The sequence below is a fragment of the Solidesulfovibrio aerotolerans genome (assembly GCF_009856865.1).
GTDB lineage: Bacteria > Desulfobacterota > Desulfovibrionia > Desulfovibrionales > Desulfovibrionaceae > Solidesulfovibrio > Solidesulfovibrio aerotolerans.
In genome coordinates, this window is sequence record NZ_WVUD01000021.1 from 1 (window position 1) to 56843 (window position 56843).

Annotated in this window: 49 protein-coding genes (1 of these 49 running past the window's edge); 27 read left to right on the forward strand and 22 right to left on the reverse strand. The window is 63.3% G+C overall.

The window, feature by feature from the left end:
* Nucleotides 1-90: 90 nt before the first annotated feature.
* Nucleotides 91-591 carry a PAS domain-containing protein gene (locus GTA51_RS11990; protein ID WP_160961388.1) on the reverse strand — a complete coding sequence of 167 codons (501 nt, stop codon included), beginning with the start codon at nucleotides 589-591 and terminating at the stop codon, nucleotides 91-93.
* Between the two features lie 761 nt (nucleotides 592-1352).
* On the opposite strand from GTA51_RS11990, the gene GTA51_RS11995 reads away from it, so the two are divergent.
* The 5 genes from GTA51_RS11995 (at nucleotide 1353) to GTA51_RS12015 (ending at nucleotide 14728) form a co-directional block, all read left to right on the forward strand.
* Nucleotides 1353-1649: a DUF883 family protein gene (locus GTA51_RS11995; RefSeq protein WP_160961389.1), complete on the forward strand. Its 297-nt coding sequence runs from the start codon at nucleotides 1353-1355 to the stop codon at nucleotides 1647-1649.
* Nucleotides 1650-1747: 98 nt separating this feature from the next.
* On the forward strand, nucleotides 1748-2176 hold the full coding sequence (locus GTA51_RS12000; protein WP_160961391.1) for a hypothetical protein: 429 nt from the start codon (nucleotides 1748-1750) through the stop codon (nucleotides 2174-2176).
* 161 nt (nucleotides 2177-2337) lie between these two features.
* Nucleotides 2338-2925 carry a hypothetical protein gene (locus GTA51_RS12005; protein WP_160961393.1) on the forward strand — a complete coding sequence of 196 codons (588 nt, stop codon included), beginning with the start codon at nucleotides 2338-2340 and terminating at the stop codon, nucleotides 2923-2925.
* 304 nt (nucleotides 2926-3229) lie between these two features.
* Nucleotides 3230-11923 carry a glycoside hydrolase family 94 protein gene (locus tag GTA51_RS12010; protein ID WP_170300335.1) on the forward strand — a complete coding sequence of 2898 codons (8694 nt, stop codon included), beginning with the start codon at nucleotides 3230-3232 and terminating at the stop codon, nucleotides 11921-11923.
* Between the two features lie 417 nt (nucleotides 11924-12340).
* Nucleotides 12341-14728 (forward strand): bacteriohemerythrin, encoded by a 2388-nt coding sequence (locus GTA51_RS12015; protein WP_160961394.1) that lies wholly within the window; start codon nucleotides 12341-12343, stop codon nucleotides 14726-14728.
* 87 nt (nucleotides 14729-14815) lie between these two features.
* Here the strand turns inward: GTA51_RS12015 and GTA51_RS12020 are convergent, their stop codons facing one another.
* From GTA51_RS12020 to GTA51_RS12040, 5 genes are all read right to left on the reverse strand, one after another.
* Complete coding sequence (locus tag GTA51_RS12020; RefSeq protein ID WP_160961396.1) at nucleotides 14816-16453, reverse strand: NAD-dependent malic enzyme; 1638 nt, start codon at nucleotides 16451-16453, stop codon at nucleotides 14816-14818.
* Nucleotides 16454-16500: 47 nt separating this feature from the next.
* On the reverse strand, nucleotides 16501-17904 hold the full coding sequence (gene fumC, locus GTA51_RS12025; RefSeq protein WP_160961398.1) for a class II fumarate hydratase: 1404 nt from the start codon (nucleotides 17902-17904) through the stop codon (nucleotides 16501-16503).
* Between the two features lie 625 nt (nucleotides 17905-18529).
* A complete protein-coding gene (locus GTA51_RS12030; protein ID WP_160961399.1) occupies nucleotides 18530-18742 on the reverse strand; it encodes a hypothetical protein in 213 nt (70 codons plus the stop codon).
* 160 nt (nucleotides 18743-18902) lie between these two features.
* On the reverse strand, nucleotides 18903-19244 hold the full coding sequence (locus GTA51_RS12035) for a hypothetical protein (protein ID WP_160961401.1): 342 nt from the start codon (nucleotides 19242-19244) through the stop codon (nucleotides 18903-18905).
* Nucleotides 19245-19498: 254 nt separating this feature from the next.
* Entirely contained in the window at nucleotides 19499-20839 is a 1341-nt protein-coding gene (locus GTA51_RS12040) for a UDP-glucose dehydrogenase family protein (RefSeq protein ID WP_160961402.1), read from the reverse strand.
* Nucleotides 20840-21081: 242 nt separating this feature from the next.
* On the opposite strand from GTA51_RS12040, the gene GTA51_RS12045 reads away from it, so the two are divergent.
* From GTA51_RS12045 to GTA51_RS12075, 7 genes are all read left to right on the forward strand, one after another.
* Nucleotides 21082-21804 (forward strand): heterodisulfide reductase-related iron-sulfur binding cluster, encoded by a 723-nt coding sequence (locus GTA51_RS12045; RefSeq protein ID WP_160961404.1) that lies wholly within the window; start codon nucleotides 21082-21084, stop codon nucleotides 21802-21804.
* A complete protein-coding gene (locus GTA51_RS12050) occupies nucleotides 21801-23210 on the forward strand; it encodes a lactate utilization protein B (RefSeq protein ID WP_160961406.1) in 1410 nt (469 codons plus the stop codon). Before GTA51_RS12045 ends, GTA51_RS12050 begins: the two co-directional genes overlap by 4 nt.
* On the forward strand, nucleotides 23207-23866 hold the full coding sequence (locus GTA51_RS12055) for an LUD domain-containing protein (RefSeq protein WP_160961407.1): 660 nt from the start codon (nucleotides 23207-23209) through the stop codon (nucleotides 23864-23866). Before GTA51_RS12050 ends, GTA51_RS12055 begins: the two co-directional genes overlap by 4 nt.
* 175 nt (nucleotides 23867-24041) lie before the next feature.
* Nucleotides 24042-24803, forward strand: a complete 762-nt coding sequence (locus GTA51_RS12060; protein WP_160961409.1) for an ABC transporter ATP-binding protein — start codon at nucleotides 24042-24044, stop codon at nucleotides 24801-24803.
* A gap of 16 nt (nucleotides 24804-24819) precedes the next feature.
* Nucleotides 24820-25977, forward strand: a complete 1158-nt coding sequence (locus tag GTA51_RS12065) for a SufB/SufD family protein (RefSeq protein WP_160961411.1) — start codon at nucleotides 24820-24822, stop codon at nucleotides 25975-25977.
* A gap of 280 nt (nucleotides 25978-26257) precedes the next feature.
* The gene (locus GTA51_RS12070; RefSeq protein WP_160961412.1) at nucleotides 26258-26836 is read left to right on the forward strand and encodes a DUF2087 domain-containing protein; all 579 of its coding nucleotides are present in this window, start codon (nucleotides 26258-26260) and stop codon (nucleotides 26834-26836) included.
* A gap of 181 nt (nucleotides 26837-27017) precedes the next feature.
* A complete protein-coding gene (locus GTA51_RS12075; RefSeq protein ID WP_160961414.1) occupies nucleotides 27018-27695 on the forward strand; it encodes a C40 family peptidase in 678 nt (225 codons plus the stop codon).
* Nucleotides 27696-27733: 38 nt separating this feature from the next.
* Here the strand turns inward: GTA51_RS12075 and GTA51_RS12080 are convergent, their stop codons facing one another.
* From GTA51_RS12080 to GTA51_RS12120, 9 genes are all read right to left on the reverse strand, one after another.
* Nucleotides 27734-28522: a pseudouridine synthase gene (locus GTA51_RS12080; RefSeq protein WP_246198114.1), complete on the reverse strand. Its 789-nt coding sequence runs from the start codon at nucleotides 28520-28522 to the stop codon at nucleotides 27734-27736.
* Nucleotides 28523-28525: 3 nt separating this feature from the next.
* Nucleotides 28526-29656 carry a PAS domain-containing sensor histidine kinase gene (locus tag GTA51_RS12085; RefSeq protein WP_160961415.1) on the reverse strand — a complete coding sequence of 377 codons (1131 nt, stop codon included), beginning with the start codon at nucleotides 29654-29656 and terminating at the stop codon, nucleotides 28526-28528.
* A 130-nt stretch (nucleotides 29657-29786) separates the two neighbouring features.
* Nucleotides 29787-30401 (reverse strand): sulfurtransferase-like selenium metabolism protein YedF, encoded by a 615-nt coding sequence (gene yedF, locus GTA51_RS12090; protein WP_160961417.1) that lies wholly within the window; start codon nucleotides 30399-30401, stop codon nucleotides 29787-29789.
* A gap of 118 nt (nucleotides 30402-30519) precedes the next feature.
* Nucleotides 30520-33393 carry a fused MFS/spermidine synthase gene (locus GTA51_RS12095; protein WP_160961419.1) on the reverse strand — a complete coding sequence of 958 codons (2874 nt, stop codon included), beginning with the start codon at nucleotides 33391-33393 and terminating at the stop codon, nucleotides 30520-30522.
* A 78-nt stretch (nucleotides 33394-33471) separates the two neighbouring features.
* Nucleotides 33472-34104: an endonuclease III gene (gene nth / locus GTA51_RS12100; protein WP_160961420.1), complete on the reverse strand. Its 633-nt coding sequence runs from the start codon at nucleotides 34102-34104 to the stop codon at nucleotides 33472-33474.
* A gap of 67 nt (nucleotides 34105-34171) precedes the next feature.
* On the reverse strand, nucleotides 34172-34726 hold the full coding sequence (locus tag GTA51_RS12105; protein WP_043631488.1) for a pyruvoyl-dependent arginine decarboxylase: 555 nt from the start codon (nucleotides 34724-34726) through the stop codon (nucleotides 34172-34174).
* A gap of 48 nt (nucleotides 34727-34774) precedes the next feature.
* Nucleotides 34775-35542 (reverse strand): SPOR domain-containing protein, encoded by a 768-nt coding sequence (locus GTA51_RS12110; RefSeq protein WP_160961422.1) that lies wholly within the window; start codon nucleotides 35540-35542, stop codon nucleotides 34775-34777.
* A gap of 57 nt (nucleotides 35543-35599) precedes the next feature.
* Nucleotides 35600-37255: an arginine--tRNA ligase gene (argS, locus tag GTA51_RS12115; protein ID WP_160961424.1), complete on the reverse strand. Its 1656-nt coding sequence runs from the start codon at nucleotides 37253-37255 to the stop codon at nucleotides 35600-35602.
* Nucleotides 37256-37259: 4 nt separating this feature from the next.
* Nucleotides 37260-38210, reverse strand: a complete 951-nt coding sequence (locus GTA51_RS12120) for an acyltransferase domain-containing protein (RefSeq protein ID WP_160961426.1) — start codon at nucleotides 38208-38210, stop codon at nucleotides 37260-37262.
* A 98-nt stretch (nucleotides 38211-38308) separates the two neighbouring features.
* Here GTA51_RS12120 and GTA51_RS12125 point away from each other — a divergent pair, with 98 nt between their 5' ends.
* Complete coding sequence (locus tag GTA51_RS12125; RefSeq protein ID WP_160961427.1) at nucleotides 38309-39007, forward strand: RsmG family class I SAM-dependent methyltransferase; 699 nt, start codon at nucleotides 38309-38311, stop codon at nucleotides 39005-39007.
* Here the strand turns inward: GTA51_RS12125 and GTA51_RS12130 are convergent.
* Together GTA51_RS12130 and GTA51_RS12135 are read right to left on the reverse strand one after the other, a co-directional pair.
* The gene (locus tag GTA51_RS12130; protein WP_160961429.1) at nucleotides 38968-39198 is read right to left on the reverse strand and encodes a hypothetical protein; all 231 of its coding nucleotides are present in this window, start codon (nucleotides 39196-39198) and stop codon (nucleotides 38968-38970) included. The genes GTA51_RS12125 and GTA51_RS12130 overlap by 40 nt on opposite strands.
* Before the next feature lie 23 nt (nucleotides 39199-39221).
* A complete protein-coding gene (locus GTA51_RS12135; RefSeq protein WP_160961431.1) occupies nucleotides 39222-39686 on the reverse strand; it encodes a 23S rRNA (pseudouridine(1915)-N(3))-methyltransferase RlmH in 465 nt (154 codons plus the stop codon).
* A 103-nt stretch (nucleotides 39687-39789) separates the two neighbouring features.
* Here GTA51_RS12135 and GTA51_RS12140 point away from each other — a divergent pair, with 103 nt between their 5' ends.
* The 3 genes from GTA51_RS12140 to GTA51_RS12150 all read left to right on the forward strand — a co-directional run bounded on the left by GTA51_RS12140 (nucleotide 39790) and on the right by GTA51_RS12150 (nucleotide 42733).
* Nucleotides 39790-40380 carry a DUF4390 domain-containing protein gene (locus GTA51_RS12140; protein ID WP_160961432.1) on the forward strand — a complete coding sequence of 197 codons (591 nt, stop codon included), beginning with the start codon at nucleotides 39790-39792 and terminating at the stop codon, nucleotides 40378-40380.
* A 78-nt stretch (nucleotides 40381-40458) separates the two neighbouring features.
* Complete coding sequence (locus GTA51_RS12145) at nucleotides 40459-41388, forward strand: TIGR01777 family oxidoreductase (protein WP_160961434.1); 930 nt, start codon at nucleotides 40459-40461, stop codon at nucleotides 41386-41388.
* The gene (locus GTA51_RS12150) at nucleotides 41381-42733 is read left to right on the forward strand and encodes an HD domain-containing phosphohydrolase (protein WP_160961436.1); all 1353 of its coding nucleotides are present in this window, start codon (nucleotides 41381-41383) and stop codon (nucleotides 42731-42733) included. Before GTA51_RS12145 ends, GTA51_RS12150 begins: the two co-directional genes overlap by 8 nt.
* A gap of 142 nt (nucleotides 42734-42875) precedes the next feature.
* On the opposite strand, the gene GTA51_RS12155 is transcribed toward GTA51_RS12150, so the two are convergent.
* Nucleotides 42876-43586: a purine nucleoside phosphorylase YfiH/LACC1 family protein gene (locus GTA51_RS12155; protein ID WP_160961437.1), complete on the reverse strand. Its 711-nt coding sequence runs from the start codon at nucleotides 43584-43586 to the stop codon at nucleotides 42876-42878.
* Nucleotides 43583-44218, reverse strand: a complete 636-nt coding sequence (locus tag GTA51_RS12160) for a 5-formyltetrahydrofolate cyclo-ligase (RefSeq protein WP_343039510.1) — start codon at nucleotides 44216-44218, stop codon at nucleotides 43583-43585. Before GTA51_RS12160 ends, GTA51_RS12155 begins: the two co-directional genes overlap by 4 nt.
* Before the next feature lie 75 nt (nucleotides 44219-44293).
* On the opposite strand from GTA51_RS12160, the gene GTA51_RS12165 reads away from it, so the two are divergent.
* The 3 genes from GTA51_RS12165 to GTA51_RS12175 all read left to right on the forward strand — a co-directional run bounded on the left by GTA51_RS12165 (nucleotide 44294) and on the right by GTA51_RS12175 (nucleotide 47565).
* The gene (locus GTA51_RS12165; protein ID WP_160961439.1) at nucleotides 44294-44962 is read left to right on the forward strand and encodes a metallophosphoesterase; all 669 of its coding nucleotides are present in this window, start codon (nucleotides 44294-44296) and stop codon (nucleotides 44960-44962) included.
* 7 nt (nucleotides 44963-44969) lie between these two features.
* A complete protein-coding gene (locus tag GTA51_RS12170) occupies nucleotides 44970-46718 on the forward strand; it encodes a response regulator (RefSeq protein WP_160961440.1) in 1749 nt (582 codons plus the stop codon).
* Nucleotides 46719-46800: 82 nt separating this feature from the next.
* Complete coding sequence (locus GTA51_RS12175; RefSeq protein ID WP_160961442.1) at nucleotides 46801-47565, forward strand: exodeoxyribonuclease III; 765 nt, start codon at nucleotides 46801-46803, stop codon at nucleotides 47563-47565.
* A 64-nt stretch (nucleotides 47566-47629) separates the two neighbouring features.
* Here GTA51_RS12175 and GTA51_RS12180 read toward each other — a convergent pair whose 3' ends face one another.
* The gene (locus GTA51_RS12180) at nucleotides 47630-49108 is read right to left on the reverse strand and encodes a fused MFS/spermidine synthase (RefSeq protein ID WP_160961443.1); all 1479 of its coding nucleotides are present in this window, start codon (nucleotides 49106-49108) and stop codon (nucleotides 47630-47632) included.
* A 170-nt stretch (nucleotides 49109-49278) separates the two neighbouring features.
* Here GTA51_RS12180 and GTA51_RS12185 point away from each other — a divergent pair, with 170 nt between their 5' ends.
* The gene (locus tag GTA51_RS12185) at nucleotides 49279-49992 is read left to right on the forward strand and encodes a carbonic anhydrase (protein WP_160961444.1); all 714 of its coding nucleotides are present in this window, start codon (nucleotides 49279-49281) and stop codon (nucleotides 49990-49992) included.
* Between the two features lie 335 nt (nucleotides 49993-50327).
* On the opposite strand, the gene GTA51_RS12190 is transcribed toward GTA51_RS12185, so the two are convergent.
* Both GTA51_RS12190 and GTA51_RS12195 read right to left on the reverse strand, forming a co-directional pair.
* Entirely contained in the window at nucleotides 50328-50753 is a 426-nt protein-coding gene (locus GTA51_RS12190) for a hypothetical protein (RefSeq protein ID WP_160961446.1), read from the reverse strand.
* 361 nt (nucleotides 50754-51114) lie between these two features.
* A complete protein-coding gene (locus tag GTA51_RS12195) occupies nucleotides 51115-52296 on the reverse strand; it encodes a TOBE domain-containing protein (protein ID WP_160961447.1) in 1182 nt (393 codons plus the stop codon).
* A 277-nt stretch (nucleotides 52297-52573) separates the two neighbouring features.
* On the opposite strand from GTA51_RS12195, the gene GTA51_RS12200 reads away from it, so the two are divergent.
* From GTA51_RS12200 to GTA51_RS12230, 7 genes are all read left to right on the forward strand, one after another.
* Complete coding sequence (locus GTA51_RS12200; protein WP_160961449.1) at nucleotides 52574-53293, forward strand: alpha/beta fold hydrolase; 720 nt, start codon at nucleotides 52574-52576, stop codon at nucleotides 53291-53293.
* The gene (locus tag GTA51_RS12205; protein ID WP_160961451.1) at nucleotides 53293-54063 is read left to right on the forward strand and encodes an ATP-binding cassette domain-containing protein; all 771 of its coding nucleotides are present in this window, start codon (nucleotides 53293-53295) and stop codon (nucleotides 54061-54063) included. The genes GTA51_RS12200 and GTA51_RS12205 overlap by 1 nt, the downstream gene beginning before the upstream one ends.
* Nucleotides 54064-54214: 151 nt before the next feature.
* On the forward strand, nucleotides 54215-54934 hold the full coding sequence (gene modA, locus GTA51_RS12210; RefSeq protein ID WP_160961452.1) for a molybdate ABC transporter substrate-binding protein: 720 nt from the start codon (nucleotides 54215-54217) through the stop codon (nucleotides 54932-54934).
* Nucleotides 54935-55031: 97 nt separating this feature from the next.
* Nucleotides 55032-55718 (forward strand): molybdate ABC transporter permease subunit, encoded by a 687-nt coding sequence (locus GTA51_RS12215; RefSeq protein ID WP_160961454.1) that lies wholly within the window; start codon nucleotides 55032-55034, stop codon nucleotides 55716-55718.
* Nucleotides 55719-55857: 139 nt separating this feature from the next.
* The gene (locus tag GTA51_RS12220) at nucleotides 55858-56109 is read left to right on the forward strand and encodes a FeoA family protein (RefSeq protein ID WP_160961456.1); all 252 of its coding nucleotides are present in this window, start codon (nucleotides 55858-55860) and stop codon (nucleotides 56107-56109) included.
* 43 nt (nucleotides 56110-56152) lie between these two features.
* Nucleotides 56153-56401, forward strand: coding sequence for a FeoA family protein (locus GTA51_RS12225; RefSeq protein ID WP_160961457.1), 249 nt, complete (start codon nucleotides 56153-56155; stop codon nucleotides 56399-56401).
* A 198-nt stretch (nucleotides 56402-56599) separates the two neighbouring features.
* Nucleotides 56600-56843 carry the 5' portion of a C-GCAxxG-C-C family protein gene (locus tag GTA51_RS12230; protein WP_160961459.1) on the forward strand. The gene runs 206 nt beyond the window's last position, so only the first 244 of its 450 coding nucleotides appear in the window; the start codon lies at nucleotides 56600-56602; its stop codon lies off the right edge, out of view.

A 56843-nucleotide genomic window follows, 5' to 3' on the forward strand; every position in this document is an offset into this window, starting at 1 on the left:
TTGAACTTGATGTCATGGCAATTTATGCCATTTTTTCAAAATTGATCGCCTAAGTGGAAAGGCATCATGAGCTTGCACCAGTTGTCGCTTTCAGGCGTCAAGCCTTTTCTTAGCCGGACAGTAATGTCGGGCGGCAACAAGATCCTGGGTTCTTTCCTTGGTTATTAAGCGGTCATTTACCTTGTTTTGTTCAATGTGTGTTATGTCTTCAGCAGAGATAATGATGAGTTGCGTGTGGATGTCTGTCTTGTGAACAACGCGCGCGCTTAAACGCATGGTCGTCAGCTCGGACGATGCGTGTTTATAGGCGATATCAAGCGAGTGGAATTTTGATTTTGTCGTCAGCGCGCGTTGGAGAAATTCCTGAAGGTTGTTGCAGTCCAATTGCTGGTTGCCAAGCCCAAGGAGGGGCTTTCCTTCAGTCTCAAGCTGGGTGACTTTAAAAAGTTTGTAAAAGGATTCGTTGGCTTTTAAGACGACAAGATCAGAATTCAAGACCGCTAACGGGCCACAGATCGAGTTGATGATACTGCCCACAGCCTCAATAACGCTCTGTAGCTTTTCTGTACTATTTTCAGAAGTTTGCTTCATGGTGGCAGCTTATGCTTTCTGCTAGGTTGAAGATTACACGGCAGAAAACAGGAGTGTTTGCGCATGTGTATGGAGATAAAGAAAGCCATACCACGTCACTCTACCCCATAATTGAAATTTTGCCAGCGAAAAAGCCGCCTTTTTGCATTAATTCTTAAAAAGGGTCCTGCGGGCTTTGAGCCGCTTGGTTTTATGGCGGCTTGGCAAGGTCACGGGGGGAGCGATCCCGCGTGGCCTGATTGCAGCTGGGCCGGGGGGGAAGGACGGTGGTGCAGGCGGGCAGGTTCGGATCAAGCGCCTGCCCGTTCTGCACGCGGTTTGACCGAAGGGGAGAGGCCCGCCCGCTCATTCTGCGCGGGGGTTGGCCGGGGGGAGAGGTCCGCCCGGCGATGCTGCACGCGGTTTGGAAGGGTTGTTCTGGCCGGCCCGCCCGGCGCTCCCCACCCGGGTTCCCGCAAGCCGGCCCCTCCCGCGAGCGTGGCACGCGCTCTGATGATCTCCAGAAGTCCCAGGGTATTGTGCGTCATTGCGGGTGCTTTTTTTGTAGCAGTTCAATTGAATTCAAAATTATTGATCCTGTTGATTGATTTGATCTTGTTAAATAAGAACGGTGCGTTGCGATAAATATTTTAAGAGTTGTAAAAAAGATGCTTATTACCCTCGACAGTTTCAATTTTGGAGTGCTATTGTTTGCTAAGTTCCTCAATTTCGCATTTTGGTTTTGAGGCAATATTTGCAACAAAATACAAGGAGTGTGTCATATGGCGCATATACAAGATGTCTCCAGGTCCGTTAGTAGGGAGCTGCATCACCTCGTCAACCAGGCTCAGGCCCTTGTCGATGCGACGGCCGGGGAGCAGGAAGCCCGGATCCTGGCTGCCCGCGATGCTCTCTCTGAACGCCTGGAATCGGCCAAAAACACGTTTCACCGGGTTGAAGACCGTTTTCTGGACAAGGTTTCGGCCGCAGACGCGGTTGTCCACGCCAAGCCGTATTACGCCATGGGCGGTGCCTGCCTTGGCGGTTTGCTGCTCGGCTGGCTGTTGGCCAGGAAATAACGCGCGAGGCTGCTGTCCTGCCGCCGTGCGGTGGCAGCACCCTCAGGTATCGCGCAAGAATGCTGCCCACGGCAGCCGAAACACTGCGGAGGTTTGACGTGATGCATCGTCTGATTCTTATTGCCCTGACCCTTGTCTGTCTCAATGCTGCCGCAGCCTTTGCCGGCGGCCCCAATTCCTTCCAATGTATCCGTCCTGACGGCTCGGTGGTGTGTACGGTCAATGCTCCGTCCGGCGATCCGAGCACCATCTGCAACCGCAATTGCGAGGCCTGCAACCTTACCTGCGTGGCCAGGCAGCATGTGGTCCGGGACGGCAACAGGCTGATGGTAAATCCTGAAACGCCCGGGGCGGCCCAGCCCAATCAACTGGATGCCCCGCGCGCTGAAACACCGCAGTTTTGCAAGCAGCAACTGCGCCAATGCACGAATGATTGCCGTTCCGATCCCAATAACAGATCAAGGTTTAACGTAAACGCCTGTATCTCAAGTTGTAAGAGCACCTATTCCGGTTGCGGCAGGCGATAACAATACCTGGATGGCCCGGCGTCAGCCCCCTGCGAAAAGACCCGGCCTGTCGGTCGGCAGGACAATGGTCTCAATGCGTTGGGGCAGGGACGCCGGCCGACAGCTCACGGTAACAGGCCTGGGCCTTTGCCGGGCCACACGTTGCCAACAAGAGGCAATACATGAAAAGCAACACGCTTCGAATGCCATATCTGTTGGGATCGCTTGCGATCCTGGCTCTGGTCGTCGCTTCCGGCTGTGTCCGCAGGACAGCGCTCCCGCCGGATGCCGCCAACACCGTGGCCGCTTACCCGAGCGAACGGGCCATGATCGTCCATCGGGGCGACGAAGGGCAGCGCCTGTATTATCGGGATGGCAACGGCAAGATTTATTACCTCGATCAGGCGGGGAGTCCCGTAATCGTTGAGAGAAATATGCGGGTCGAGCGCGGCAAGGCCGGGATGTATTATATCCTGGACGAAGACAATGTAACCTATTCCACCAATGAGTACGGAAGGCTCTATTATCGGGATACTTCCGGCCGGGATATCTTTCTGGAAGACGCTGACGCGGGCAAGGTCATTGATCCGTTGCCCCTTCTGAGCGGGGGAGTTTATCCGAGAGTCGAACAGGCGCGCAGTCTGGAGTATTGCAACAAGCAATGGAGAACGTGCACGGCGCGGTGTTATGACCCGTCCGGTCTGGGAAATAGGCGAAGCTGTCTCGAGAATTGCGACTACCAACGCGAGCAATGTCTCAAGCCGTACTGACGCTGCGACGATGGCGCTGTCTGTAAGCGCCATCGTCCTTGCACTGATTGAAAAGGAGTGCTGCGTGTAGCGGATCACAATGTTGGTGTTTGTATCAACTTGTGATTCTTTGCTAATTTGTTTTCTGAATTTCTATACGTGCCGCTTAAAAAAAGCGGAAATGTTAAATAAGCATATTCTCTCGAGTTGGTTCGTGACGCCCGAGACGCGCTTCGGGTCAACAACTACCTGCCGATGATCTTTGCAAGCATCAAATGAGGAATCAGTGGCGCTTCGGATCCCGGATTCGATCAAGGAAACCACCATGAGCATTAAGGATTTTGGATCGGCTACACGGGCCCGCCACGCCCTGCGAAACGATAAGAATACCGAATTGCTGCGTTCTGAGCTTTTAAGCCTTAACCAGCTTGCGCTCCATGCCGCCAAATTGGCCGGACTGCACAATATCGACCCCCACTCTGGACCGGATATGCTCTTGCCGCGGCTGGCCGACAACGCCCGGGTGCTGCGGGCGGCGTACGCTGTCGTCACCGAGGCGGCCACCGAGGGCGGGCGGATCGTACCGGCCGAAGCCTGGCTTTTGGACAACTTCTATCTGATCGAGCAGCAGATCGGGCTGGCCCGGCGGCATCTGCCGCGCGGGTACAGCCGCCAATTGCCCCGGCTGGCCACCGGGCCGTTGACCGGATTTCCCCGCATCTACGATCTGGCCCTGGAACTCATTTCGCACATGGACGGGCGCATCGACAACGACAACGCCACCCAGTTCGTGGCCGCCTATCAGACCGTCGAACCGTTGACCCTGGGCGAATTGTGGGCTTTTCCGATCATGCTGCAATTGGCGGTTTTGGAAAATCTGCGCCGCGTGGGGCTGCGCATCGCCAAACGCCGCGAGGAACGCGACGCGGCCGTTGTCTGGGCGGATCGGATGCTGGCCACGGCGGAAAAGGAGCCGAAAAAACTCATCCTGCTCCTGGCGGAGTTTGCCAACGCCGATGTGCCGCTGACCGCTCCCTTTGTGGAGGAATTCCACTCCAGGCTCCAGGCCCAGGGCGCTTCCATGGCCTTTATCCAGACCTGGGTGGCCCAAAAGCTCCTCGAACAAGGCGTCACCGCCACCCAGCTCTCGGAAGCGGCCGGCCGCACCGCGGCAACCATCCAGCTTTCCATCGCCAACAGCATCGGCAGCCTGCGGTTTATCGGAGCCATGGATTGGCGGGAATACGTCGAATCCTTAAGCGTTGTGGAACAAACGCTGCGGGAAGACCCGGCCGGGATGCACGCGCTTCAGGATTTTGCCACCCGCGACCGCTACCGGCATGTTGTTGAAAACGTCGCCCGGGGCAGTACGCACAGCGAGCCGGCCGTGGCGCGTCAGGCCATCGCCCTGGCCCGGGCTGCGGCCCAGCGGTCCGGGGCCGGCGACCGGTCGGCCCATGTCGGCTACTATCTGCTCGATGCCGGACGCCCCGGCCTGGAGTGCGCCGTCGGCAGCCGTGTGTCCGTCAAGTCGCTGGCGGCTCGGCTGAGCCGCACCAGCCGCTTGCTCTGCTACCTCGGCGGCATCGCCCTTTTGACCGCCGTGGCGACCTGGGCCATTCTCGGCACGTTTGACCGCTTTGCACCCGGCGACTGGCGGTACTGGCTGGCTGCCCTGACCGGCCTGCTCGGCGGTTCGGCCCTGGCCGTCCCGCTGGTCAACCTCGCGGCCACCCTGGCCTTGTCGCCGCGCCCGCTGCCCCGGTTGGATTTTTCCAAAGGCATCCCGCTTGAGGCGCGCACCATGGTGGTTGTCCCCACCTTGCTTTCCTCCCTAAATGATATTGATATTCTGCTTGAAGCTCTGGAAATCCGGTATCTTGGCAACCGCGATGCCAATCTCTTTTTTGCCCTGCTGACAGATTTTCCCGACGCCGACGTGCGAACGCTGCCCGGTGACGCTGCGGTGCTGGCTGCCGCCCGTGCGGCGGTTACGGCGCTCAATGCCACCTACCGCGAGGATCGGCCCTGCATCTTTTACCTGTTGCACCGCCCCCGGGTGTTTAATGCCTACGAACAGACCTGGATGGGCTTTGAGCGCAAGCGCGGCAAGCTGGAGCAGTTTAACGCCGTGTTGCGCGGCGAGGCCGCCTCGGCTTTTTCCGAGATCGTAGGCGACGCTTCCCTCTTTGGTTCCATCCGCTACGCCATCACCCTGGATACCGACACCCAGTTGCCCCGCGACGCGGCCCGGGCTTTGGTTGGCAACATGGCCCATCCGCTCAACCGCCCGGTCTACGATGCGGCCAAGGGCCGGGTGGTCGAGGGCTACGCCATCCTGCAACCCCGCGTCTCCATCAGCCTGACCAGCGCCGGCCAGTCGCGTTTTTCCAGGCTCTACGCCGGCGAAGCCGGTATCGACCCCTACACCCGCGAAGTCTCCGACGCCTACCAGGACATTTTCGGCGAAGGCTCGTTTATCGGCAAGGGCATCTACGACGTGGACGCTTTCCGGCTGGCCGTGGACGGCCGTTTCCCGGAAAACCGCATCCTCAGCCACGATCTGCTGGAGAGCGGCTACGCCCGTTCGGCCCTGGTCACCGACGTGGACCTGATCGAAGAGCATCCGGCCAGTTACGCCGCCGATGCCAGCCGTCGCCACCGCTGGATACGCGGCGACTGGCAGTTGATCGACTGGCTGTTGCCGCGTGTACCCGGGCCTTGCGGACCCAATGGGGCACAAACGCAACGGCGAGGCAATCCGCTGACAGCCCTGTCGGTGTGGAAGCTGTGCGATAATTTGCGCCGCAGCCTCATTGCGCCGGCGCTGTGCGCTTTGCTCGGCGTCGGCTGGCTCCTTGGCCCGGGTCCGGCCTGGGTGTGGACCTTGGCGGTCCTGACCGTGGTCTTTTTGCCGAGCCTGCCCGCAATCGCCATCGGGCTGTTGTGCAAGCCCGAGGAACGCTCCTGGACGGCCCATGTGGGCCAGACCGGCAAGGCAGCCGTCCGGCCGCTTTTGCTGGCGCTCTTGACCCTGGCCTTTTTGCCCTACGAGGCGCTGCTCAGCCTGGACGCCATTGCCGGCTCGGGCCTGCGCCAGCTTTTCACCCGGCGCGGACTGCTTCTGTGGCACGGCCCGGCCTATGCCAACCGAAACGCCCGTCAGACGCTGGCCGATTATTGCCTGGAGTTCTGGTTTGCGCCGGTCCTGGCCGCGACCCTGGCCCTGGCGGTATTTTTCGAGCGGCCGGCGGCCTGGCCGGCCAGCCTCCCCATCCTGCTCCTGTGGTTTGTCGCCCCGGCCCTCGCCTGGTGGATCAGCCAGCCCCTGGCCGCCCCGAAGCAGGTGCTCTCGCCGGACCAGCGGCTGTTTCTGCGCAGTGCCGCCCGCCGCACCTGGCGCTATTTCGCGGACTTTGTCACCGCGAAGGACAACTGGCTGCCACCGGACAATTTCCAGGAATACCCGACGGCCATGCTTGCCTCGCGCACCTCGCCGACCAACATCGGCATGGCCCTGCTGGCCAATCAGGCGGCCTACGATTTCGGCTATCTGTGCGCCGGGGAGTTTTTAACGCGGACGGAAAACACCCTGTCGGCCATGGAAAAGCTGCGGCGGTACCGGGGCCATTTCTACAACTGGTACGACACCCGGACGCTGGCCCCCTTGCGGCCGCAATATGTCTCGACGGTGGACAGCGGCAATCTGGCCGGCTGTCTGCTCACCTTGCAGGCCGGGCTTGCCGAGGTCAAAGAGCAGCCGGTGTTTTCGCCGGCCGCGATTCGCGGGCTTTTTGACACCCTGGGGCTGTTGGCCGAACAGGCCCCGACGGCGCGCGCCGGGGTGATGGCCGGTCAAATCGGGCAGTTGCATGACAGGTTGCGAACGTGTTGCGACAATGGTCCGGTGCGCTCGCTGGGTGACGCAAAGGCGCTCCTGGCCTCCCTGAGCGGCCTGAGCGGCGCGTTGGCGGCCGGGCTGGCCGCAGACGCGTCCGTGGACGGCGAACTGGGCTACTGGGTCCGGGCTTTTGACGATCAGGTTCGCGCCCTGCTGGAAGAGTTGGAGCTGCTGTCCCCGGGGCCGGGCCGGCCGGGCGGCATTGCGACCCTGACCGCCCTGGCCCAGGAGGATGCGGCAGCGGCCAAAACCCCGGCCGCACAAGGGAGTGGGGCACCCAACGCCGCTGCTCTGCCCCGGGCCAAGGCCGCCATGGAGCGGCTTGGCCGCATCGACGCACTGGTGGGCCGCTGTCGGGAACTGGCGGTCATGGATTTTGAATTCCTCTACGATACGACGCGCGATCTGCTGGCCATCGGCTACGACGTCGGGGAGCGCCGCCGCGATCCGTCCTGTTACGATCTACTCGCTTCGGAAGCCCGGCTCACCAGCTTTTTGCTCATCGCCGAAGGGCAGGCCCCGCAAAAGCACTGGTTTTCCCTGGGCCGCCTGCTGACGAGCCACGGCGGCGACCCGAGCCTTATTTCCTGGAGCGGCTCGATGTTTGAGTATCTCATGCCCCAGCTCGTCATGCCGGCCTATGCCAACACCCTGCTGGATCATACCTGCAAGGCCGCGGTGTCGCGCCAGATCGAATACGGCCGCCAACGGGCCGTCCCCTGGGGCATATCCGAATCCTGCTACAATGCCGTGGACGTGGACCAAGTCTATCAATACCGGGCCTTTGGCGTGCCGGGGCTGGGCTTTAAGCGCGGCCTTGGCGACGATCTGGTCATCGCCCCCTATGCCAGCGCCCTGGCCCTGCTGGTGGCCCCTGGTGAGGCCTGTCGCAATCTGGAACGGCTGGCTGCCGAGGGGTTCCTTGGCCGGCAAGGCTTTTTCGAGGCCGTGGACTACACGCCCAGCCGCGTCCCCCGGGGCAAACACTATGCCGTGGTGCGGGCGTTTATGGCCCACCACCAGGGCATGAGCCTGCTGTCCTTTGCCCAGGCCCTTTTAGGGGAGCCCATGCAGCGGCGCTTTTTGTCCTTCCCTTTCATTCGGGCCACCGAATCGCTGTTGCAGGAACGCGTGCCCAAGGATGGGGCGACCATCAATCCCCATGCCGCCGAAGTCAGCGCCAGCGCCCATCCCCCGGTGACGGAAGCAGGCTCGATCATGCGCGTTTTCACCAAACCCGATACGCCCCTGCCAGAGGTGCATCTGCTCTCCAACGGCCGCTACCATGTCATGGCCACCAACGCCGGCGGCAGCTACAGCCGCTGGCATGATCTGGCCGTCACCCGGTGGCGCGAGGATGCCACGGCCGATTCCTGGGGCACGTTTATTTATCTGCGCGATACCGACACCGGCCGCTACTGGTCCACCACCCACCAGCCGACGCTGCACCCGGCCGAGTCCTTTGAAACGGCCTTTGTCCAGGCCAGGGCCGAATACCGCCGCCAGGATCAGGCCATCGAGACCCATACCGAGCTGAGCGTCTCCCCGGAGGATGACGTCGAGATCCGGCGGGTCACCCTGACCAACCTGTCCTCGCGCACCCGGCATATCGAGATGACCAGTTACGCCGAAGTCGTCATGGCCCCGCAAAACGCCGATCTGGCCCACCGGGCCTTTAGCAACCTGTTTGTAACGACCGAAATCCTGCCCGACCGGCAGGCTATCCTGTGCACCCGCCGTCGGCGCACGCCAGAGGAACACACGCCGTGGCTGTTCCATCTGTTTGCCGCCCCGGGCATGGAGGTCAGCGATCCGTCCTTTGAGACGGACCGGGCCGCCTTTATCGGCCGGGGGCGCACCCCGGCCAATCCCCTGGCCCTGGACGCCGTCAACGGTCCGGCCGCGCTATCCAATACCGCCGGTTCGGTCCTTGACCCCATCGTCGCCATCCGGCGTACCGTCACCTTGCCTCCTGACGCCTCGGCCACGGTGCAGATCATTTCCGGCGTGGCCGAGACGCGCGAGGCAGCCCTGGCCGTGATCGAGAAATACGGCGACCGCCACTTTGTCGAACGGGCCTTTGAAATGGCCTGGTTTCAGAGCCAGGAAGTGCTGCGCCGGCTTGGCGCCAGCGAAGCCGATGCCCAGATCTACGGCCGGCTGGCCACCTCGGTGGTCTTTGGCAACGGCCTGCGCCGGGCAGCGCCCAGTGTTATCGCCCGCAACCAGTTGGGCCAGTCGGGACTGTGGCGCTTTGCCGTTTCCGGCGATCTGCCGATCATCCTGGTGCGCATCGGCGATATTGAGCGCATCGATCTGATCCGGCAGATGCTTCAGGCCCACGCCTATTGGCGGATGAAGGGCCTGGCCTCGGATCTGGTGATTATCAACGAGGATTTTTCGGGTTACCGGGCCGTGCTCCACGACCGGATCATGGGGCTTTTGCACGCCGGGCCTGAAGCGGCCATTCTGGATACCCCCGGAGGTGTTTTCGTGCGCCGCGCCGAGGAACTCTCGGAAGAGGACCGGGTGCTCTTTCAAACCGTGGCCCGGGTCGTGGTGACTGATTCCGCCGAGACCCTGGCCGAGCAGGTGGAACGCCGCAGCCCGGCCGGGCGTCTGCCCCAGCCGCTTAACATGCTGACCCGGCAGCCTGTTGAACGGGTCTGGCAGTTGGGGGCGCGTCAGCGCATTTTCGATAATGGCCTGGGCGGCTTTACGCCTGACGGGCGCGAATATGTCGTCATGCTCGAACCAGGGCAGACCACACCCGCGCCCTGGGCCAACGTCATCGCCAGTCCGCACATCGGCACGGTGGTCAGCGAGTGCGGCAGCGCCTATACCTGGGCGCAAAACGCCCACGAATTCCGTCTGACCGCCTGGCACAACGACCCGGTCAGCGATGTCAGCGGCGAAGCCCTGTATCTGCGCGATGAAGCCACCGGGACCTTCTGGTCGCCAACGGGCCTCCCGGCCCCTGGCCGGTCCGGGACGGTCTGCCGGCACGGCTTTGGCTACAGCGTGTTCGAGCACGACGAAGCCGGCATCTCCTCGGAACTCTCCATCTATGTGGCCATGGACGCGCCGGTCAAATTCATGGTGTTTAAGCTGCGCAACCATTCCAGGCGGGCGCGCCGCCTGTCGCTGACCGGCTACTTCGAACTGGTGCTCGGGGAATGGCGGCACGCCAACCTGCTGCACATCGTTACCGAAAAAGATCCTCTGACCCAGGCGCTGTTCGCCCGCAATGCCTACGGCCGGGAATGCGGCGGCCGCATCGTCTTTGCCCAGGCCAGCGAGGGACAGCGGTCGGTGACCGGCAACCGGACCGAATTTCTCGGTCGCAACGGTACCCAGGCCAATCCCGCCGCCCTGGGGCGCACCGCGCTGTCCGGCAACACCGGGGCCGGCTTTGACCCGTGCGCCGCCATCCAGACCCGGATCGAACTGGACGAGGGCGAGGAGCGCGAGGTGGTGTTTCTCCTGGGTGCTGCCCGGGACAACGACGAAGCCCGGTATTTCATCGAACGTTTCGGCGGCCCGGCCGGGGCGCGTGGGGCCTTGGAGGCCGTCTGGGAGCACTGGAACCGGACACTGGGCACCATCAATGTGGAAACCCCTGATCCGGCGCTGGACGTGCTGGCCAATGGCTGGCTTGTCTACCAGACCCTGTCCTGCCGGTTGTGGGGGCGCAGCGGCTATTACCAGTCCGGCGGGGCGTACGGCTTTCGCGACCAGTTGCAAGACACCATGGCCCTGGTCCACGCCGCACCGCACCTTGCCCGCGAGCAGCTCCTGCGCTGCGCCGGCCGGCAGTTTTTCCAGGGCGACGTGCAGCATTGGTGGCATCCGCCCAACGGCCAGGGCGTGCGCACCCATTTCTCCGACGACTATCTGTGGCTCCCGTATGCCACCAGCCGTTACGTGCTGACCACCGGGGACACCGGGGTTCTGGACGAGCCGGTGGCCTTTCTGGAGGGGCGCGAACTCGATCCCAACGAGGAGGCCTATTACGACCAGCCCCAGCGTTCGTCGGAAACGGCCAGCCTCTATGAGCATTGCGCCCGGGCCATACGGCACGGGCTGCGTTTCGGCGTCCACGGCCTGCCGCTTATGGGCTGCGGCGACTGGAACGACGGCATGAACCGGGTCGGCCAGGAAGGGCGGGGGGAAAGCGTCTGGCTGGCCTTTTTCCTCTACGAGAACCTAAACCTGTTTGCCACCTTGGCCCTGCGTCGTGGGGATGCCGTCCTGGCCGAAACCTGCCTTGGGCAGGCGTCCCAGCTTCGCGACAACATCGAGGGCCAGGCCTGGGACGGGGAGTGGTACCGCCGGGCCTACTTCGACGACGGGACGCCGCTGGGTTCGGCGGAAAACCCGGAATGCCAGATCGACTCCATCAGCCAGAGCTGGGCTGTTCTCTCGGGGGCCGGCGATCCCGGGCGGTGCAGGCAGGCCATGGCGGCGGTGGATGCGCGGCTGGTGTCACGCCCGGACGGACTGGTCAAACTGCTGGCCCCGCCCTTTGACACCTCAAGCCTGGAGCCGGGCTACATCAAGGGCTATGTGCCCGGTGTGCGGGAAAACGGCGGACAATACACCCATGCCGCCATCTGGGCGGCCATGGCCCTGGCCGGGCTTGGCGAGCGGGAGCGGGCCTGGGAACTCTTTGCCATGCTCAGTCCCGTGGGGCATGGGGACAGCCCGGAAAAGGTCGCCCGTTACAAGGTCGAGCCCTATGTCATGAGTGCCGACCTCTATGCCGCGCCGCCGCATACCGGCCGGGGCGGTTGGACGTGGTACACTGGTGCGGCCGGCTGGATGTACCGGCTGACCGTGGAAACACTGCTTGGGCTGAGCCTGGAAGTGGACCGCCTGCGCCTTACGCCCTGTCTGCCGGCCCATTGGGATTCCTATAAGATCCACTACCGCTACCGCAACACGGTCTACCACGTAACGGTTGGGCGCAGCCAAGGGCAAACAGGGCCAGACATGCAGGTGCGTCTCGACGGCGTGCTGCTTGAATCCGTCGGCCAAAGCGGGGATGAGACCGCCTATGCCCTGATTCCGTTGGCTGACGACCGCCAGGAACACGTTGTTGCAGTGGAAGTGCATTAACGATCTGACGCGCCTGGGTGTCCGGGCTCGTCGGTGGTTGTGCAAAACACCATCAGGCTGGCGCGCGTCAGTTGATGGGTGCGATGTTTGCCGCAGCAACTCCATTCGTCTGTCTTGTATCTGCAACAATTCCCAGACATTGTTTTTTTGTTCTTGACAATTGTGGTGGGAAATCCCGATGCTGCGACGGCTGCGCTGGGATTTCCCCTGCCCCGGCGGTGGGGCGACCGATTTCGAGTAAGGCTGCTGGGGTGCGGATCGTTGCCCGCCAAGGACGTTATTATACGGCGAAACCTTTCCGACCAGTAATAAAGAACCTAAAAAGTTCGTTGACTTGGCAGAAATGCCGTGCTGGAACAGCACGGTGCCGGCGGGGTTCTTGTTTTGTGTCGGCGTATCTACCAAGGAGTCTCTTTCATGACCATACGTGCCCAACTCCTCGCTTCGCTGGGAGTGCTTTTTCTCGTTGTTCTCCTGATGTTCGGTGCCACCTGGTCGATCACCAGCCAGCAAAAGGCCGATGGTCTGATTATCAACCTGGCCGGACGCCAGCGCATGCTGGTGCAACAAATCGCCAAGGATGTTCTGGCCTATGCCCATCAGGCCAAGGCCGGGGCCGGTGCGGCCTCCCTGCCTGACGAAATTCGTAAACGGGTGGGGAAATTAAACGCCACCCAGAGCCTGCTGACCAAGGGCGGCACCTACACCAACGGCCAGACCTTCACCATTGCAGCGCCCAGCCGGGAAGCCGCCGGGTTGCTGGAAGAAGCCAGCCGCCTGGCCAAGCCCTTTGAAACCGAAGTGGAGACTATCCTGGCCAAGGGCGACGGCGCGTCGGCAGATCGGCTGGCAGCGGCCGCCGAAGTTGTCGTGGCGGCCCAGGACAAGGCTGTGGCCCGGCTGCAAACCGAAACCGAAGGCTGCGTAGCCACGCTTATGACCATTCAGGCCGGGGGCATGGGCGTATGCATCCTGGTTTTCCTGGCTGTGCTGGTGCTGCTCGGCCGCAGGCTGAACCAGCCGCTGGCCAGACTGCGCGCCTATGCCGAGGCCGTGGCCGGCGGCAATCTCAAGGCCGCGCCAGCCGGCGTCTATCCCCCGGAACTGGCCGTTGTGCGCGACGCCCTGGCCCGCATGGTGGCTTCACTGGAGGCCAAGATGGCCGAGGTGGACGGCAAAAGCCGCGAAGCCGAGCGCCATGCCGCCGAGGCTGAGCGCGCCCTGGCCGGGGTCAAGGAGCAGGAAGCCCGCACGGCCGAAGTGCTGGCCCGCCTCAATGATGGCGCAGCCAAGGCCCGGGCGGTTTCCGAGAGTGTCATGGAGCAATCCGGGAGCCTGCTTGGCCGCATCGAGCATGTGGGGCAGGGGGCCGGGCAGCAGCGCGACCGCATGATGGACACGGCCACGGCCATGGAGGAGATGAACGCCACCGTGCTCGAAGTGGCCCGGAACGCCTCCAGCGCCGCCACCAGCGCGTCTGAAGCCAAGGACAAGGCGGTCATCGGCGCGACCGGCGTGCGTTCGGCCGTGGAGTCCATCGAGTCCATCCGCCAGCGCATCCTGGAACTCAAGGAATCCATGACCCGCCTTGGTCGGCAGGCCGACAGCATCGGGCATATCATGAACGTCATTTCCGACATCGCCGACCAGACCAATCTGCTGGCCTTAAACGCCGCCATCGAGGCGGCCCGGGCCGGGGATGCCGGACGCGGCTTTGCCGTGGTGGCCGACGAAGTGCGCAAATTGGCGGAAAAGACCATGACCGCCACCAAGGAAGTGGGTGACGCCGTGGTGTCCATCCAGGGGCAGGCCCGGGAGAATATCGCTGCGGTCGAGTCCGCTGCCACCGGTATTGAAGAAAGCACCCGGGCGGCCGCTGCTTCCGGGCGTTTTATGGAAGAGATCGTGGGCATTGTCGATTCCACCGCGGCCCAGGTGGAGTCCATTGCCACGGCGTCTGAAGAACAGTCTGCCACCTCGGAGGAGATCAACCGGGCGGTGGAGGAAGTCAACGGCATTGCCCGGGAGACAGCCGAGGGCACGGCCGTGGCCGTCGAGTCCCTGGCGGTCCTTACGGACCTGTCCCATGAGCTCGACGCCATCATTCGCCAGATGACCGGGGAGGCCGCTGCTCCGGCGCGCGCCGTGGTTGCCCGGCCGGCCGCGACCAAATCGCTTGTTGCTTCCCGGTCACCCGCAGCCAAGGCTCTGCCGGCGGCGCGGCCGGTCGCTGCCAAGGCATTGCCGGCAGCGCGGCCTCTCCCGGCCCGGCCAAAGCCCGCCGCCAAGCCTGCGGGCAAGGCGGCCAACGCGCCCAGGGCTTTGCCGCCCCACAGTGCTTCTGCCGCCAAACCGGCCGGCAGCAACGGCGGCTCGCCCGGGGTCTGCTCCATCGGCGGCAGCCTGTTGCAGTGGGATGAATCTTTGGCCACGGGCCTGAGCGAAGTCGACCGGCAACATCAGGTGTTGGTTTCGATGATCTGCGATCTGCACGAAGCCATGCGGTCGGGCAAAGGCAAGGCCCAGTTGGAAACCATCATCAGCGAGCTGTCGGACTACGCGGTGGATCACTTCGGCTACGAGGAAAAGCTCATGGAGCAGTACAAGTACCCGGGGTATCTCAACCACCGCAAAGAGCATGTCGCGTTCGTGGACAAGGTCATCGCCTTTGGCAACGATTTCCGGGAGAACCGGGCCGCCTTGACCACCGAGGTCATGAACTTTTTGAAAAACTGGCTGGTCGGCCACATCAAGGGGACGGACCAGAAGTACGCGCCGTTTTTTATTGAACGCGGCGTCAAATAACCATCAGATTCCCCAGGCAAAAAGCCCGGATCGCCAAGGCGGTCCGGGCTTTTTTTCTTCAGTCCGCCTCCAGGCGGTTGCCGTTGTTCAGACGAGTTCCTGGTAGTCCGGCCGGTAGACCAATTGACGGATAAAAGACTCAAAATCCTTGGGCTTGTCCACCCGGGCCAAGCCTTCGTCAAAGACCAGGGCAGCCACCCGGGCGGCTGTCTTTATTTCGGCTTCCAGGATGTCTGACTGGAGCGGGTAGAGCAGGCCCTGGGCCCGCTGGGCGTCCGTGACCTGATCGGCAACGGCCTTGGCCGCCTCGATAAACATGGTGTCCGTCACCCTTGAGGCCTTGGTGGCATAGATGGCCATGCCGATGGCCGGGAAGATGAAGAAGTTGTTGGCCTGCCCCGGCAGGAAGGTCGTTCCCGCAAAATTGACGGGCGGGAACTGCACGCCGGCCGCATAGATGGCCTTGCCGCCGCTCCAGGCATAGGCCTGTTCGGCCGTGCATTCGGCCTTTTCCGTGGGATTGGACAGGGCCAGGATGATGGGCCGCTCGTTGACGCGGCTCATGGCCTCGACCACCTTTTTATCAAAGGCCCCGCCTGTGGTGCTCACGCCGATGATGGTGGTGGGCTTAAACGTTTCCACGGCCTCGGCAAACCGCCCCGGTCCCATGGGCGCATGCGGGTGGGCGTAGGGGAGCTGGAAGTCCACCAGATCCGTGCGCGTGGATTCAAGCAAGCCGACCGCGTCGATCATGTGGATGCGCGACCGGGCCTCTTCCAAGGTCAGGCCTTCCATGACCAGGGCCGAGCATAAGAGGTTACTCAGGCCAATGCCGGCGGAACCCGCACCGAGGAAAAGATAGGACTCGTCACGTAATTGCGTGCCCTTGATTCTGCACGCGTTGATCATGCCCGCCAGGGTGATCCCGGCCGTGCCCTGCACGTCGTCGTTGTAGCAGCAGACCTTGTCCCGGTAGCGTTCCAGAAGATGCACGGCGTCAACACCCGTCCAGTCCTCGAAGTGGATGCAGCATTCGGGAAAAACGGTCTGCACCGCTTCCACGAATTCATCCACAAAAGAAAAAAGATCCTCGGTTTTGGGGCGGGTCTTGCGCAGACCCAAATAGAGCGGATCGGCCAGCAGGCCCTGGTTGTTGGTCCCGGCGTCTAAATACAGGGGCAAAAGGCCTTCGGGCGGCACGCCGGCGGCAGCGGTGTAGAGTTGCAGTTTGCCGATGGGGATGCCCATGCCGTTGGCACCCAGGTCGCCCAGGCCCAGGATGCGGCCGCCGTCGGTCACGCAGATGAAACGCACGTCCCGGCGCGGCCAATTCTCTAAAACCTCTTTGACCTGGCCGCGCCGCTCGATGGACAGATAGATGCCCCGGGGCTGGCGGAAAATGTGGCCGAATTTCAGGCAGGCTTCACCGATGGTGGGGTCGTAGACGATGGGCAGGAAGCGGGCCGGGTCGGACATGATGGTCCGGTAAAAGAGCGTCTCGTTGTGGTCCAGCAGGTTGACCAGATAGATATAGCGGTCAAGGTCCGTGGACTTGTGCCCCAGCTGCATGAGCACCCGCTGCAACTGCAGATCCTGGGTCTCGGTGGCGTCCGGAACGAGGCCGATCAGCCCCAGGGCCTTTTTTTCTTTCTCACTAAAGGCGGTAGATTTGTTGCGCGAGGCGTCGATAAGGATGTCCAAGCCGTAGCGTTCGGTCTTGGCCATGAGCGTGTCTCCATGCATTGGATTTTCGAGCAGCGGGATGCGTCCTTTCAGTCCTTGGCCACGTACGGATGGGCCATCTTGATCGGATCGACAATGCGGTCGAATTCCTCTTCGCTCACATAGCCAAGTTCAAGAGCGGCCTGTTTCAGGGAAAGATCCTTGTCCATGGCGTGGTGGGCTATTTCCGAAGCCTTGTCGTAGCCGATCACCGGGCTTAAAGCCGTCACCAGCATGAGGGAGCGTGCCACATAGGCGCTGATCTGTTTGGTGTTGGGTTCCATGCCGTCTACAAGATACTTTTGGAAATTATGCATGCAGTCGGCCATGATCCGAATGGAATGCATGATGTTGTAGATCATGACCGGCTTGTAGACGTTCATTTCCAAGTAGCCGCCAGCGCCGCTGAGGCCCACGGCCGTGTCATTGGCCATGACCTGGACCGCCACCATGGCCAGGGCTTCGCACTGGGTGGGGTTGACCTTGCCGGGCATGATGGAAGACCCCGGCTCGTTGGAGGGGATGATCAGTTCATAGAATCCGGCCCGCGGGCCGCAGGAGAGCAGCCGGATATCGTTGGCGATTTTATACAGTGAGACCGCCAGCGTGCGCAGGGCGCCCGAGAGATGCACCAGATCGTCGTGGCTGCCCTGGACCGCGAACTTGTTGGGGGCCGTGACAAAGGGCAGGCCGGTGAGTTCGGCTATCTTGGTTGCCACCGCCGCGTCGAAGCCCGGGGCCGCGTTGATGCCCGTGCCCACGGCCGTGCCGCCAAGGGCCAGACGCAACACGCCGGCAACAGACTGGTTTAAGCGGTTGGTGTTGTCTTCCAGCAGCGCCGCATACCCCGAAAACTCCTGGCCAAGGGTGAGCGGCGTGGCGTCCTGGAGGTGGGTGCGGCCGATTTTGACGATAGTTTTCCAGGCCTCGGCCTTGCGAGCAAGGCCCTGGCGCAGATTGTCCACGGCGGGCAACAGATCGCGGACCGTTCCCAGAACGGCGGCGATGCACATGGCCGCGGGAAAGGAGTCGTTGGACGACTGGGACATGTTCACGTGATCGTTGGGGTGGGCGGGTTTTTTGGAACCCAGCGGTTGCCCCGCAATCTGGGAGCAGCGGTTGGCGATAACCTCGTTGACGTTCATGTTAAACTGGGTGCCGCTGCCGGTCATCCAGACATGCAGGGGAAACATGTCGTCGTGGGCACCGCCCAGGATCTCGTCGCAAACCGTGACAATGAGTTGCTTGATCTCGCCGGGCAGCCGGCCGGCCTCGAAATTGACCAGGGCGGCCCCTTTTTTCAGGATCGCATAGGCCGCAATCATCTCCCGTGGCATCAGATCGCGTCCGATGCTGAAATGTTCAAGGCTGCGCTGGGTCTGCGCTCCCCAGAGTGTGTCTTCTGGGACTTTGACCTCGCCCATGCTGTCGGTTTCAATGCGAAATCCAGTCATCTGCGTACCCCCTGCCTTGGTAATCGGCATGCAAAAAAATGCGGCCGTCTGTCCCTATGTCGCAGTCGCCGGTTCAGGAATGGACCCTACAGGACTCTGTGTAACAAAAGAACAGGCTTGTTGCCTACCGGGAAAGAACGCGGGCAGGTGCCAAGTTCTGTGAATTTTGCAATTGACGAGGGATTGTCGGATTGCCGGCCCTGTCTGGGGGGGGGCAGTGCCCCAGGCAGGGCGCGTCGGGGAGGGCGGCAGTGCGATGCTTGGTGCGGCAAGGGTTAACCCAAAAGCTGGTGCGCATGGTCCAACGCCCCGGCGTCACACCCGTGCGCTGCTCCGTGGGGTCCGGGCTCACCAGAAAAAACAGCTGTCCGGTGAGCCCGGTGATCGCTGCCAGGCCCCTGTCCACTCTGGCCTGTTGGCGCGCAGCGCAACAAAAGAGCGGCCACGCCTGGCCCCTTGGGGGAGTCTCCTGCCAGGAATGTTGCAACATTCCTGGCAGGAGACTGTGGGGTGGAAGCGAGTGGGCGGTCATGCGACCTGTGGCATGGATGTCAGCCCTGTTCCATGGCCCTGTAACGCACCATTTTCTTGCGATAGAAGAATTTATGCGAAGGATGGTTGAAATTTAACTGTCATCGTTTTGATCGCTGTCGTCATCATCGGCATCCGTCTCATTGTCTTCGATTTCAGCCAGGAGTGTTTCTATCTCATCGGCTAAATCAAAGAGGCGTTGTCCGTATAATTCAAATTCTTCAGTTGATTTGTCTTCCAGATAGTCAGCAACCTCTTGAAGGATGGTTGATGCTTTCGAGATCTTTTTCTTGGTTGAGCTGTTCATTGTTGTGTCACCTTTTTATAATGTTACTGGTGCAGGATAGGATAGAGCACAACGCCCGTGCCTTCTTCGCGCCGGAGAGGGGCGGGGCTGTTTTTTGCGCAAATTTGTATGCCATGTGCAGTCCAAGCTGCTCAGTCCTGCTGCTGCGAATTTGCCTGCATTATTGCTGTGGAGCCGGCTGGGCCGGCGATTTCGTCGTATGCCCCAGGAACCGTCCCTGTTTGTCGTAGAGGCGGGCGTTGCCGTTTTTGTCGGTCATGACGCGTCCCAGGTAGCGGCCCTGGGGGTCATAGAGGTTTTGTTGTTTGGGGTTGGCCGTATTCGTGCTGGCCCGGCCCTGATAGCGGCCCGAGGCGTCATAGAAGCGGGTCGCGTCGCCGGCCTGAGCCAGGGAGGCGGGAAGTGCTGCCAGGAGCAGCGCCAGCACAACAGGGCGCAGCCAGGCGATTGTGGCGTGGCTGTCTGTGTGCGGGGAGGCGGTGCCGATTAAAATGCCGCTCACCTTGTGCGTTAGAGAGTCCGACCGCCATGCCGGCCACGCGGCAGTTTCCAGCCACTGGCTGCACGTTTGACCATCCCGTTATTTGTCCACGGCCGGGCCAAAGTCAAGCCCGGGAAGAGCATCAAGCCTTCAGGCTTTGTCTGTCTTTTGTTGCATGCAAAAACACGCCCCTGCCGGGAGTGCCGGCAGGGGCGTGTCTGGTCTGCGCAAGGCGAGGGCCGCCTTGCCACAGGCTCGGGGGACGCGGCGGTCGCCTAGAGCGTGGGCGCCGGGCGGCCGATGCAGAAGTAGGCCAGACCGAGGTCGGCCATAAGCTGCGGCGAGTAGAGGTTGCGGCCGTCGAAGATGATCGGGGCCTTGAGCGTTGCTTTGATGCGGCTGAAATCCGGGTTGCGGAACTGGTTCCATTCCGTCACCACGGCCAGACAGTCGGCTTTCTCCAGCACCGCGTACTGCTCATCGACCACGGTGAGCAGATCGTTGCCCTTGAAATGGGCGCGGGTGTTGGGACCGGCCACCGGGTCAAAGGCCACAACGCGCATGCCCTTGGCGGTCAGGTCGGCGATGAGTTCAAAGGACGAAGCGTCGCGCACATCGTCGGTGTTGGCCTTGAAAGCCAGACCCCACAAGGCCAGGGTTTTGCCTTTGACGCCGCCCTGGGGAGCGAAATAGGTCTCGATCCGCTTGCTCAGCACATGCTTTTGACGCTTGTTGACCTCGTCAACAGCCGCCAGCAACTCAGGCTCGAAGCCGATTTTGCGGGCGGTGTCAATCAGCGCCTTGACGTCTTTGGGGAAGCACGAGCCGCCGTAGCCCAGGCCCGGGTAGATGAACTGGTAGCCGATGCGGTGGTCGGAACCGATGCCCATGCGCACGTCGCGCACGTCCGCGCCGACCTGCTCGCAGATGTTGGCCACTTCGTTGATAAACGAAATCTTGGTGGCCAGCATGCAGTTGGCGGCATACTTGGTCATTTCAGCCGAGCGCACGCCCATGACGATGACTTTTTCACGGCTGCGGGCGTAGGGGGCGTAGAGGGCCTTTAAAAGTTCGCCGGTGCGGACGTTGTCGGTACCGACAACCACCCGGTCAGGCTTGAAAAAGTCGTTGATGGCATCGCCTTCTTTCAGGAACTCCGGATTGGACACCACATCGAATTCGATGAGTTCGCCGCGCTTTTTGAGCTCTTCGCCAATCAGCTTGCGCACTTCATCGGCGGTTCCGACCGGCACCGTGGATTTGTCGACGACGATCTTGTAGTCTTTCATGTTGGCACCGATGTCGCGGGCCACCTGATACACGAACGAAAGGTCGCAGGAACCATCTTCACGGGGCGGGGTTCCGACGGTGACGAACACGAACAGCGCGTTCTCCATGCCCTCGGACACTTTGGTGGTGAAACGCAGGCGGCCTTCGGCCACGTTGCGTTTGACCAATTCATCGAGTCCCGGTTCGTAGATATGGATTTTGCCCTGACGCAGATTTTCGACGATGGTGGGGTTGACGTCCACACAACAGACGTCGTTGCCCATCTCGGCGAAGCAAGCGGCGCTTACCAGACCCACATAACCGGTGCCTACGATACAAAGATTCATAACCTGTTCTCGTTGTTAGGGTTTTTCCCCAGCAAGGCGCAGTGTGCGCCGTGGGGAACGAGGCTAAGAAATGCCAGCGACCAGCGGCAGCGCCTCGTTATCGGAGAAAGTCGATTCGCACTTACGGATACATCCGACGTTTGTCAATAATCCACAGCCCGGCCCGCGTGCTGCTTTGGTGCGGTCTTGACCCGTAAGGCCACAAGCGTAAAGTCGCGCCCCGTCACAAGGAGGGATTTCTCGTGGAAGCGTTTCTTTTTATTCCCTGTCTGGTCGAGCATGTACTGCCCCAGGTGGGGGAGGCGACCGCTGTGGTCCTGTCCCGGGCCGGTGTTGCGCCTGTATTGCCCAAGGGCCAGACCTGCTGCGGCCAGTTCGCGTACAAGCGGGGCCGCTCCGATCTGGTGCGGCCGTTGGCCCGGCGGTTTGTGGAAATTTTCGCCGACGCCCCGGCTGTCGTGTGCCCCTCGGGGTCGTGCACGGCCATGGTGCGGCGCTATCCGTCGCTTTTTGCCGAGGGCGACCCCTGGCGGGCGCGCGCCGAGGCCGTTGCGGCCAAGACCTTTGAACTGGGCCAGTTTCTGGTGGAACAGCTCGGCATCGTTGATCTTGGGGCGCGTTTTGCGGCCCGGGCCACGTTGCACGCTTCCTGCCAGACCACCCGGGTGCTTGGGGCCGGCTCGGCCACCGAGGCGCTTTTGGCCAAGGTCGCGGGCCTGTCGCTGGTGCCGCTGGCCCGGCCCGAAAACTGTTGCGGCTTTGGCGGGGCATTTAGTGTGGACTACCCTGAAGTCAGCCAGGCCATCCTCGCCGAGAAGATCGCCGACATTGTGGCCAGCGAGGCTGACGTGGTCATCACTGCCGAACCGAGCTGTCTGGTCAACATCGCCTCGGCCCTGGCCAAGCGCGAACTGCCGATACGGCCCCTGCATCTGGCCGAAGTCCTGGCCGGGGAGGCGTTATGAGCACGGTGCCCTACGATTTCGGCCAGGCTGCGGCCAAGGCCTTGCGTGACCGCCAGAGCCGGGCCGTTCTGCACAAGGCTATTGGCCATATCCGGGTGCTGCGCCAGCGTTCGGTCAATGCCATGCCGGATTTTGCCGAGCGCCAGGCCCGGGCCGTGGCCGTGCGGGAAAAAACGTTGTCCCGGCTGCCCGATCTGCTGGAGAAGCTGGAAGCCAAGGTCGTGGCCGCTGGCGGCAACGTCCATTACGCCGAGGACGCCGCTTCGGCCTCGGGGCTTATCACCCGCCTGCTGACCGAGCGGGGCGTGCGGCTGGTGGTCAAGGGCAAGTCCATGGTGAGCGAGGAGATCGGCCTCAACGACGCCCTGGCCGCCGCCGGCATCGAGGCGGTGGAAACCGATCTTGGCGAATACATCATCCAGCTCGCCGGGCAAAAGCCTTCGCACATCCTGGCCCCGGCCCTGCATGTGTCCAAGGAGCAGGTTTCGGCGCTTTTCGCCCACAAGTTGGGCCGCACCAGCACCGATATCCCGGAGATGACCCGCATCGCCCGGGACAGCCTGCGCCAGAAGTTTCTGGCCGCCGATGCCGGCATCACCGGCTGCAACATCGCCATCGCCGAAACCGGCACGGTGACGGTGCTGGAAAACGAGGGCAACATCCGTCTGTCCGCCTCCTGCCCGCCCATCCATGTGGCGGTCATGACCCTGGAAAAAGTGGTGGAAACCCTGGCCGACGCCGCCGTCATTCTGGACATTCTGCCGCCGTCGGCCACAGGCCAGACCCTGCCGGTGCATCTGTCCTTTTTTACCGGCGCACGCCGCGAGGGCGAGCGCGACGGTCCCAAGGAAATGCATCTGGTCATCGTGGACAACGGCCGCTCGCAACTGCTGGCCGATCCGGTCCTGCGCTCCATTTTGCGCTGCATCCGCTGCGGGGCCTGTCTCAATGTCTGCCCGGTCTATCAGAGCGTTGGCGGCCATGCCTATGGCACGGTCTATCCCGGCCCCATGGGTTCGGTGCTCTCGCCGCTGTTAAAGGACAACCCCGGCGACGCCCGCCAGCCCTTTGCCTGCACCCACTGCGCCGCCTGCGCCGAGGCCTGCCCGGCCGGCATCGACCATCCGGCCCTGTTGCAGGAACTGCGGCGGCGCATTTCGGCCGAGGCGTCCGATCCGGCCGTGACGGCCCTCAGTCTCCTGGCCCGCCATCCCTTGCTCTTTGACACGGCAGCAGCAATTGGCCGGACCTTTGATCCCAAACTGCGGGAAGTGGCGGCCGTGGCCCCGGATTCCCCGGTGGGCCGGTTTTTGCGCGGCCGGGAGTTTCCCGGCCTGTCCCGTCCTTTTTCCAGGCGGTTTAAGGCTTTGGCCCGACGCCTGTCGCGCCAGGGAGGCCGCTCGTGAAAACCCGCGCCAAAAACGCCATTTACGCCCGCCTGCGGGCCGCAACCAGGCCCGGCCTGCCGCGTCCGGCGGCGGCGACCATTCCCCGCCGGCCCGGTCGGGGCGTGGCCGATTTCGAGACCTTTGCCGCCGTCCTGACCACCCTCGGCCCGACCTTTGCGCTGGCCCGCACCCCCGGGGAAGCCCAGGCCGCCCTGGCCGGGTTTGTGGCGGCAAACGGTGTCACAACCGCCGTGCGCTGGGACCATCCCGACCTCGACGCCGTGGACGCTGCCGCAACCCTGGCCGGAGCCGGTGTGGCGGTTCTTGCGCCCGAAGAATTGCCCGACCGGGTGTGTCCGTCCCTGGCGGCCGTGGATCTTGGCGTCACGGCCGTGACAGCCGCGCTGTGCGCCACCGGCAGCCTGATTCTGGCCGCCGCCCCGGGCCGGGAACGGGGCACGCCGCTGGTGCCGCGCCTGCATGTGGCTTTGGTCGCCAAGTCGCGCCTTTTGCCCGATTTGCCGGCCCTGTTGGACCTGCTCGGCCAGGCCCCCATGCCCAGTGCCGTCAACTGCGTGTCCGGCGTCTCCAGCACAGGCGACATTGAATTCGTTTATGTGCGCGGCGTCCACGGTCCGCTGGCCGTGCACGTCATCGGGCTGGACTGGCTGTAAACCCGGGGCCGCGTGCGGCGGCCCCGGAGAGTATGCCGCTTTGAGCAGCTTACGGGCGCAACTCCCCGGCTTTGCCGGGGGGGAGCCCCGGCGGCCGGATGAGTGGACTTTGCCGGGGTTTTTCCGTAGATCCCAGGCGGAGTAACGCCGCAAGGGCGCAAAAAGCGAGGGAATCATGCTTCGCATTGAAGATCTGCATGTCAAAATCGGCGACCGGGAAGTGCTCTCCGGCATCAATCTGCACATCGCCGACAACGAAACCTTCATCCTCTTTGGCCCCAACGGCTCCGGCAAGACCACCTTGCTGATGACGCTCATGGGCTTTGGCAACTACGAAATCACCAAGGGTCGCATTCTCTTTCGCGGCCACGACATCACCCACGCCCCCATCTATGAGCGGGCGCGCCTGGGCATTGGCATGTCGTTTCAGCGTCCGCCCACCATCCACGGCTTGAAAACCCGCCATATGGTGCGCATGTGCGCCCGGGACAGCGAAATCGACGTGGACGCCCTGGCGCGCAAGGTCAACATGGACGAGTTTTTGGAGCGCGACGTCAATGCCGGCTTTTCCGGCGGCGAGATCAAGCGCTCGGAATTGCTCCAGCTCATGGCCCAAAAGCCCTATCTGCTGCTTTTCGACGAGCCTGAATCCGGCGTTGACCTGGAAAATATGAAGCTGATCGGCCACACCGTGCGCGAAGTGCTCACCGGCGGCATCGAGCCCAAGCCCAATTCCAGCATGAAGCAGCAGTTGGTGCTCAAACGCCCCGTTTCCGGGCTGATTATCACCCACACCGGCTATATCCTCGAATACCTGAATGCCGACCGGGGACAGGTGCTTTTCAACGGCCACCTGTGCTGCGAGGCCAATCCCCGCAACATCCTGGATCACATAAGCCAGTACGGCTACCAGGAATGCGTGCGCTGCCTCAACTAGCCAACGGGAGCCTGTCATGGAAAAGATCGATCTGAAAGACTTTCGGTTTACCGGCTCGACGCTCGGCGAGATTGCGGATCTGCGCACCATGGACGCGGCAGACAAAGCCGAAATGCTCATGTCCGGCATCGATGTCGAGGAACGCGACCGCGCCGGCACGTATCTGCAAGTGGATCATGGCCGGGTGCATTGCAAGAGCCTGCAACAAGGTGTTGAAGTCCTGGATATCAAGGAAGCCTTGGCCAGGTACGACGGGTTGCCGGAATATTACTGGACCCAGGTGGACAAGGACAAGGACGAATTCACCCGGTCTGCGGCCGGGGATCTGCACGGCGGCTATTTCATACGCACCGAGAAAGGGGCCAAGATTGCCGAACCGGTGCAGTCGTGCCTGTTTCTCAAGGGCGATATGGTCGGCCAGAACGTCCACAACATTATCATCGTTGCCGACGATTCCGAACTGCATATCATCACCGGCTGCTCGGTGGCCCATGGCTCCAAGGGCGCGGCCCATCTGGGCATCACCGAAATCTTTGTCGGGAAAAACGCCAAGCTGACCTTCACTATGATCCACAACTGGGCCGAGACCACGGTGGTACGGCCGCGCACCGGCGGCGTGGTGGACGAGGGCGGCGTTTTTGTCAATAATTACGTGCTGCTCAAGCCCGTTAAGGATCTGCAATCCTATCCGGCCATTCGCTTAAACGGCCGGGGAGCGGTGGCCCGGTTTAATTCCGTCATTGTTGCCCCCGCCGGTTCCCATGTGGACACCGGCAGCCGCATCGAATTAAACGCCCCGGACACCAAGGGCGAGATTATCTCGCGCACCATCGCCTCCGGCGGGACCATCATCGCCCGGGGCTTTATCGGCGGCAACGCCGTGCCGGCCAAGGGGCATCTGGAGTGCAAGGGGCTGATTCTTGGCGGCGGCGTCATCCACGCCATCCCGGAATTGCTGGGTTCGGTTGACGGCGTGGAGCTGTCCCACGAGGCGGCCGTCGGCAAGATCGCCCAGGAAGAGATCGAATATCTGATGGCCCGGGGCCTGGACGAGGAAGAAGCCACGTCCACCATCGTTCGCGGTTTCCTGAATGTGGACATCATGGGACTGCCCAAGGAATTGCAGGACGTCATCGAATCGACCATCAGCGAATCGCAAAAAGATATGTTCTAACGGGTGGGCCGCCGCTACCCGGCGGCGTATCCGAGCTGGGTTTTCGCGCCGGGGTCCGTCAGGGCTCCGGCGTTTTTGTGGCCAAATTGGCAGTTGCCACGGCGCGCGTCCTGGGATACAGCCAAATCCGGTCGGCAGTTCACCCAGGCGTCGCCGCCCCGCAAGGGGTGCTAAACCTGCCGCATTGTTTCTCCGTACCGACACCTTATCCCGTGCCGCGTCGGAAGACGGCGACCACCGACAGTTCCGTTTCTGGACAGGCACGCTTGAAGGATAAGCGATGTCCCGCGAATCATTTCCCTACGCTGTTGACGACATGGCCGCCCTGGCCAAATCCCTGCGCGGCTGTCTGGCCGAGCGCGCCGGCGTGGCCCCGGGCCATGTGGAGATGCTCAATATCCTGGCCAAAGCGGCCGGGTGCCGCAATTTCCAGCACTACCGGGCCAACGTCCTGGCCCGGGAGCAGCTTGCCACCCGGCTGCCTGCCGCCCAACCGCAAGAGCCTGTTGATTTTGTCCGCCTGCGGCGGCTGCTGCGCCATTTTGATGCTGCCGGGCGGCTTGTCCGCTGGCCGGCCAAGTACAGCGAGCAGCAGCCCTGCCTGTGGCTCCTGTGGTCGCGCCTGCCCAGCCGGCGGGTCATGACCGAGCGCGAAGTGGGCGAGCATCTCACGGCCAGCCACAGCTTTGGCGATGCCGCCTTGCTGCGCCGCCAACTGTGCGACGCCGGCCTTATGGCCCGCACGCCGGACTGCCGGGAGTATCGCCGGGTGGAAGGACGCCCGGCACCTCTTGGGCTGGCGCTTATTGAGCAACTGCGCCGCGTTGGCACCCTCCCGGTTGCCGGACAGACCGCTTGAGCGGCGCAGCAATCAGCCAGTCTTAAAATCGCCCGTCCAGAGCCGCAACGGTCTGGGCGGGCGCATCTGTTTGGGGTCCCACACCGGCAGACCAACCGACTTCCAGTGCGGCCGCAACGGTCTGGGTGGGAGCATCTATTTGGGGGCTTGTCCCGCGTCTCGCAGCGTGCCATGACGGGGCATGGACGTTTTCGTAATGACCATCCCCGTGCGCCCCACGGCCGTGATCCTTCTCGCCAGTGTCCTGCTGGCTCTGGCTGCGCCCGGTGCGGGCCTGGCTGTCGAGGCCATTCCCCTGTCCGCGCTGACCGCTGATTTCGAAATCCGCGACCGCCTGCCCCAGTCGCCGCTGCCCCAATCGCAGTGGTACGCCAAACCCGGACCCGGCAGTTGGGGGCCAAAGGCTGCAACCTATCCGCCTGTCAGCGTGCCGGACGGGTACGACGCCGTGGCCTGGAACCGGGCGCGCGTGGCGGTGGTGGCCCGACGGTTGGTCGGCCTGCCCTATCGCCATCACCACATCCCGGCCTATGACCCGCCGGGGCAGGGGCCGGGCCTGGACTGCTCGAATTACACATCATGGGTGTACAATTATGGTCTGGGTCTTCGCTTCACCTCGGCCATTGCCGCCCAATCGTCCGGGCCTGCGGCTCCGGGACGACGCCTGTCACCGGACGAACCCTGGGCCGTGGGCGATCTGCTCTATATCAAGGCGCGCGACGGCTCCCGGGTCTCCCATGTGGCGCTGTGGCTGGGCGATGGGCAGCTTATTGATTCGCACAACCACAGCGTGGCTGTGCGGCCTTTTGCGGGCTGGTACCGGGACAGCCTGTCCCATGTCCGGCGGGTCATTGAATAGACGGTGTCTGGGGCGGGCCAGGAGCGCTCGCCGGGCGGCTAGGGGGTCGGTTTCGCGGCCCCGGTTGCCGGCGTCAGGTCCACGGCACCGTAGAGGGCGCTTGATTCGTTGGGGGTGAGCAGCCGATAGCGGCCCTGGGGCAGGTCGCCGAGACTGAGCGGACCCAGGGCAAAGCGCACGAGGGTCAGGACCGTCAGGTCCAGATCGCGGCACATGCGCCGGATTTGCCGGTTGATCCCTTGCTTGAGTTCCAATTCCAGCACGAAGCGGTCATCAGCCGGGCGGCCCACCAGTTGGGCGCGCACCGGGGCAAGCTGTTCGCCTTCGGCCAGCCGCATGCCGGCGGCCATGGTTTCAAGCGTTTGCGGCGTCACCCGGCCGCGCACGGCCACCTGATACCACTTGGGCATATGCCAGCGCGGATGGGCCAGGCGAAAGGCCAGTTCGCCGTCGGTGGTGAGCAGCAGCAGGCCTTCGGAAAAATAGTCCAGCCGTCCCACGGAAAAAAGCCGCCGGGACCGCCACTGTTCGGGCAGATCGTCAAACACCGTGGGCCGGCCATCGGGATCGCTGGCCGTGGTCACCACGCCGGCTTTTTTGTGGTGCATAAGGGTCAGCGGCGCAGCATCGGCCGGGGTCAGGGCCACGGGCACGCCATCCACGGCCAGAAGCGCACTGGTCGGATCGATCTTATACCCCTGTTCGACGACGACCGTGCCATTAACCGTCACCCGGCCGGCGGCCACGAGTTCGTCGGCGCGTCGCCGGGAACAGACCCCGGCGGCGGCCAGAGCCTTGTTGATGCGCATGGTGGTTGCTGTGTCCATAGGTCAGGCCGGCAGGGTCAGGGAAAAGCGTGTGCCGCCACCCTCGGTCGAAGTGAAGGAAACCTCGCCCCCCAGGCATTGGCGGGCGAAAAGGCGCATACTGTACGTGCCAAAGCCACGGTCCGGCCCCTTGGTGGAAAACCCTCTTTCGAAAAGACGCATCTGCACCTCTTCGGACAGCACGGCCGGGTTGTGGACCCACAGGGAGACGCTGCCCGGGGCGCTGTCACAGCCAAGGGTCACTGTCTCGCCCGCAGCCGAAGCTTCCAGGGCGTTTTTGATCATGTTGACCAGGATGCGCCGGATGATACGGCCATCCGAGGAAAAGACCCTGGCCTGGGCCAACGGATCAATCAGGAGTTGACGCGAACCACCAGGATTAAACGCCTGGCAGGAGGCCGCCAGGTAGGCGAGCATTTCCCGGGAATCGATGGCCGAAAAGGCTTCGTGGTATTCCTTGGCTTCCACGGTCAAAAAATCCCGCTGGGTCTCGATAATGTCCTCAATGTCTTCGATGCCGCGCCGCATCAGGTTCAAATCTTCGGCGTAGTCTGCCGGCAGATCCAGGGTCATGAGATGATTAAGGCCCTTGACGCCGGTGAGGGCGTTGGCCAGATCGTGGAAAAAGATGCGTTCAAAGCCGCGTAAGGCTTTTTCATGGGCGATGTCGACGATGGAATAGAGCATCAACTCATGCCCTTCAATCGTCATGGGTGCGGCCCAGACTTGCAGATTGAGGGCTTCCAGGGTGGTCTTGCCGAGGCGATTGATGGCGCATTCCTGGGTGTCGCGCTCGCCCTTGAGGCTTTTGACCACGGCCTGGGCCTGGCCGCAGTACTGGCAAAAGCGTGTTGTGCCGCATCCGCCCGGATCAATCGTGGCGTGCTCGCAGCCCAGAGCTTCACCCACGCGCAGGCCCATGACCGCGTCGATGTCCGGCTGGCCTGTCATCGCGACGAAACGGGCATTGGCGTAGACGATCTGCCGGGTCTGGTTGACGATAATCACCGCCAAGGGCATCAGCGACAGGGTGACGGCTGAGGGCGATTGGGCAATATCGTTGGAGATGCGTTCGATGACGTCCTGGTTAAGACGTTCGGCCGGCAAAAAAAACGTGGGGAGTACTTCGTCCATAACATAATCCTGGAGGCGGCTGTCTTTTGGGGGCTGGTGACGCACAACGGAAACCGCTGCGGTGGAAACGAAAGCGGGAACTCGCTGCGGGCCGCCGCGACGGCAACGACCCGCAAGGAACAATGTGCCGTCAAATTTGGATAATTTTATCAGCCAGGTCAAGGCTGGTGACGACGTCAAGCATATTGGTCGTCTGGCCGACCTCTTTCTTGTCCAAAAGGCCGAAAAAGTCCAGGCAGGTGCCGCACACCAAAATAGAGACGCCGGCCTGCTCCAGGGCTTTGAGCTGGGCCAGCCCGGGACTGCCGGCCACAGCCAGCCGGACCCCGCCGTTGACCAGGATGATGCGCCAGAGCTTCTCGCCCAGTTCCGGCAGGGTGGCCAGGAAATTGGCCATGAGTTTGGTTCCCAGGGCGTCGTCGCCCCGGCCGATGGTGTCGGCGGTGAGAAAGGCAACGGTTTGGCCGGCGTTTTCGCTGGCTGCGGGCGAGGGCGATGCGGCGGCGGCCGGAACCGGGGCGGCCGCGTCGCCGGCTGTGGCCGTCAGCACGGACAATCCTTCCGGCTGCTGGTCAACGACGACGGCGTAGCCGCGCTGGGAAAGAAACCGGCTGACGTTTTCCCGGGCCGCCTCGTTATCGACAAGCACGGTCAGCGTCCGGGGAGCGTCGGCCTCGACGCATTTTTTGCAGTGCAACACCGGCCCGGGGCAGGCCAGCCCCCGACAATCAAGTGATTGGTCCATGGCGGGTACTCCTTGGGATTTGGAGCACGGTAGCCCATAGCCCCATGGACTGGTCAAATCGAATGATCTGATGGCAGCCTTATAAGTCTATCGGGAATCGCGATGCGTTCCGGGCCCTCTAAAAGGGACTGGTAAACCCAAAGGTCCGGGCCAGCCACTCCATGTAGGTTTTGGCTCCGGCGCTGGCCTGGGCACCCTTAAAGGCCACCCGGGCCAGATCTTCGGCCTGGGAAATAAGTCCGGCCATGCACAGCACGTACACCCGGGCCGGGGCCAGATTGCTGGGATAGCCCAGCTCCTGGGCGCGCTTGAGCTTGGCTTCGGCCAGCAGATAGTTGCGCTCGGCCAGGGCCTTGACCCCGAGCTGGAACTCGGTTTCGGCCGAGGGCGACATGCCGGCGGCCAGGGCCTTGCCCACGATCTCGACTTTTTTGGGGTCGGATTTCATGAGCCACAGCGGCAATACCTGCAAATCCGTGCCTGAAAGTACGTAATTGACCGCCGGCAGCGGCGGCGGCGGGGGAATCATATTGTTTAAGAATGTGTTTATGATCTGCTGGGTCTCAAACCAGGCCTCGGCTTCGGCTTTGACCGGCTGGGGCAACAGCAGGGCTGCCTCGGCCGAGTGGGCGAAGCGTTCCTTCGAGGCCATGGCGTCCATCAGCGCGTTGTGGACAGCGACGTCGCGCTGCTGGGCCTGCGGGGTTTCGGGGTAGCCGGTCAGGCGTTTGGGATAGTTGTCGGTCAGCGGCCGGGTGTCGCCGAGGTAGTCGGTGAGCGCCTGGCCGTCGAGCATGAAAAGCGCCCCGAGCTGGGCCGGCTCTTCCAGGGCGATCTGGCGCAGGCCGGGGCCGGTGACGGGGTCCTGCCACAAGCGCGAAAAATCAACGGCCGGCACAGGGCCCTTGGGCTTTTTAACGCCCACCATCATCCAGTTGAAGTTGTCGCCGGTCCACAGCGAGGTGTGCTCGAACACGTCGGCAAAGGCCTTAAGGATTGCCTTGGCGTCGCCAGGGGACAGTTCGAACACCGGCAGCCAATAGGTGACCATGCCGCCGTCGTTTAACCGATCACGCATGAGCGCGAAGTATTCCCGCGAATAGAGATTGACCACGCCGGCCATCATGGGTGGGGGCGGCTCGGCCGTTATGATGTCGAACTTTTTGCGCGTGGCCAGCAGGAAGAACCGGCCGTCCTCCACATGGGCGGAAACGCGGGGATCGTCCAGGGGATTGGTCCCGGGCTGGGGGTAGACCACCTTGCTGCCGGCCAGGACGTCGCGGGAGATGTCCACCACGTCGATGCGCTCCAGGCGCTTGTCCTCGACCAGGGCCGAGGCCGTGGAGCCGGTGCCGAAACAGATGAGCAGGGCGGATTTGGGATTGGGCAGCACGGCTTCGGGGAAATAGGCGAACAGCTTCATGTAGCGCCGCGCCCCCCGGTCTGTGGAGGACATGGAATAGCCGTCGGTGACCAGCCGGTAATACAAAGGCTGGCCAAGGTAATCCTTGCGCAGATACTGCAACGTGCCGGCAACACCTTCCACGGTGGCGACCAGGCTTTCGCCGTCTTTGAGAAAGTCCAGGCAGGCGCGGTTTAAATAGCCCCGCATGGCGCCGAAGGGAAAAAGGGCCAAAAACAGGGCAAAGGCAACGGTCGCTCCCTGCAAAAACCGATTGGTCCGAAACGAGGGCCAGGGCGGGGTCGGGCCGGCGCATAAAAGGGCCGGCAGGAGGTAGAGGGCGCACAGGGCGAAAAGGGATTTTTCCATGCCCATGGCCGGGATGAGGACAAAGCCGGCCACCAGCGGTCCGGCCATGGCTCCCAGGGTGTTGGCCATGGCCACCAGCCCGGCCGAGCGCGCCCGGTCGCCGACCTCGCGGTGAAACGCCTCGGCCAGGGTGGTGAACAGCAGGCCCGAGACAAAGGCGGCCGGAAACATGAGGGTCAGGGAGAGCAGCGTCACGTAGCGCCAATCCAGGGATTGGTAGCCGTCGATGGACACGCCCGAGGCGGCTTCAAACAGGCGAAAGGATGCCAGGGCCGCCGCCCCGACGAGCAGGGCCAGGGATGCGGTGATGCGGCGTCCGTCGGCCTCGCGGCGCAGCCACCAGCCGGCGAACATGCCGCCAAGGCCGATGCCGGCCAGGATGACGGCCAGCATGACGGCAAAGGCCAGACTGGTTGAGCGCACAAAAAGTTGCAAAAACCGCGTCCAGACCACTTCCAGGGCCAGAAAGGCCCCTCCGGCCAGGAAGCCGGCCGCCAGGAGCCGTTTGGCCCGTCTGGTCAGCGGCGCGGCAGCGGAATTGGCCAGGGCGTCCTGGCGGTCCGGCTCGTCGCGAAAGCGCCGGGCAATGGCCAAGGCACCAATCGCGGCCAGGATATTAAGCCCGGCAGCAACCAGACCGGTCCCGACCAGCCCCAGCGGCCCGATAAGCACCACCTCGCCCAAAAGCGCCCCCAGGCAGGCACCCAGGGTATTGACGCCGTAGAGCCGCCCCAGGGCCGTGCCGAATTCGCCCGGTCGCCGGGCGAGCGCTTTGACCAACAGCGGCAGGGTCACGCCCATGGCCGTGGCCGGCAGCAAAAAGAGCAGAAAAGAAAAGGAAAAGCGCAAGGTGTTGAGCAGCGCCGGAGAGTCCAGGGCTGGGTGGAGCATGGCTCCGAGCCAGACCGAGAGCATGGGGAAACACAGGACCAATAACGCCCCCCAGACGCCGACCAACAGCTCCATGGCGGCATAGAACCGCACCGGATCGAGGACGTCGCGGCCAAAGCGGGAAATGAGCGCGTTGCCAAGGGCCAGCCCGCCCATAAAGCTCGACAGCACCAGGGCGCTGGCATAAATGCCGACGCCAAAGGTCAGGCCGGCCAGATGGAACCACAAGGTCTCAAAGATCAGGGCCGAAGCGCCCGAGACCAGGAATACGGCCACAAGGACCAGACGGTCGCGGCGGGAGGCGAGAGGAGGAAGAGTCACGGCTGGCATACAGGGCCTCGGGGCAGGCCGACGCTGATTGGGAAGCGAGGACATCCCGGGCGGCGGCGCAGGGGGATAGTAACGTGGTCAAACCCCGAGTTTGGGGCAGATGTCGTCCAGAACACAGCTGTCGCACCGGGGCTTGCGGGCCTTGCACACCTCGCGACCAAAAAGGACCAGCAGATGGTTGATCTCGCCGTAGGCGGCGCGCGGGAACAGCGGCATTAAATCTTTCTCAATGATGACCGGGTTTTCCGATGTCGTCAAGCCCATACGGAAGGCCAGGCGGCGCACATGGGTGTCCACGGCGATGCCAACGTTTAGGCCCAGGGCGTTGGACAACACGATGTTGGCGGTTTTGCGGGCAACGCCGGGCAGGGCGGTCAGTTCGGCCATGGAGGCCGGAATCCTGCCTTCGTGCCTGGCCATGAGCAGCTTGGCGGCGGCGACGAGATTCTTGGCCTTTTGCCGGAAAAAGCCGGTGGCGTGGACCACACCTTCGACTGCGGCCACGTCAGCCTGGGCCAGGGAAGACGGATCGGGCCAACGGCTGAAAAAGCCGGGCGTGACGGTATTGACCCGGGCGTCGGTGCATTGGGCGGCAAGAACCGTCGCCACGAGAAGCTCGTAGGCGTTGTGGTGGACAAGCGCCGGCTCGGGATGGGGAAAAACCGTCCGCAGCCGGGCGTGGATCAGGGTGGCGCGGGCAGCCGCGTCCATTACCGGAATCTCCGGTTGGTCGCGGCTGCCGGCCAAACGAGGGTTGCCCCGGGAAGTCCCATACGGGCTAGGGAATGAACACCACCGCCGAGATGGTCGTGGTCCACATGCCCGTTTCACCGGTGGTGACGCAGGGCATGGAGGCGGAGTCGATGATTTTGCCGCTCATGAGGTAGGTCTGGCGGCGTTCATCGTAGGCCGTCTCGGGATCGAAATCGATGCCAAGGGTGGTGGCCAGCATGGTGGAGGCCAGATCCTCGGCAAAGTCGCCGATCTCCTGTTCTTCGGAGCCAAAGCCGGTGTGCTCGGAGATGTAGCCGTAGTTGGATTTGTCGGCCGGGAAGGCCATGCCCACGGCAGAGCCGACCAGGCGGTTTTTTTCGTCGGTGGCGTTGCGCGCCATGACGCAGAAGGTGATCTGCCCGGGGCTCAGCAGCTTGACACCCTCTTCCGGGGTCAGCAGCTGGCAGTGGGGCGGATAAATGCTCGACACGTAAACCAAGTTCAGCTTTTCGATGCCAGCCTCACGAAGCGCCAGCTCAAAAGACTGCAGCTTGTTTTTGTGGCGGCCGACGCCCTTGGTGAAAAACGCCTTGGTGGGAACGGAAGAGCCTGGAAGCATGGGCAGTCCTCTTTATGCACTCAGATTTGCCGCGAAAGCGGGCAATCCTCATAAGGGTTTTTTGCCGAGAAGTATAGAACCTTTTTCGCCGGTCCGCTTGAGGGAATCGGTAATCTCCGCGTCAGAGCCTTTGATCTGGATGGTTACCCGGAACACTTTGCTGTTATTGGATTTTGCTTCGGTGACCGAAGCTGTGATCCCTTTTTTGGCCAACTGTTTGACATGGGTCTCCGCCTGCTCCCTGGCTGGGAACGAGGCAACCTGGTAGGTGGCGGCATAACGCACCGAGGCCTTTTTGTCGAAGGGCATTTTGGGCTCGACTTTGGCCGCTGCCACTGCTTTGGGCTCATCGGGCACGGCTTTGGGGGCCGGTGCGGCCGGTGCGGCCGGTGCGGCCGTTCGGGCCGGGGCCACGGGCCGCACTTCCGTCAGGTCGTGGGGCTTGGCCGGGGGAGCGGTCTTTTTTGGGTCGGCCGCAGCCTTGGACTCGGGCACAGACCCGCCTTCGCTGCCGGGTTGGCCGTGGATATCCTCCATAAATTGCAGATCTTCGGGCTTGAGCACCGAAGGCGGGGCCTGGGACGTGGTATTGTCCGGCATCCGGGCTTCGGTGGTCGGCATGATCTGGGCGAGCTGGGGCACGGCCGCCTCGGGCTTGTAGCCCCGGCCGACCAGGATGCCGAGTATAAAGACCCAGCACATGCCGAGAACCACCACGATGCCGACGGATACCACGCCGGACGTGCTGATCTCGAAGGTGAACTTGCGGGGGCCGCCGTTTTCGCGGGTCGCGTTGAGTCTGCTTAAAAGCTTCATGGGGGAATGATTCCTCGCCGACGTATAGGGCCTAAACGCGAGGCGTTGTCAATATGGTTACATGGCGTCGGGAGCGCAGACGCCCAGCAAATCCAGGCCGTTTCGCACCACCTGGGCCACGGCCTCAAGCAGGCGCAGGCGGGCGGCGGTTGTCGCCTCGTCCCCGGCGGTCAGCACGGGGTTTACCGTATAGTAGCGGTGCAGCCGGGCTGCCAGATCGCGCAGATAAAAGCTCACCAGGTGGGGCGAGAACGATCTGGCGGCGTTGGCCACGGTGTCCGGGTACTGTTCAAGCAGGCGCAGCAACTCCAGGTCTTCGCCCGTGTCCAGGCGCGCCAGAAGGTCGGTGGTGGCCTCGGGCACGGTCAGGCCGCGTTCGGCCGCCTTGGCAAACAGCGATTTGACCCGGGCGTGGGCATATTGGACGTAGTAGACCGGGTTGTCCATGGACTTTTGCGTGACCGCGTCCAGGTCGAAGTCCAGATGGCTGTCGGATTTGCGCGACAAGAACATGAACCGGGCCGCATCCGCGCCGACTTCGGCCACCACGTCGGCCAGGGTCTCGAACTTGCCGGCCCGGGTGGACATGGCGATCTGCTCGCCACCTTTGAGCAGATTGACAAGCTGGACCAGGATGACCTTGAGGCTGGCTTCGGGGTCGCGGCCAAGCGCGGCCACACAGGCCTTCATGCGCGGCACGTAGCCGTGGTGGTCGGCTCCCCAGATGTCCACCACCACGTCAAAGCCCCGGCGGAACTTGTCGGCGTGGTAGGCGATGTCCGAGGCGAAATAGGTCAGTTCGCCGCCGGATTTGACTAAGACCCGGTCCTTGTCGTCGCCAAAGGTGGTGGAGGCAAACCAAAAGGCCCCGTCTTTGTCATAGGCGAGATTTTTCTCGCGCAGGTCGGCAAAGGCGGCGTCCACGGCTCCGGCGGCCAGCAGCGTCGATTCCGGGAACCAGACCTCGTGGCCGACCCGGAAGTCGGTCAGATCTTTTTTGATGCCGGCCAGGATTTCCCGCTCGCCGTGCAGGCGGCAGATATCGGTGGCCTCGTCTTGGGGCATGGTCAGCAGCGTGCGACCGTGTTGGTCGATGAGTTCCTTGGCCAAATCTTTGATGTAGTCGCCCCGGTAGTAGTCCTCGGGTTCGGCCACGGTTTCGCCCAGCAGTTCGCGGCAGCGGTAGAGAATGGACTGCCCCAGGATGCGCATCTGGCGGCCGGCGTCGTTGATGTAATACTCGGTTTCAACGCTATACCCGGCCGCGCGCAGCACCCGGGCCAGACTGTCGCCCACGGCCGCACCGCGTCCGTGGCCGATATGCAGCGGCCCGGTGGGGTTGGCCGAGACGTATTCCACCTGGACCCGCACACCCTGGCCGATGGCGCAGCGGCCGTAGGCCTCGCCGGCCCGACCGACTTCCAGGACCGTCTCCTGCCAGAAGCCCGGGGTGAAGGCGACGTTTAAAAAACCCGGCCCGGCCACGCTGACCGCTGCCAGCCTCGGATCGGAGGCCAGGCTTTGGCGCAGGGCCTCGGCCAGTTCGCGCGGCGGCTTTTTGGCGGCCTTGGCAGCCATCATGGCCACGTTGGTGGCCAGATCGCCATGGGTCTTGTCCCGGGGCGGCTCGATGGTGGTCTTGGCCGGCCAGGCAATGTCCTGGGCCGCCAGGGCGCTTTGAAGCAGTTCGCGCAAAATATCGGTGGCGCGCATGGAATCAGGCCTCCAGGGCGGCGGCGTCGGCGGGCGCGGCCACGGCAAGAGCGGTGTAGGGTTGGCCGATTTCTTTGAGATTGGCGGCCAGCAGTTTGGTCAAAACGCCCTTGGGGCCAAGCTCCACGAAGGTGCGCGCCCCGGCCTGCCACAAGGCGGCAACGGTGTCGATCCAGCGCACCTGCGAAGTCATCTGCCGGGCCATAAGATCCAGCGCCTTGGCCGCATCCGGTTCGGGCGCGCCGGTGACGTTGTGAAAGACCGGGGCCACGGTCGGGGCGCGAAGCCCGCTGCGGCGCAGGACTTTTGCCAATTCGGCAGCGGGTTCGGCCATAAGCGGGCTGTGAAAGGCACCGCTGACGGCCAGGGGGACGGCCCGGCCCTTTTTCTCCTTGACCAGGACGCCGGCCGCCTCGACGGCGGCAGCGGTGCCGGAGATCACAAACTGGCCCGGGGAATTGTAGTTGGCAATAAGGAGCACTCCGCCAGTGGACTCGGCCGCCTGGCGCACCACGTCTTTGATGTCGTCCAGGGACAGTTTGAGCACGGCCGCCATCTTGCCGTCGCCGCCGGCCGCCTCGGCCATGAGCCGGCCGCGAAGGCTGGTCAGTTCAAAAACAGCCGGTACATCCAGCATGCCCGAAGCGGCCAGGGCAGCGTATTCGCCGAGGCTATGGCCGGCAAACCCTGCGATGGGGGAAAGTTTTGATTTGAGATGAAACCACAGGCCAAGGGTCACAGCGGTCATGGCCGGCTGCAGGGCGCGCGTGTCGGCCATGGCCGCCTCGTCGCCTTCCCAGTAGATTTCCCGCAGGGGCAGACCGGAAGCCTTTTCCGCCAAAAGCCACAGTTCGACCGCCTCGGTAGAGGTCTCGGCCAGGGTGCGGCCCATGCCTTTTTCCTGGGAACCCTGGCCGGGAAATAAAATGGCCAGGCTGTTTTGGGTTGCGCTCACGTTCGCCTCTCTTTAAGAGCATTTCGCGTCATTGCGGCCGCGATTGGTAGAGCAATGGGCCAAAATGTGCAATGGTCAATTTAGACGGGGAGGAGCGCATGACGCAAGGACAATCAGGCCCAGGCCCGGACGCTGTGTCCCGGCAGGCGGCCACACTCGGGCGGGTTTTGAGCCTGCCCCAGGCCGAGCTGCTGGCCGGCTATCTGGGACTACTGGCCCGCTGGCACGGAAAGGCCAATCTGGTGGGGCCGTCGGACTGGCGCGAAATTCTGGCCACACTGCTGGCCGATTCCTGGCATGTGGCCGATTTTCTGGCCGGCCCGGCCGCCGCCTTCCTGCCGCCCGGGGGGCAACCGGTGCTGGGGCTTGATTTCGGGGCCGGGGCCGGCCTGCCGGGCATACCGTTGCGGGCGTTTTGGAAGCGCGGGCCGTATGCGCTGCTCGAAGCCCGGCAAAAGCGCTGCGTCTTTTTGGGCGAGTGTCTGGCGCGCCTGCCCCTTGACGGCCTGTCTGTGGCCGAGGGGCGGGTGGAGGCCACGGTAGCGCCCGTCCTGGCTGCTGCCCCGGCCGGGACATTTGTCCTGTGCCTGGGCCGGGCCTTTGCCCCCTGGCCGCAGTTTCTGAGCCTGTGTCGGGAGCTTGTGCGCCGGCCCATGGCCGTTTTGACCATGACCGGCTCGCCCACACCGGCCGGCGAAACGCCGTCGGACTTCGTCCTGGCCGTGGCCGGCAGCTACGCCGTGGCCGGCAAGACCCGCTACGTGTCGCTATTCACGCCTTCGGCCGCTTCCATGTAAGCGTCCTTGAAAATAAGCCGGGTGGCTGTGGCGTCGGCCAGCTCGGCCAGATCCATGAGGCTTTCCAGGAAGTCGAGGATTTCGCCCTTGTCCGCCTCAGAGGCGTTTTCAAAGTCAAAGGCCAGATCGCCGGATTCAAAATACTGGCGCAGTTTGTTCAGATGGGCCGCGTCGATCAGGGGGAGGGACATGGCAGGTGCCGCCTTTGCGTGGGTTAGTGGTGATAGGGCGCGCCGGCATTGATGGCCGCTGCCCGGTAGAGCTGTTCGTAGAGCACCACCCGGGCCAGTTCGTGGGGCAGGGTGCCCGGCCCCAGGGCCAGGGTCAGATCGGCCCGGGCCAGGACGGAAGGGTCCAGGCCAAACGCGCCGCCGATGACAAAGCACGGTGCCCGGCCCGGGTCTTCGATCATGGTCCGCAGCTTCCCGGCCAGCTCCCGGGAGGCCAGGGAGCGGCCGTGTTCGTCCAGGACCACGAGGAAATCGCGCGGCCCCAGGCGTCCGAGCAGGGCTTTGGCCTCTTCGGCCTTGCGCCGGACCGGATCAGCGGATTTGCCGTCGCGCACGAGCAGCTCCTCGACCGGCAGATAGCGCCGCAAAGCGTCCAGATAATGGGAACACGCGTCACGAAAATAAGGGGCCTTGGCCTGGCCAACAACAAGGAGACGAATCGGTTTCATAGGCTGGCCGGGGTTTAGCCGAGGGGCCGGGCTGTTGTCAAAGCCGCCGCCTTGGATTAGGCCGTTACACGGTTGGCCTGAATCTGCGTCCCGTAGGAGAGGCATGTCGTTTTTGGTTGCAGGAAGTCGCGCCCCCCGGCGATTTGCCGTTTGTGCTGCCATGGCTGTGGTCATGGCCGCCTTGCTTGGCGTGGTCCGGCCGGCTGCGGCCCAGGAACTGCTCCTGACCAATCTGGTGCTCAACAACTATGAGGGCAGAATCCGGGTCCGCTTCGGCATCGAGCCATCAAGCCTGGAGCGCATCAATCAGGTGCTGGCCGCCGGCGAGCGCCTGACCCTTCGCTGCAAGGCCAGACTGTCCCTGCGCCGTGACTACGTCTGGAACGAGGAAGTCAACGCCGCGACCTGGGAGAGTGAACTGCGCCGGCTCAAAGGCGGCGAGTTCGTCGTCAACCTGCCCGGCCAGGGGACGGTGGCCGACAAGGATCTGGGGACGCTTTTTCATAAGCATCTCAGTGAAATTCTTATGGACCTTGGCTCCTGGGATCGTTTGGAGCGGGGGGTGACCTACGTGCTCACCCTGGAACTGGCCCTGACCCGTCCCGATGTTTCGCCGTGGCTTAAAAACGGCCTGTTCTTCTGGTCCTTCGACGCCGCCCGGCCTGTTTCCTACCAGCTTGATTTTACCTACTGATTCCGGTCGCCGGTTGCCATCGTCCCTGGTTCCCGTGTAGTGCTTGGGTCGCATTGACTTTGATGCGGGGAGGCGCACATGCGGGTGGTCATTATCGGTGGTTCGGGGTTTATCGGCCGGGCCTTGACTCGTTCGCTGGTCGGGGACGGGCATTTAGTCGTGGTCGTCTCACGCACGGGCGCGGGGCGGGCACCGGCCGGTGGCGTCTCGTTTGCTCCCTTTGACGGAAAATCCGGCCAGGGCTGGGCCGAGCACTGCGACGGTGCTGCGGCCGTGGTCAATCTGGCCGGGGAAAATATCGCCTCGGGCTTTTGGAGCGCGACCAGAAAACAGCGCATCCTGGAAAGCCGTGTGGACGCCGGACGGGCTGTGATGGACGCCCTTGAACGGGTGTCGCACCGCCCGGCTGTGCTCGTCCAGGGGTCGGCCATCGGCTATTACGGCGACCGGGGCGACGCCCCCACAGACGAGGACACTCCCCGGGGAACCGGTTTTCTGGCCGAGGTGGCCCAAGCCTGGGAGGCGTCCACTGCCGCAGCCCAAGCCCTTGGCGTGCGCCGGGTGGTGGCCCGGACCTCTGTCGTACTCGGGGCAGCCGGCGGGGCCTTGCCGCGCATGCTGGCCCCGTACCGTTTTTTTTGCGGCGGGCCGCTGGGCTCAGGCCGGCAATGGTTTTCCTGGATACATCTTAACGACGAGATCCGGGCCATCCGCTTTCTCATGGAGCAGGAACAAGCCTCGGGGCCGTACAATCTGGCCGCCCCGCAAGCCGTGACCCAGGCCGATCTGGCCGCCGCCCTTGGCAAGGCCCTGTCCCGGCCGGCTTGGCTGCGCACCCCGCCTGCGGTGCTGCGGCTGGTGCTGGGCGAAATGGGCCAGGAACTTTTGTTAAACGGGGCGCGCGTGGCACCCCGGCGTCTTACCGAGCTTGGTTTTACCTTCCGTTTTCCCACTCTAGCCGCCGCCCTGGCCGAAATCCTTGGCGGCCCGGATGTTTCCCATGCCTGACGACGGTTTCGACGCAACGGTTGGGGCGCGCGTTCTCATTGTGGAGGACGAAGCCGTGGTGGCCCTTGATGTGCGCCATCGGCTCATGCGCCTGGGCTACGTCGTGGCCGGCATCGTCGATTCCGGCGAAGAAGCTGTACGCAAGGTGGAAGAGCTTGAGCCGGATTTGGCGCTCATGGACATCATGCTGGCCGGTGCCATGGACGGCGTGGACGCTGCCGCCATCATTCGGGAACGTTTCGGCACGCCGGTGGTTTTTTTAACCGCCCATTCCGACCGGGCCACCCTGCGCCGGGCCGGCGAGGTCGGTCCGTATGGCTATCTCATCAAGCCCTTTGAAGAGCCGGAGCTGCAAAGCGCCCTGGAAATCGCCCTGTACAAGTCGCGCATGGAGCGCAAGCTGGCCCAAAACGAGCGCCTCACGGCGGCCACGCTCCAGTGCCTGGGCGAGGGGCTGCTTACCACCGACGCCTCGGGACGGGTCTGTTTCGTCAATCCGGCAGCCGAACTCCTGCTCGGTCTTGCGGCCACAACCATCCTGGGCCAGCCCCTGGAAGCGGTCTACCGGGCCACTCCCGGCCAGCCCGGCGGGCTGGCCGGCCGGGAGCTGACCGTGCTGCACTGCCCTGCCGGGCGCGATGTGCCCGTGGAGCAGACCACTTCGCCCATCCTGGATGGACGGGGACAGACAATCGGCCGGGTGGTGGTCTTTCGCGACGTCAGCAAACGTCTGGAAGCGGAGCGGGCGCTGCGCGAATCCCTGGCCAACCTCCAATGCGCCCTGGCCGAAACCGTCAACGCCCTGACCGTCACCTCGGAAAAACGCGACCCCTTCACCGCCGGCCACCAGCAGCGCGTGTCGCATCTGGCCGCTGCCCTGGCCAAGCGCCTGGGGTTGCCCGAAGCGGAGCAGGAAGGCCTGCGGGTGGCTGGTCTGGTCCACGACATCGGCAAGATTCATGTGCCGACCGAGATTCTGGCCAAGCCCGAAGCCCTCAATGCCATGGAAAGGGGGCTTATGCGCGACCACAGCACCGTTGGCCACGAAATCCTCAAAGACATCCCCTTCCCCTGGCCCGTGGCGCGGATGGTTCTCGAGCACCATGAGCGCCTGGACGGTTCCGGCTATCCGTCGGCACTTGGCCGGGAAGACACACTTTTTGCCTCGCGCATCCTGGCCCTGGCCGACGTGGTCGAAGCCATGAACTCCCACCGGCCCTACCGGGCAGCCCCTGGGCGCGAAGCGGCCCTGGCCGAAATCCGGGCCGGCCGGGGACGGCTGTACGAACCGGATGTGGTCGATGCCTGCTTGGCCCTGTTCCTTGACGACGACTACTGCTTTTAACCAAGCGGCAGCGCACGCGAGAGGAGAAGGCAGAAGAGTGCCTCCGGCGGCCGGGGGCCTGAGGCCCCCGGACCCCCCACCGGGGAAAGTAATTCAGGGGGTTATGGCGTTGGCTGGCAGGTTGGTCGGTTGATGACCGGGCTTATTTTTCTTTAATCCAGATGAGGCTGGCTTGACGGCCGGTGGACTTGTCGCGCCGGTAGGAGAAAAACTGCGGCAGGGACTTGGTGCACAGGTCCAGGGCGTAGATGCGGTCCCGGTTAAGGCCAACGGCGGTCAGTTGGTCGCGGGTGAGCCGCCACAGGTCGAGCTTGCGGCTGCGATGGTCGAAATACGGCCTGAACCGCTCGCCGAATTCGCTTTCAAAGGCCGTGAATTCCGATTCACCCGGTCCCAGGCTGGGGCCGCGCACCGCCGAAAGCTCGCCAGGGGCCAGCCCGTAACGCACGCAAAACGAGCGCACGGCCCGGCCGCAAAAATCCTGCACATTCCCGCGCCAGCCCACATGCAGGGCCATGACATAGCGGCCCGAGGCATGGCTGATGAGCACCGGCTGGCAGTCGGCGGTTTTGATGGCCAGGGCATGGCCCGCACGCGTCTCGGTCATGCCGTCGCCGGCCTCGATGCTCGGGCGGGCAAGGGTCTCGAATTCCGGCTCGAAAATCATATTCACGCCATGCACCTGGCGCAGCGAATGCCAGACGGCAAAGCCCAGTTCGGCTTGCAGGGCCGTGCGTGCCGCCGTTACCGCCAAGGGATCGCTGGCACCGGTAAAGGCCAGGGTGTCCGGTCCGGTGCCAAAAGCGCAGGCCACACCCGGAATGTCCGGGAAAGCGAAGGGAATATAATTCATGCTGGTATGAGGGTGGTTTGCCGGTCGGTGACGACCGCGTTGACGGGCCGGTCCCAGGGGTCGGCCGGGAGGGCGGCCACGAGTTGGAAATCAAAGGCCAGCCCGACGGAAAAGGCCCGGGCGATCTGGGGCAGGGCCAGCAGCCGGTCGTAGTAGCCGCCGCCAAACCCCAGGCGTCGGCCCTGTGCGTCAAAGGCCAGACCCGGCACCAGGATCAGATCCGGGGCAAAGGCCTGGGGCGGGCGACACACCGCCTCCCGGGGCTCCAGGATGCCGAAGCGACCGGGAACAACATCGGACAGGCAGGTCACACAGCCGAAATCGAGCAGCCCCGGGGCCTGGCTGCGACAGCGCGGCAAGAGTAGCCGTTTGCCGTCGGCCAGGGCCTGCCCGGCCACCAGGGCGGCGTCCACTTCGTTTTGAACAGGCAGATAGGCCGCCACCTCCCGGGCCGCGCGGTAGGCCGGCAACGCCAGCACGCGCGCCGCGACCTCCTGGCTGGCCAGGGCCACGTCGGTGGCGGCCAGGGCGTCGCGTCGGGCTCGCATGTCCCGGCGAAGCCCGGCCTTGGCCGGATCGGGGTTTTTGTCCATGTCGCTGCGTACCGGCCGATCTGGTTGCAATGTTTTCACAACCGTTTCATACTAACAGGCAAGACCCGCCAGGGGAAGGGCGGGGACACGACGTTGGCGCACAGGGAGAGTGTGATGACCGGCAGTGCATTCTGGATAGGCATAGGCGACATCCATGATGATGTTTCGGCCCTGACCCGCATTCCCGGACTCGACGGCGCGGCAGGCCTGATCATCAGCGGCGATCTGACCGTCAAGGGCGGCGTGGCTGCGGCCAAGCGGGTCATTGCCGCTGTTCGCGACAAAAATCCTGTTATTTTCGCCCAGATCGGCAACATGGACAAGGCCGAGGTGGACACCTACCTGTCCGGCGAGGGAGTCAACCTCCACGCCACCGGCCGCGTGACCCCGCAAGGCGTGGGCTTTTTCGGCTGCGGCTGGTCCACCCCGACGCCCTTTGGCACGCCCAGCGAAGCTGGCGAGGATCGCATTGCCGCCTGGCTCGACGCCGGCTATGACGCCGTGGCCCATTGTCCGCGTCTGGTGCTCGTCTGCCACACCCCGCCCTACGACACGGCCGTGGACACGGTCGGCGGCGGCGCCCATGTGGGCAGCCGGGCCGTGCGGGCCTTTATCGAGCGCGTCCAGCCCGATGTCTGCCTCACCGGGCATATCCACGAAGCAACGGCGGTCGATGTCCTTGGCCGCACCATCATCGTCAATCCCGGACTGTCGGCGGCCGGCGGCTATGCCCGCATCGAGGCCGGCCCGGATGGCGTTACGGCCCGCCTGTGCCGCGCGTGAGCGCCTGATGCTGGTCTATAGCGTCATCGATATTGTCTTTTACCGGGCGTTTCTCAGTAAAATCTACCTCACCATCGGGGTCGATTACCGGTTTTTGACGCCTGAAGAAGCCCCGGCCGCCCTGGCCGCCGCCAATCCGCCACCCGATGTCGTGCTTATTCAGGATTCCTATGCCGGGGTGGCCTGCGCCCATCTTCTGGCCCAGATCCGCGCGACGGTGCAAACCCTTGGCACCGAACTGCCCATCCTGTGCCTGCGCCCCTTTGACGAGACCCAGGAACAGTGCAGTCTGGCCTGCGCCCCGCTGGGTTCCGATCTGCATCCGGTCAACCGGCTGAATCTGGCCCAGGTCCTGACCGACTTGAAAAACGCCTTGGCTGGCACCCCCTTGGCCGCAGCCGGTCCCCGGGAAATCCTTTTTGTCGATGGCGGCAGGACGCTGCTCCATGTGGTGCGTGCGGCCCTGGCCGACAGCGGCTTTCGGGTGGTGTCCGCCCACGACGCCGAGACGGCCCTGACCCTGTGCCGCCAGCACGTGTTTGAACTGGTTCTCACCAGCGTGCTGCTGCCGGGCATGTCCGGATTGGATCTGTGCCGCCAGCTCAAGGAAGACAACCCGGGGCGGTATCTGCCGGTCGTCATCCTGTCGAGCAGCGACAATCCCATTGATGTGGACACGGCCTTTAACTGCGGGGCCGACGACTATCTGCTCAAGTCGTTTACCGCCGAGATGCTCTCGGACAAAGTTTGCGAGCACCTGGATGTGGCCGAGCGCAAACGGCACAACAAGATTCTGGTCGTCGATGACAGCAAGCTCATCCGGGAACTGTTGCGCCACAGTTTCATCAAGAACGGCCACTGCGTCCTGACCGCCGAGAACGGAGCCAAAGCCCTGGAAATCGCCTTGGCAGAGCATCCCGACGTGGTGGTCACGGACATCGAAATGCCAGAAATGGACGGGTACGCCCTGTGCGCGGCCATCCGCGACCATCAGGAACTGCGCAACACCCTGGTCGTCATCATGAGCGCCCGGGGCCGGGCCAGCGACATCAAACGCGGCGAGCGGCTTGGGGTCTCGCGCTATTTCGTCAAACCTTTTGACGTGGAAAAAATGCTCCTTGTGGTGGAACAGCTCCTGGGCGAGAGCTACCGCCACATTAAAAAGGAGTACGAGCACGTCTTATCGAGCATGTCGGCGCTTATTACGGCCCTGGAGGCCCGGGACGAATACACCAAGGGCCATACGGCCCGGGTGTCGCGCGTGGCCATGCGTCTGGGGCGGGCCATGGGGCTGAGCGAAAAGGAACAGCGCAACCTGGAAATCGGGGCCAACCTCCACGACATCGGCAAGATCGGGGTGCGCGATGCGGTGCTTTTAAAACCCGGCCGCCTGAGCCCGGAGGAATACGCCAATATCCAGGAACATGCCGTTATCGGGGCGGAAATCCTGCGTCCCATCGTCTCTCTGGGTTCGGTGCTGCCGCTGATCCTGCTCCACCATGAGCGCTGGGACGGCCAGGGCTATCCCACGGCCATCTGCGGCGAGGCCATACCCCTTGGCGCACGCATCATTGCCATTGCCGACGCCTTTGACGCCATGACCACCGACCGGCCCTATCGCATCGGTATGCCGCTCAAACGTGCCCTGGGCATCATACGGGAAGAGGCCGGGCGGCAGTTTTGCCCGATCTGCTCCGCCGCCTTTTTGCCCATGCTCGACGGCGTCGAGGCCCTGGGCGATCTCGCGGAAGCGTAACGTATTCTTTTCCTCCCCGCGCCTGGTTGCAGCGGGCTGCTCCCGCCGCCAGGCACACGCAAGCGCAACAGGATGTATTTTTATGATTTTAGTGAGCTGGAACGTCAATGGCCTGCGGGCCGTGGTGCAAAAAGGGTTCTGGGAGTGGCTTGCCGCCAGCGGCGCGGATGTGGTCGGGGTGCAGGAGTCCAAAATCCAGACCGGCCATGAGGCGGATTTCGGCCACACCGACTCCTATAAGACCGTCTGGTCCAGTTCCACGGTCAAAAAGGGCTATTCCGGTGTGGGCTGCTTTTACCGGGTCGAGCCATTGTCCATTGTCAGGGAGCTACCCGATGCCGCGTTTACCGGGGAAGGGCGCGTGTTGCAGCTGGAATTTGAGGAGTTCTACTTTTTTAACATCTATTTCCCCAACGGCGGCCGGGGACCGGAACGGCTGGCCTACAAGCTCGGCTTTTACGACGCCTTTCTGAATCACGCCGAAACCCTGCGCCAGGTCAAGCCCATCGTGGTCTGCGGCGATTTCAACACCGCCCACACCGCCCTGGATCTGAAAAACGCCAAAGCCAATGAGAAAACATCGGGATTTTTGCCCGAGGAACGGGCCTGGCTCGACCGGTTCACGGCCGCCGGCTACGTGGATACGTTTCGCCTGTTCGAGACCGGGGGCGGCCACTATAGTTGGTGGGATTACCGCTTCAAGGCCCGGGAGCGCAATGTGGGCTGGCGCATTGATTATTTCTTCGTGTCGGAAGAACTGCGCCCCAAGGTCAAGCGGGCCTGGATCGACGCCACGGTCTTCGGTTCGGACCACTGTCCGGTGGGCCTGGAGATCGAGAGCCGTTAGGTTTTTGCAAAACGCCGGTGGGCCTGTCGGACGAGGCGCTCGGCCAGGACGCAGTCCTGCGGCGTCAGCCTTTTGCAAACAGCAGGGCGCACAGCCATTCCACCGGCGCATGGTCGTCGGTGAGCACCATCCCGCCGGCCACGGCCGACGCTTCCAGCCGTTTCTCCAGAAATCGCCGTTTCTCCGGGTCGCTGCCCAAAGGCAGGGGACCGGGGTGGTTTCTGGCCAGCAGCATGATATTGCGGGCGGCCTGCGGCGAACCGGCGCTGTCCAGCGGATACAGGGCCACGTCGTCAAAGACGGCGGCAAAGGTGGCGGCCAGGGACCGGATAAACCGTGCACCGTCGCCTTCCAGCGTCCCGATGGCATTGACGATGACCGTGCCCTGCGGTGTGAGGAGATGTTGCAACCGCTTGGCCGCTTCCCTGGTGACCAGATGAAAGGGCGGGGCGTAGTCCGTGCCGAAGGCGTCGAGGTAGATCAGATCGAAGGGGCCGCCGTCGCGGTTGATGACCATACGGGCGTCCTCGTGGACGATGGTCAGGCCCGGGTGGGGCATAAGGCCGAAATGCTCCCGGGCCAGTTCGGTCACGCCGGGGTCGAGTTCCACCACCGTGACGGCGGCCTGGGGCCGCGCGGCCAGGACATGGCGGGGAAAACTGTAGGCCCCGCCGCCAAGGAGCAGCACCCGGGGAGCAGCCGGGGCCATCTCCAGGCCCAGGGTAAAAAATCGGGTGTAATCAAGGGCCAGTTCGTCCGGGGCGTCGGGGTACATGGCAGACTGGAAGCGCGAGGGGCCGGTGGTCATGACCCGGATGGGCCGGGCCGTTTCCGGGTTTAAGCCCTCATAGACCAGCACCCGGCCATAGGCCGTGTCCACGTCGTGGATGCCGGCCTCGGTAAGCAGGGCGTTTTGGGCCGTCAGCCACAGGCCGCCAAGGGCGATAACCGCCACGGCTGCGGCCTTGGCCCTGGCGTCGGCCCGGCTGGCGAGCAGCGAGACGGCAACCAGAAAGACCGCCGTGACCAGCAGGATGGTGGTGGAACCCAGGGCGGCCACCAGCACGAACCCGGCGGCAAAGGTGCCGACGATGCTGCCCAGGGTGGAAAGGGCGTAGAGGCGTCCGGCCGTGGCTCCGACGGTTGCCGCATCGCCAAGGGCCAGGCGCACGGCGAATGGAGCCACCATGCCGAGCAAGCCGGCCGCCGGGGCAAACAGGAGCAGTGTGGCGGCAATGACGCCCAGACGCGGCCCAAGGCCCTGGCCCATGAGAAAATCCAGCAGCAGGGCCTTGGTCACGGCCGTGGCGGCTGTAAACAGGGCGGCCAGCAAAATGACCACCGACAGGGTCCGGGTCGAAGGCCTGCGGTCGGCAAGGCGCCCGCCCTGCCAGTAGCCCAGGGCCAACGCGGCCATGACCACGCCGATAAGCCCGGTCCAGACCACGATGGACGTGCCGAGAAACGGGGCCAGAATACGCGCGCCAACGATTTCCAGGACCATGACCGCCGCGCCGCAGCCAAAAACCACAAGCTCAAGCATGGGATGCTCCACCGATGCCCACGGTGCCGGGCATCGTTACAGGATTGTTGCTCTTAACCGGCTCTCCCGGGCACCGTAAAGGGGGCGGGCGGATTGTTTTTGACCAGGACCGCCCCTGTGCGGTAGCGTAAGGAAATATCCTTAAGACACCCAGGCAGGGAGGGTTCTCGATGAAACGGTATTTGATGGCGATGGCAGTGGCGGCGGTAACGATTTCCATGGCGACGGCGGCCATGGCCTTTTCCGGTGGTGCCGGCATTGGTGCCGACGAAGCGCTTGGCCGCCTCAAGGAAGGCAATACCCGCTACATCGGCGGGGCAGCGGTGGGGCCGCGTCAGGACGCCGCCCGGCGGCATGAAACGGCGACCGGCGGGCAGCATCCTTTTGCCACGGTCCTTTCGTGCGCCGATTCCCGGGTTCCGGTCGAAGTCGTTTTCGACCAGGGCGTGGGCGACGTCTTTGTGGTGCGCGTGGCCGGCAACGTGGCCAATACCGACGAAATCGGCACCATCGAATACGGGGCCGAGCATCTGGGCGTGCCGTTGGTCGTGGTCCTGGCCCATACCAAGTGCGGCGCGGTCACGGCGGTGGTCAAAAACGAGCATGTCACGGAAAACATCGGCAAGCTCGTGGCCCCCATCGTGCCGGCGGTGGCTGGCGTGAAAAAGCGCTTTGTCTCGGCAGACATGGACGAACTGATCAGCCGCTCCATCGAAGCCAACATGTGGCAGGCCATTGACGATATGTACACCAAGAGCCCGCTGCTCAAAAAGATGGCCGCCGACGGCAAGATCAAGGTGGTTGGCGCGCTCTACGACATTGATTCCGGCAATGTGCGCTGGTTCGGGGAGCATCCCTCCAACGCCACGCTGCTTGGCAACTAGTGAGGCATTCACAAAAAAGAGTTCTATTTTTTGTGAATAAAGAGCATAAATTAAAAGTGTTGGTTTATTGCTGGCCAAGCCGGCAATGAGCGGACGCAACGCGTATGGCGATTTGGCCATTCCAGGCGGCTCCCCAAGGAGCCGCCTTTTTTTGTGCGCCCTGGCAGGTGCAGTGCCGGGGCTTGAGCCCTTTTCCCAGGCGGGCTTCAGCCGGAGCCGGCCAGACCAGGGCGGCCAACATGCGGCGACTCTGCCGGCGGCGTTGGTTGGTGGTGTCTGTTGCGGTGTAATGCAACGACAGAATCAGAAAAATCCCTTCAAACCGGCGCGTTTCACTAATCCCACAGGCCGGAATGGGTGAAATGCAAGGTTTTGCGTTTGCATTGCGGGCAGTAATAGCCGCCATCCGTAAGGGTGAGGGTCATGTTTTTTTGGGCGATGTTCCAGGAAGCCACGGTTTCCCCCGGACCCTGTGGCGCAAGGGCTGGGTCGGCATACGACGTGATGTCCCCGTGGGGACAGTCGCGGGGGCGCGCCATGGGATCAAGGACGTTAAAAAGGACCAGTTGCCCGGTCGCCTGGCACAAGCCTGGAAACAGGCACACGGTTTTAAAATTCGCAAAGCCGCCGAAAAGGGGCAGCGACGGGCGGGAGTAGCCGCAGGAACAGGCGGCGCTGACCAGCGTCCCGGCTGGAAGGGGACGGGGATAACCGGCAAGGAAAGCAACAAGGATGAGGACGGCGGTCAGATGTAAGCGCATCGCGAATCTCCTGGCGCCAAGCACCTGGCGAAGCGGTGGGGCGGCAGTGCCGTGCGGCAGCCTTTTGCCCGACAGCGAAATATTCCAGGGCTTCAGGCGAAGTGTCGGGGGCGGCAGAGCCGGCTGCGGTGGCCTGTTGGGCCGGGCAGCGTACATTTTTTGAGGATAATCGATTTTCTGATTTGGTCAAAGGCCTGCGGTGCAGGCTGGCCGTACCGTTTTCGGCAATTGCTGCCGTCCGGGTGTCGCTGCCTGAGCCGCTGCGTCAGTTGGACAGTGCGGCGCAAACGACCGTGGTGCGGGACCGTACACACGGAGGCGCGGGAGGACGGGGGCCGCGAGGCCCCCGCAGCAATGCGTTTTACGGAATGTTGATGATGACGCTAAAGGCCTTAAAGAAAAACCAGACCGGGTCGCCTTCCTTAAGATCCAGACTCTCCACGGATTCGGCTGTGATCAGCGCGCACATGGGTGTGCCGTCCAAAAGTTCGCCCATAAGCTCCACCGCCACGCCATCGCCACGAATTCCGGTCACCCGGCCGGGAAAACAGTTGCGGGCGCTGGTCTTGGCCCGAAATTCGTCCTTGGCCACCAACACCCAGGGGGCTTTGACCAAGGCGGTGATGGGATCGGATTCGGACAGGCCGAGCCGCTCGAAACTTTCGTTGGTGATGACCGAAACCACTTCCTGGCTGGTCGAGGTCGTCAGGGATATTTCGGTGAACAGCGGACTCTTGCGTACGCTGGAAACGGTGCCGAAAAAGGTGTTGCGGGCGCTGGTTTTCATGCGGCTCTCCTTGGCGACGCAGCGGCTTATGATGCGCTGGCAGTCCTTGTCGGAAAATGAGCAATAGATGGAAGTCAGGACGACGCTGGAATGGCCGAGAAGCATCTGGACCACAGGCAGGGGGACGCCGCTGCGCAGGAGTTCAACGGCCCGGGAATGGCGCAGCGTCGTGGGACTGACCCGGCCCGGCGGCAGACCGGCGCGTCTGGCTTGTTCGTAGAGTTTTCGCCGTACGAATCCGGGATCAAGGCTAAACAATTCCCCTCGCAGGGACCGGTTCAGCGGACTGCTGATAAATCGCTCGACATCATTGAGAAAATCACGCGGCATAACCACTTTGCGCGGTCCGTCCTCGCTACGCGATCCGGGAAAACTGATCGTACCCCGGGCCATGTCGATGTCGGTGCGCTCGTTGACGGCCAACACCTCGCCGAGTTTGGCACCGCTTAAGCGCAGCATGACATAGACCAGACGCATGCGTTCCCTGGCTCGTCGGATGGACGGGGTGCGGCCGGTATCGCGCCAGGAGATAAAAGCCTGGGTCAGGCGGGTCAGTTCTTCGTCGTCCAGGTAGCGGATACCCGTTGGCACTGTAAAAAGCGCCGCTTGACAGGCTGTGGTGTGGGACTGGCGACGTGCTCCCTCACCCACATCCTTTCGGGCCAGGGTGGTGGCGGCGTGCTCGTAGAGGCGGCGCAGGGTCGGCGCATCCAATCGGTTGACCAGTTCGAAGATATTTTCTTCTGCTGTGCTCATGGTTAAACGCTGTAGCGTGGCACCTGTGTGTTGTAAAGCATAAGAGACCTGTGTCACGAATAATACTGCTGACGTGTTAGTTTTTAATGTTTGGACAGAAAAGAGGGTGTCACGAAATTTATATTCTACGTGAGAGCGACATGCGTTGGCTGTTTCACTATCACGGGTAGTATTAAATTCATGAGGCTGGATTCCTTTGCGAGTTGTTGTAAAGTGCCCGTGTCGTTCCCGCTGCAAGCTTCGCAGCCTGTCGCCGCAGGAACGCCAAGGAGGTAGTATGGCCACGTTCGTTTGCATCCACGGAGCGTTTCAGGGCGGCTGGGTCTGGAAGGACACCGCCCGGACCCTGGCCGCCCTGGGGCACACCGCCCTGGCTCCAACGCTGTCCGGCTGCGGCCACCATGCCCATGCCATCATGGGGCCGGGACTTGGACTTGAAGCCTTTCGGCGCGATGTCACCTCTTTTTTTGCCCTGGAAGATCTCGAAGAAGCCATTTTGGTGGCCCACAGCTATTCCGGGCTGATCTGCGCCGCTGCCATGGCCGAACTTGCGCCCAGACTGGCCGCCACGGTCTACGTGGACGCGCTGTTGCCGCTGCCGGGCCGCAGTTTTGCCGAGATGGCCGGTGCGCCCTTCCAGGCCATGCTGGCGGCCCGGATCCGCGACGGCTGGCTGGTCAACCCCTGGGATGCGCCCATGTTTGGTGTCGCCGGGGATGAGCGGGCGCAGTGGTTTCTCTCCCGGCTGTTCCCGTTTCCGCTGGCCGCCTTTACCGACGCGACTGCGCCCGGGGAGACCGAGTTCCCGCAACACCGCCATTACGTGCGCTGCACCGCCAACCCCAATCCCATGCTGGCCGCCAACGCCGCCCGGGCCGAAGGGCTTGGCTTTGCCATGCACGCCATCGACTCTGGCCACTGCCCCCAGTTGACGGCTCCGGTGGAACTGGCCCGGGTGCTGGCCGCCATCGCTGCGACGCTGGGCGGAACGGACTGATGCTGACGGCCTGTCTGGTCCGGCGACTGCCACACTTCACCTTGGAAGCGGATATCGTCTGTCCGGCCGGGAAAATACTGGTGCTCACCGGGCCGTCTGGATCGGGGAAGACGACGCTGCTGCGCCTTATCGCCGGGCTCGACACACCGCACCAGGGACGGGTGGCTCTGGGGGAGACGGTGTGGTGCGATACGGACCGGGGCATTGCCGTCCCGGTCCGGCGGCGCGGGATCGGGCTGGTTTTTCAGGACGCCTCGCTGTTTCCCCACCTGACCCTGGCCCGCAATGTGGCCTATGCCGCTGCCGATCCCGCCCTGGTGACAGAACTGCTCGGGCTTTTCGGCATCAGCCATCTGGCCGACGCCTATCCGGCGACCATGTCCGGCGGCGAGCGCCAGCGGGGAGCCCTGTGCCAAGCCCTGGCTCGGCGTCCCCGGGCGCTCTTGCTCGACGAGCCTTTTTCCGCCCTGGACGCCGCCACCCGTTTGGCCCTTTGCGGCGAACTGCTGCGGGTGCGCGAACTCTTTGCCATCCCCATCATCCACGTCACCCACGATCTGGCCGAAGCGGCCCGTCTTGGCGACACCATTGTGGCCGTTAATAACGGCCGCCTGGACCCGGACTGGTTTGAGGCGCAGCTCGACCTCCATCTGCGCGAGCAGCAGGTGCTGCTGGCCAGGCGGGGCATCATTGAGGCGGTCCCGAACCTTTGCGGGGCAGGACCATGGTCAGGGAATAGGGAATCGACCCGTCCCCGGCAGTCCTCCTGAGGTGCGACAGGAGCAAGCTGGTCGCCTGCCAGCTGCGGCGACTTGGCAACGGTCGGACTCGGACACATCTGAAAGTGTGGGCCAGATGTCGGATTCGCGACCACTGCACCATGAAAAGCGGGGAACCGCGAAACAATCAGAAGGAGCATCTATGCGTCGTATCGTGGGAATGTGTCTGCTGGCCCTGTCCCTGGCCGTGCCGGCCCTGGCCGAACCGCTGACCCTGGCCGCCGGGGCGGGGTATAAAAAACCCGTGACAGAGCTGGCAGCGGCCTTTGAAGCCAAAAGCGGCATCAAAACGGAATTGATTTTTGGCAACATGGGCCAACTGACGACCCAGGTGAAGGGCAGCGGCGCCATTGACCTCATTGTCGGCGAGAAATCCTTCCTGGAAAGCGCCGGAGTGTCCGTTGCCGGAGCCACGACCCTGGGCCGGGGGGTGCTGGTGGTGGCCTGGCCCAAGGGGAAACCCCTGGCCGCGCCGGCCGACATCGCCAAGCCCGAAGTGACCCGGCTGGCCATGCCCGATCCGGCCAAGGCGATCTATGGCAAGGCCGCCTCCCAATATCTGGAGCGGGCCGGGCTGGCCCAGGCCGTGGCCGCAAAGCTGCTTGCCGTGGCCACCGTGCCCCAGGTCACGACCTATGTGCAAAGCGGCGAAGTGGACGCCGGCTTCGTCAACCGCACCGACGCGCTCGGTGCCGGGGATTCCATTGGCGGATTTTTGGAGATCGACCCCTCCCTCTACAGTCCCATCGAGATTGTGGCGGCACCCGTTTCAGGGGCGAAAAACCCTGAAGCGGCCAAGGCCTTTCTCGCCTTTTTGGGCACGCCCGAGGCCCAGGGTATAAAGCTGCGGCACGGCCTGTAATGCAGCGCAGCTGCTGCCGGTTGCGGCCCGTCCGGTGGGCCGCAACCGGCCCTGGGGCGGTTTGTTGCGCCCCAGGGCCGCAACCGGGAACCATGTGATGCCCGAGACGTTTTGGACCGCAGCCGGTAGTGCCGAGGTGGCTTTTTCCATTGGCCTGACCCTGCGGGTCATGGCTTTGGCCGTGCCGCTTTTTTTCGTGCTGGGCGTGCCGCTGGGCTATCTCCTGGGCCGGGGGCGGGGGCGCTTTGTGGCCCTGGTGGACGTGGCCGTCTCCTTGCCGCTGGTGTTGCCGCCCATGGCCGTGGGTTTTTTTCTGCTGCTGCTTCTTGGCCGCAACGCGCCCATCGGGGGCGTGCTGCGGGAAACGCTGGGTGTTGAGCTCATCTTTGGTTTCCCGGGACTGGTCATTGCGGCGGTGGTGGCCGGCTTGCCGCTCATGGTGCGGCCGGTGCAAGCGGCGGTGCGGGGCGATCTGCTGCGGCTTATTGAACTGTCGTCGGTATTGGGTAAATCCGCACCCACCACCTTTGTCCGGGTGGTGTTGCCCCATTGCCGCAAAAGTGTGGCCGCCGGCATGTTTTTGGCCACGGGCCGGGCGCTGGGTGAAGTGGGGGTGAGTCTGCTCCTTGGCGGCGACATTGTCGGGCGCACCAACACCGTGTCCCTGGAAATCTACAACGCTGTTTTTTCCGGCCAGTTCGCCCGGGCCGGTTTTTTGGCCGCGCTTTTGGCCGGCGTTTCCCTTGTTTTAACGCTTTTGCTCAAGCGCACCGGCCGGGGCTGACCGTTTGGGGCATGAAACGCAGAGCCTCGCTCTGTGCCGTGGCCGGCCAAGGCCGGAGCAACCTGGGGCTGTTTGTTGATTGAGAGCTTGACAATCATTCTCAATGTCGTTAGTTACTGTGGCAGACAAGGAGAATGGCATGTCCCCGCTTGGTTCGCTTTCCACATTTCCTCCCGGCAGCCGTGTGCGCGTCGAGTCGTTGTGCGATTGCCCCAGAGCCCGGGGGCGGCTGTGCGCCATGGGCATCACTCCGGGCACGGTGGTGGAGATCACCTCCTGCTGCGGCGGCCCGGTCTGTTTGCGGGCCAGGGGCTGTTCCATCACCCTGGGCAACGGCTTGGCGCAAAAGGTGCTCGGGCGGTTGGAACAGGGCGCTTGTGTAGCGGCCTGATCTGCCGGCAGCCCGTTTTGGAGCCGGCGAGGGAGGACGAGTCATGGAACAGGATGTCTCAAAACCCATTGGCTTGCGCCAGTTGCTGGTCGGGCAGCGGGCCAGAATCGCAACCGTTGGCTCATGCGGCGAACTTGGGCGGCGTATCCGCGATATGGGACTGGTGCCCGGAACGGAAATTGCCGTCATCGGGCGCGCGCCCTTGCACGACCCGGTGGCCTTGCGACTCAAAGCCTTCACCCTGACGCTTCGCAACAGCGAAGCCGATCATATTACCGTTTTACCGCTCTGAGGGCTGGCCGCCGCAGGGCGGCCTGCATACACAGCCAGTACAACCGGATGCCTTGGGCAGCCGGTTTTTCTTTTTTTCTTACTCCAGTGTCAGGCGGGGTGGCCCCTTTGCGTTGCCGGCAGGGCCTTAGGTCATGTATGGCGATCCCACGCTGCGCAGTACCCGGCGTGAGACCGGTGTTACGACCAGGAGGCGAACATGGAACAGGAATCTGCAACGATTGCCGCGGGACATTTTGCCAACGGCTGTAACTGCTCCCAGGCGGTGCTGGCCAGTTTTGCCCAACGCCTGGGACTGGATACGCCGACGGCCATTCGCCTGGCCACGGGTTTTGGCGTGGGCATGGCCCGAGGGGGAGCCTGCGGGGCCGTAACGGGCGCGGTCATGGTGCTGGGGCTGGCCGGCGGCGGCGGCGGGCCGGGCGGTGCCGCCGCCAAGACGG

What these genes read in the sequence shown, in the direction of transcription:
- GTA51_RS11990 (WP_160961388.1), bottom strand. Translation starts at nt 591, where the DNA reads ATGAAGCAAACTTCTGAAAATAGTACAGAAAAGCTACAGAGCGTTATT.
- GTA51_RS11995 (WP_160961389.1), top strand. Translation starts at nt 1,353, where the DNA reads ATGGCGCATATACAAGATGTCTCCAGGTCCGTTAGTAGGGAGCTGCAT.
- GTA51_RS12005 (WP_160961393.1), top strand. Translation starts at nt 2,338, where the DNA reads ATGAAAAGCAACACGCTTCGAATGCCATATCTGTTGGGATCGCTTGCG.
- GTA51_RS12010 (WP_170300335.1), top strand. Translation starts at nt 3,230, where the DNA reads ATGAGCATTAAGGATTTTGGATCGGCTACACGGGCCCGCCACGCCCTG.
- GTA51_RS12015 (WP_160961394.1), top strand. Translation starts at nt 12,341, where the DNA reads ATGACCATACGTGCCCAACTCCTCGCTTCGCTGGGAGTGCTTTTTCTC.
- GTA51_RS12020 (WP_160961396.1), bottom strand. Translation starts at nt 16,453, where the DNA reads ATGGCCAAGACCGAACGCTACGGCTTGGACATCCTTATCGACGCCTCG.
- fumC (WP_160961398.1), bottom strand. Translation starts at nt 17,904, where the DNA reads ATGACTGGATTTCGCATTGAAACCGACAGCATGGGCGAGGTCAAAGTC.
- GTA51_RS12030 (WP_160961399.1), bottom strand. Translation starts at nt 18,742, where the DNA reads ATGAACAGCTCAACCAAGAAAAAGATCTCGAAAGCATCAACCATCCTT.
- GTA51_RS12040 (WP_160961402.1), bottom strand. Translation starts at nt 20,839, where the DNA reads ATGAATCTTTGTATCGTAGGCACCGGTTATGTGGGTCTGGTAAGCGCC.
- GTA51_RS12050 (WP_160961406.1), top strand. Translation starts at nt 21,801, where the DNA reads ATGAGCACGGTGCCCTACGATTTCGGCCAGGCTGCGGCCAAGGCCTTG.
- GTA51_RS12060 (WP_160961409.1), top strand. Translation starts at nt 24,042, where the DNA reads ATGCTTCGCATTGAAGATCTGCATGTCAAAATCGGCGACCGGGAAGTG.
- GTA51_RS12065 (WP_160961411.1), top strand. Translation starts at nt 24,820, where the DNA reads ATGGAAAAGATCGATCTGAAAGACTTTCGGTTTACCGGCTCGACGCTC.
- GTA51_RS12070 (WP_160961412.1), top strand. Translation starts at nt 26,258, where the DNA reads ATGTCCCGCGAATCATTTCCCTACGCTGTTGACGACATGGCCGCCCTG.
- GTA51_RS12075 (WP_160961414.1), top strand. Translation starts at nt 27,018, where the DNA reads ATGGACGTTTTCGTAATGACCATCCCCGTGCGCCCCACGGCCGTGATC.
- GTA51_RS12080 (WP_246198114.1), bottom strand. Translation starts at nt 28,522, where the DNA reads ATGGACACAGCAACCACCATGCGCATCAACAAGGCTCTGGCCGCCGCC.
- GTA51_RS12085 (WP_160961415.1), bottom strand. Translation starts at nt 29,656, where the DNA reads ATGGACGAAGTACTCCCCACGTTTTTTTTGCCGGCCGAACGTCTTAAC.
- yedF (WP_160961417.1), bottom strand. Translation starts at nt 30,401, where the DNA reads ATGGACCAATCACTTGATTGTCGGGGGCTGGCCTGCCCCGGGCCGGTG.
- GTA51_RS12095 (WP_160961419.1), bottom strand. Translation starts at nt 33,393, where the DNA reads ATGCCAGCCGTGACTCTTCCTCCTCTCGCCTCCCGCCGCGACCGTCTG.
- nth (WP_160961420.1), bottom strand. Translation starts at nt 34,104, where the DNA reads ATGGACGCGGCTGCCCGCGCCACCCTGATCCACGCCCGGCTGCGGACG.
- GTA51_RS12105 (WP_043631488.1), bottom strand. Translation starts at nt 34,726, where the DNA reads ATGCTTCCAGGCTCTTCCGTTCCCACCAAGGCGTTTTTCACCAAGGGC.
- GTA51_RS12110 (WP_160961422.1), bottom strand. Translation starts at nt 35,542, where the DNA reads ATGAAGCTTTTAAGCAGACTCAACGCGACCCGCGAAAACGGCGGCCCC.
- argS (WP_160961424.1), bottom strand. Translation starts at nt 37,255, where the DNA reads ATGCGCGCCACCGATATTTTGCGCGAACTGCTTCAAAGCGCCCTGGCG.
- GTA51_RS12125 (WP_160961427.1), top strand. Translation starts at nt 38,309, where the DNA reads ATGACGCAAGGACAATCAGGCCCAGGCCCGGACGCTGTGTCCCGGCAG.
- GTA51_RS12130 (WP_160961429.1), bottom strand. Translation starts at nt 39,198, where the DNA reads ATGTCCCTCCCCCTGATCGACGCGGCCCATCTGAACAAACTGCGCCAG.
- GTA51_RS12135 (WP_160961431.1), bottom strand. Translation starts at nt 39,686, where the DNA reads ATGAAACCGATTCGTCTCCTTGTTGTTGGCCAGGCCAAGGCCCCTTAT.
- GTA51_RS12140 (WP_160961432.1), top strand. Translation starts at nt 39,790, where the DNA reads ATGTCGTTTTTGGTTGCAGGAAGTCGCGCCCCCCGGCGATTTGCCGTT.
- GTA51_RS12145 (WP_160961434.1), top strand. Translation starts at nt 40,459, where the DNA reads ATGCGGGTGGTCATTATCGGTGGTTCGGGGTTTATCGGCCGGGCCTTG.
- GTA51_RS12150 (WP_160961436.1), top strand. Translation starts at nt 41,381, where the DNA reads ATGCCTGACGACGGTTTCGACGCAACGGTTGGGGCGCGCGTTCTCATT.
- GTA51_RS12155 (WP_160961437.1), bottom strand. Translation starts at nt 43,586, where the DNA reads ATGAATTATATTCCCTTCGCTTTCCCGGACATTCCGGGTGTGGCCTGC.
- GTA51_RS12165 (WP_160961439.1), top strand. Translation starts at nt 44,294, where the DNA reads ATGACCGGCAGTGCATTCTGGATAGGCATAGGCGACATCCATGATGAT.
- GTA51_RS12170 (WP_160961440.1), top strand. Translation starts at nt 44,970, where the DNA reads ATGCTGGTCTATAGCGTCATCGATATTGTCTTTTACCGGGCGTTTCTC.
- GTA51_RS12175 (WP_160961442.1), top strand. Translation starts at nt 46,801, where the DNA reads ATGATTTTAGTGAGCTGGAACGTCAATGGCCTGCGGGCCGTGGTGCAA.
- GTA51_RS12180 (WP_160961443.1), bottom strand. Translation starts at nt 49,108, where the DNA reads ATGCTTGAGCTTGTGGTTTTTGGCTGCGGCGCGGCGGTCATGGTCCTG.
- GTA51_RS12185 (WP_160961444.1), top strand. Translation starts at nt 49,279, where the DNA reads ATGAAACGGTATTTGATGGCGATGGCAGTGGCGGCGGTAACGATTTCC.
- GTA51_RS12190 (WP_160961446.1), bottom strand. Translation starts at nt 50,753, where the DNA reads ATGCGCTTACATCTGACCGCCGTCCTCATCCTTGTTGCTTTCCTTGCC.
- GTA51_RS12195 (WP_160961447.1), bottom strand. Translation starts at nt 52,296, where the DNA reads ATGAGCACAGCAGAAGAAAATATCTTCGAACTGGTCAACCGATTGGAT.
- GTA51_RS12200 (WP_160961449.1), top strand. Translation starts at nt 52,574, where the DNA reads ATGGCCACGTTCGTTTGCATCCACGGAGCGTTTCAGGGCGGCTGGGTC.
- GTA51_RS12205 (WP_160961451.1), top strand. Translation starts at nt 53,293, where the DNA reads ATGCTGACGGCCTGTCTGGTCCGGCGACTGCCACACTTCACCTTGGAA.
- modA (WP_160961452.1), top strand. Translation starts at nt 54,215, where the DNA reads ATGCGTCGTATCGTGGGAATGTGTCTGCTGGCCCTGTCCCTGGCCGTG.
- GTA51_RS12215 (WP_160961454.1), top strand. Translation starts at nt 55,032, where the DNA reads ATGCCCGAGACGTTTTGGACCGCAGCCGGTAGTGCCGAGGTGGCTTTT.
- GTA51_RS12220 (WP_160961456.1), top strand. Translation starts at nt 55,858, where the DNA reads ATGTCCCCGCTTGGTTCGCTTTCCACATTTCCTCCCGGCAGCCGTGTG.
- GTA51_RS12225 (WP_160961457.1), top strand. Translation starts at nt 56,153, where the DNA reads ATGGAACAGGATGTCTCAAAACCCATTGGCTTGCGCCAGTTGCTGGTC.